The 44,306-nt window shown below is 65.5% G+C and carries 40 protein-coding genes and 1 pseudogene; 26 read left to right on the forward strand and 15 right to left on the reverse strand.

Annotation, left to right across the window (positions count from 1 at the left end):
- Positions 1-99 precede the first annotated feature (99 nt).
- Complete coding sequence (locus ABZ677_RS25875; protein ID WP_358374577.1) at positions 100-411, forward strand: hypothetical protein; 312 nt, start codon at positions 100-102, stop codon at positions 409-411.
- Complete coding sequence (locus ABZ677_RS25880; RefSeq protein ID WP_155288495.1) at positions 408-569, forward strand: hypothetical protein; 162 nt, start codon at positions 408-410, stop codon at positions 567-569. Before ABZ677_RS25875 ends, ABZ677_RS25880 begins: the two co-directional genes overlap by 4 nt.
- A 25-nt stretch (positions 570-594) precedes the next feature.
- On the opposite strand, the gene ABZ677_RS25885 is transcribed toward ABZ677_RS25880, so the two are convergent.
- Positions 595-1,491, reverse strand: a complete 897-nt coding sequence (locus ABZ677_RS25885; protein ID WP_358374580.1) for a hypothetical protein — start codon at positions 1,489-1,491, stop codon at positions 595-597.
- A 58-nt stretch (positions 1,492-1,549) separates the two neighbouring features.
- Between ABZ677_RS25885 and ABZ677_RS25890 the strand changes: the two genes are divergently transcribed.
- Entirely contained in the window at positions 1,550-2,857 is a 1,308-nt protein-coding gene (locus tag ABZ677_RS25890) for a M18 family aminopeptidase (protein WP_037194573.1), read from the forward strand.
- Positions 2,858-3,199: 342 nt separating this feature from the next.
- Here ABZ677_RS25890 and ABZ677_RS25895 read toward each other — a convergent pair whose 3' ends face one another.
- Complete coding sequence (locus ABZ677_RS25895) at positions 3,200-3,964, reverse strand: nucleoside phosphorylase (protein ID WP_358374583.1); 765 nt, start codon at positions 3,962-3,964, stop codon at positions 3,200-3,202.
- 113 nt (positions 3,965-4,077) lie between these two features.
- Here ABZ677_RS25895 and purL point away from each other — a divergent pair, with 113 nt between their 5' ends.
- From purL to purM, 10 genes are all read left to right on the forward strand, one after another.
- A complete protein-coding gene (gene purL / locus ABZ677_RS25900) occupies positions 4,078-6,369 on the forward strand; it encodes a phosphoribosylformylglycinamidine synthase subunit PurL (protein ID WP_358374586.1) in 2,292 nt (763 codons plus the stop codon).
- Between the two features lie 83 nt (positions 6,370-6,452).
- Entirely contained in the window at positions 6,453-8,180 is a 1,728-nt protein-coding gene (locus tag ABZ677_RS25905) for an alpha/beta hydrolase (RefSeq protein WP_252341905.1), read from the forward strand.
- Positions 8,177-8,803, forward strand: coding sequence for a CPBP family intramembrane glutamic endopeptidase (locus ABZ677_RS25910; protein ID WP_358374589.1), 627 nt, complete (start codon positions 8,177-8,179; stop codon positions 8,801-8,803). The genes ABZ677_RS25905 and ABZ677_RS25910 overlap by 4 nt, the downstream gene beginning before the upstream one ends.
- Positions 8,804-8,809: 6 nt before the next feature.
- Entirely contained in the window at positions 8,810-9,196 is a 387-nt protein-coding gene (locus tag ABZ677_RS25915) for a sterol carrier family protein (RefSeq protein WP_094633013.1), read from the forward strand.
- Between the two features lie 127 nt (positions 9,197-9,323).
- Positions 9,324-10,886, forward strand: a complete 1,563-nt coding sequence (purF, locus tag ABZ677_RS25920) for an amidophosphoribosyltransferase (protein WP_037194761.1) — start codon at positions 9,324-9,326, stop codon at positions 10,884-10,886.
- A 114-nt stretch (positions 10,887-11,000) separates the two neighbouring features.
- Positions 11,001-12,689: an ABC transporter substrate-binding protein gene (locus ABZ677_RS25925; protein WP_358374592.1), complete on the forward strand. Its 1,689-nt coding sequence runs from the start codon at positions 11,001-11,003 to the stop codon at positions 12,687-12,689.
- Positions 12,690-12,693: 4 nt separating this feature from the next.
- Positions 12,694-13,785 carry an ABC transporter permease gene (locus ABZ677_RS25930; RefSeq protein WP_052048006.1) on the forward strand — a complete coding sequence of 364 codons (1,092 nt, stop codon included), beginning with the start codon at positions 12,694-12,696 and terminating at the stop codon, positions 13,783-13,785.
- Positions 13,785-14,753 (forward strand): ABC transporter permease, encoded by a 969-nt coding sequence (locus ABZ677_RS25935; protein ID WP_037194582.1) that lies wholly within the window; start codon positions 13,785-13,787, stop codon positions 14,751-14,753. The genes ABZ677_RS25930 and ABZ677_RS25935 overlap by 1 nt, the downstream gene beginning before the upstream one ends.
- A complete protein-coding gene (locus ABZ677_RS25940; protein WP_037194583.1) occupies positions 14,750-16,387 on the forward strand; it encodes an ABC transporter ATP-binding protein in 1,638 nt (545 codons plus the stop codon). Before ABZ677_RS25935 ends, ABZ677_RS25940 begins: the two co-directional genes overlap by 4 nt.
- Positions 16,388-16,479: 92 nt before the next feature.
- A complete protein-coding gene (purM, locus tag ABZ677_RS25945; protein WP_032376541.1) occupies positions 16,480-17,580 on the forward strand; it encodes a phosphoribosylformylglycinamidine cyclo-ligase in 1,101 nt (366 codons plus the stop codon).
- A gap of 73 nt (positions 17,581-17,653) precedes the next feature.
- Here purM and ABZ677_RS25950 read toward each other — a convergent pair whose 3' ends face one another.
- The 3 genes from ABZ677_RS25950 to ABZ677_RS25960 all read right to left on the reverse strand — a co-directional run bounded on the left by ABZ677_RS25950 (position 17,654) and on the right by ABZ677_RS25960 (position 19,874).
- Positions 17,654-17,848, reverse strand: a complete 195-nt coding sequence (locus ABZ677_RS25950; protein ID WP_008719426.1) for a DUF3073 domain-containing protein — start codon at positions 17,846-17,848, stop codon at positions 17,654-17,656.
- 272 nt (positions 17,849-18,120) lie between these two features.
- A complete protein-coding gene (locus ABZ677_RS25955) occupies positions 18,121-18,756 on the reverse strand; it encodes an MOSC domain-containing protein (RefSeq protein ID WP_358374598.1) in 636 nt (211 codons plus the stop codon).
- Positions 18,753-19,874, reverse strand: coding sequence for a folate-binding protein YgfZ (locus ABZ677_RS25960; RefSeq protein ID WP_358374601.1), 1,122 nt, complete (start codon positions 19,872-19,874; stop codon positions 18,753-18,755). Before ABZ677_RS25960 ends, ABZ677_RS25955 begins: the two co-directional genes overlap by 4 nt.
- Positions 19,875-19,984: 110 nt before the next feature.
- Between ABZ677_RS25960 and ABZ677_RS25965 the strand changes: the two genes are divergently transcribed.
- The 6 genes from ABZ677_RS25965 (at position 19,985) to ABZ677_RS25990 (ending at position 28,115) form a co-directional block, all read left to right on the forward strand.
- On the forward strand, positions 19,985-21,283 hold the full coding sequence (locus ABZ677_RS25965) for a dicarboxylate/amino acid:cation symporter (RefSeq protein WP_037194587.1): 1,299 nt from the start codon (positions 19,985-19,987) through the stop codon (positions 21,281-21,283).
- 34 nt (positions 21,284-21,317) lie between these two features.
- The gene (locus ABZ677_RS25970) at positions 21,318-22,184 is read left to right on the forward strand and encodes an aminodeoxychorismate lyase (protein ID WP_358374605.1); all 867 of its coding nucleotides are present in this window, start codon (positions 21,318-21,320) and stop codon (positions 22,182-22,184) included.
- A gap of 131 nt (positions 22,185-22,315) precedes the next feature.
- Positions 22,316-23,803, forward strand: a complete 1,488-nt coding sequence (locus tag ABZ677_RS25975) for a cytochrome ubiquinol oxidase subunit I (RefSeq protein ID WP_037194591.1) — start codon at positions 22,316-22,318, stop codon at positions 23,801-23,803.
- Between the two features lie 10 nt (positions 23,804-23,813).
- Positions 23,814-24,851 (forward strand): cytochrome d ubiquinol oxidase subunit II, encoded by a 1,038-nt coding sequence (cydB, locus tag ABZ677_RS25980; RefSeq protein WP_358374609.1) that lies wholly within the window; start codon positions 23,814-23,816, stop codon positions 24,849-24,851.
- Positions 24,848-26,536: a thiol reductant ABC exporter subunit CydD gene (gene cydD / locus ABZ677_RS25985; RefSeq protein ID WP_358374612.1), complete on the forward strand. Its 1,689-nt coding sequence runs from the start codon at positions 24,848-24,850 to the stop codon at positions 26,534-26,536. The genes cydB and cydD overlap by 4 nt, the downstream gene beginning before the upstream one ends.
- Positions 26,529-28,115, forward strand: a complete 1,587-nt coding sequence (locus ABZ677_RS25990) for an ATP-binding cassette domain-containing protein (RefSeq protein WP_358374615.1) — start codon at positions 26,529-26,531, stop codon at positions 28,113-28,115. Before cydD ends, ABZ677_RS25990 begins: the two co-directional genes overlap by 8 nt.
- A 195-nt stretch (positions 28,116-28,310) precedes the next feature.
- On the opposite strand, the gene ABZ677_RS25995 is transcribed toward ABZ677_RS25990, so the two are convergent.
- Positions 28,311-28,931 carry an FABP family protein gene (locus ABZ677_RS25995; RefSeq protein ID WP_358374641.1) on the reverse strand — a complete coding sequence of 207 codons (621 nt, stop codon included), beginning with the start codon at positions 28,929-28,931 and terminating at the stop codon, positions 28,311-28,313.
- A 405-nt stretch (positions 28,932-29,336) separates the two neighbouring features.
- On the opposite strand from ABZ677_RS25995, the gene ABZ677_RS26000 reads away from it, so the two are divergent.
- Entirely contained in the window at positions 29,337-30,854 is a 1,518-nt protein-coding gene (locus tag ABZ677_RS26000; protein ID WP_358374618.1) for a cutinase family protein, read from the forward strand.
- Between the two features lie 80 nt (positions 30,855-30,934).
- Here ABZ677_RS26000 and ABZ677_RS26005 read toward each other — a convergent pair whose 3' ends face one another.
- From ABZ677_RS26005 to ABZ677_RS26025, 5 genes are all read right to left on the reverse strand, one after another.
- Positions 30,935-31,240 (reverse strand): DUF1416 domain-containing protein, encoded by a 306-nt coding sequence (locus ABZ677_RS26005; RefSeq protein WP_037194601.1) that lies wholly within the window; start codon positions 31,238-31,240, stop codon positions 30,935-30,937.
- A 1-nt stretch (position 31,241) separates the two neighbouring features.
- Positions 31,242-32,078, reverse strand: coding sequence for a sulfurtransferase (locus ABZ677_RS26010; protein WP_037194603.1), 837 nt, complete (start codon positions 32,076-32,078; stop codon positions 31,242-31,244).
- Between the two features lie 38 nt (positions 32,079-32,116).
- Positions 32,117-32,593 (reverse strand): DUF4395 domain-containing protein, encoded by a 477-nt coding sequence (locus ABZ677_RS26015; protein WP_358374622.1) that lies wholly within the window; start codon positions 32,591-32,593, stop codon positions 32,117-32,119.
- 253 nt (positions 32,594-32,846) lie between these two features.
- Positions 32,847-33,266: a thioredoxin family protein gene (locus ABZ677_RS26020; protein ID WP_037194605.1), complete on the reverse strand. Its 420-nt coding sequence runs from the start codon at positions 33,264-33,266 to the stop codon at positions 32,847-32,849.
- A complete protein-coding gene (locus ABZ677_RS26025; protein WP_358374625.1) occupies positions 33,263-34,042 on the reverse strand; it encodes an LmeA family phospholipid-binding protein in 780 nt (259 codons plus the stop codon). Before ABZ677_RS26025 ends, ABZ677_RS26020 begins: the two co-directional genes overlap by 4 nt.
- A 130-nt stretch (positions 34,043-34,172) precedes the next feature.
- Here ABZ677_RS26025 and ABZ677_RS26030 point away from each other — a divergent pair, with 130 nt between their 5' ends.
- The 6 genes from ABZ677_RS26030 (at position 34,173) to pstB (ending at position 39,995) form a co-directional block, all read left to right on the forward strand.
- Positions 34,173-34,934 (forward strand): response regulator transcription factor, encoded by a 762-nt coding sequence (locus tag ABZ677_RS26030; protein WP_037194609.1) that lies wholly within the window; start codon positions 34,173-34,175, stop codon positions 34,932-34,934.
- Positions 34,935-35,840 (forward strand): mycothiol synthase, encoded by a 906-nt coding sequence (gene mshD, locus ABZ677_RS26035; protein WP_358374629.1) that lies wholly within the window; start codon positions 34,935-34,937, stop codon positions 35,838-35,840. It abuts the gene before it with no gap.
- A 203-nt stretch (positions 35,841-36,043) separates the two neighbouring features.
- Positions 36,044-37,144, forward strand: coding sequence for a phosphate ABC transporter substrate-binding protein PstS (pstS, locus tag ABZ677_RS26040; RefSeq protein ID WP_358374632.1), 1,101 nt, complete (start codon positions 36,044-36,046; stop codon positions 37,142-37,144).
- An 87-nt stretch (positions 37,145-37,231) separates the two neighbouring features.
- A complete protein-coding gene (pstC, locus tag ABZ677_RS26045) occupies positions 37,232-38,269 on the forward strand; it encodes a phosphate ABC transporter permease subunit PstC (RefSeq protein ID WP_094633023.1) in 1,038 nt (345 codons plus the stop codon).
- A 3-nt stretch (positions 38,270-38,272) separates the two neighbouring features.
- On the forward strand, positions 38,273-39,181 hold the full coding sequence (gene pstA, locus ABZ677_RS26050; RefSeq protein WP_037194616.1) for a phosphate ABC transporter permease PstA: 909 nt from the start codon (positions 38,273-38,275) through the stop codon (positions 39,179-39,181).
- Positions 39,182-39,218: 37 nt separating this feature from the next.
- Positions 39,219-39,995, forward strand: coding sequence for a phosphate ABC transporter ATP-binding protein PstB (gene pstB / locus ABZ677_RS26055; RefSeq protein ID WP_037194618.1), 777 nt, complete (start codon positions 39,219-39,221; stop codon positions 39,993-39,995).
- Between the two features lie 124 nt (positions 39,996-40,119).
- Here pstB and phoU read toward each other — a convergent pair whose 3' ends face one another.
- From phoU to ABZ677_RS26075, 4 genes and pseudogenes are all read right to left on the reverse strand, one after another.
- The gene (gene phoU / locus ABZ677_RS26060; protein ID WP_037194620.1) at positions 40,120-40,794 is read right to left on the reverse strand and encodes a phosphate signaling complex protein PhoU; all 675 of its coding nucleotides are present in this window, start codon (positions 40,792-40,794) and stop codon (positions 40,120-40,122) included.
- 66 nt (positions 40,795-40,860) lie between these two features.
- Positions 40,861-42,801, reverse strand: a complete 1,941-nt coding sequence (locus ABZ677_RS26065; protein ID WP_037194622.1) for an LCP family protein — start codon at positions 42,799-42,801, stop codon at positions 40,861-40,863.
- Positions 42,802-42,919: 118 nt separating this feature from the next.
- Complete coding sequence (gene dusB / locus ABZ677_RS26070) at positions 42,920-44,059, reverse strand: tRNA dihydrouridine synthase DusB (RefSeq protein ID WP_358374637.1); 1,140 nt, start codon at positions 44,057-44,059, stop codon at positions 42,920-42,922.
- 124 nt (positions 44,060-44,183) lie between these two features.
- A pseudogene (locus ABZ677_RS26075) lies at positions 44,184-44,306 on the reverse strand (acyl-ACP desaturase); the annotation flags it as partial.

The following is a 44,306-nucleotide window of genomic DNA, read 5'->3' on the forward strand; positions in this document are numbered from 1 at the left end:
CCTGCGCTTCTGCGAACTCGACGACTGACACATGCTCGACTGACAGACGATTCACTGCTCCCGCCCACGGATCGCTTGACATGTATAGGACCGTCGTGGGTGACTCTCGTCGTGGGAGTCCTCGCCGTCGTCGGAGTCGCTCTCACCATTCGTCAGCGCACCGTTGCCGACAAACGGGCCCAGGCCTGGCAGCGGATCGCCTGGTGCCTCGACCACACCGTCAGTGACAGTGATGACGAAGCGGAACTCGGCTGGGACGTCTTTGCGACGGTCACCGACTCCCCGCTCATCACCAGCACCGAACGCAAGGTGCTACTGGCCGTTGCGGGCCGGTCTGCACGTCGCGCACTGGCGCAACCGCGCGAAACCGAGGACACTGACGGCGAGAGCGAGCAGGAGGACCCGCGATGACCACCACCGACGAACGCAACATCAAAGCACCACGTCCAACGGTCGCCGCTGCCGCTGCCCGCGCGTACATCACCATGGCCGAACGCGATCATCAACCCGTCCCCGACTGGATTCGCGACGCTGCCGCCGGACGGCCCACCACTCCGCCGCCCGAATAGCGGGTCTACCGGCACGTGATCGCGGTCAGGCCGCACACGCTCGCAGCTCCGCCAAGGTAGAGGCAAAGATGCCCGTTGGGCCGTGCGATACGTCGCAGTACTCGCCGTCTCGCCAGAAGAACACCGAGCGTGACAGCGGGCTCGGTGTGTCACGTGAGAACACGTCCGCCAGTTCGGCGAGTGCGGCCGCTGCCGTGAGTGCGCTGTCGGCGTTGCGCGGCCGGTGAAAAATGAACTCGTAGGCATTGGGAACGACGAACACTACGCCGTACAGACATTCGCCGAGGTGTGCGGAGATCAGCGTGGACATATCGGCGACCTTCGACGCGAGGTAGATCGAATCGCCGCTGAGGACCTCGATGTCGATGCTGTTTCTGCTGAGAATTCGGCCGTCCTCGAACTTCAGCGCTGCGGTGTTCCTTCGGCCGGCTGCCCAGGCGGCGTTCAGGTCTCGGCCGACGAGATGCCGATCTGCCAGTGTCGCAGCGCGATTCGGAGAAGACAGGTTCAGCACCCGTCGCGGTGCGCCCGGCACGTCGAGTAGCGGGACGGAATACTCGTACTCGCGCTCACCCATGGCCGCCAGGGCAGACGGAGCGATGACGCGCTCGCGCAGCCTCGAGTGGAACTCGTCGTCCGACAGTCCGGTGATGAACGTGGGATCCGCCTCGCGCATCGTCTCGATCATGAGATCGACATGGCCGGCGATGATGCCGTCCCACGCCGATCGACTCACCCCGGAGCACCGGGCGAACACATTGTTCAGTGACATGCGAACGCCCGAGCCCACCGCCAAAGTCGTCGCGTCCTCGCGGTGAACCACCACCCCGCGCTTGCGAAATGCTTCGATCGTCTTCATCCGCACGATGGCGAATGTGGTCGCATGAACTGCGCCGTAGTCAGGTGAAGTATGAAATTTCATGACGTTGTCCCCCCGGTCGGTGTGTGCTCTCGAGGTGTTCGACGCGGCGGCTGCCACAATGGTTCCCATGTCGACTCACGCCTCCGCAACCGGTCTCTGCAACTTCGTCGACGTCTCGCCGTCTCCGTTCCATGTCTGCAACACGGTCTCGGTGCAACTCGAGGACGCCGGTTTCGTGCGCCTCGAGGAGACCGATGCCTGGCCGACGGAGCCGGGCCGCTACTACCTCGTTCGCGGCGGATCACTGGTCGCATGGAGTACCGAGAGCAGTAATTCGGGTCGTTCCGCAGGCTCCACTCCTGATGGCCCGTTCCGTATCGTCGGCGGACACACCGACAGCCCCAACCTTCGCGTGAAGCAACATCCCGATCTGCAATCCGCGGGCTGGCAGATGGTCGGCCTCGAACCGTACGGCGGTGCCTGGCTGAACTCCTGGCTCGATCGCGATCTGGGTATTTCCGGCCGGCTGAGTGTGCGCGACGGAAACGCGGTGCGCGAGGTACTGGTGAAGGTCGACGAGCCGATTCTGCGAGTTCCGCAGCTCGCGATCCACCTCTCCGAGGATCGCAAGGGCGTCACCCTGGACCCGCAGCGACACGTCAATGCCATTTGGGGCGTGGGCAATTCGCCACAATCGTTCATCGCATACGTCGCCGAGCGAGAAGGCGTCGACCCGCATTCGGTACTGGGTTGGGAGTTGATGACGCACGATCTCGCGCCCAGTGCCGTCGTCGGTGTCGAGTCGGAATTGGTCAGTGCGCCGCGTCTGGACAATCAGGGCACCTGCTACGCCGGGACCCAGGCTTTGCTTGCCGCAGTGGAGAATCCGACCGCTGTCACTCCGGTGCTGGCACTGTTCGACCACGAGGAAGTCGGCAGCATGTCCGATCGCGGCGCGTTCTCGGATCTGCTGAACACCGTGCTCGAGCGCATCGTGCTCGGACGCGGCGGTGGCCGTGAGGACTTCCTCCGCACGATGGCCGGATCCATCTGTGCCTCGGGCGATATGGCGCACGCGACGCATCCCAACTACCCGGACCGGCACGAGCCCGCGCATCGCATCGAACTCGGTGGGGGACCGGTGCTCAAGGTCAACCAGAACCTGCGTTACGCAACGGATTCCGCAGGTGCGGGTGCCTTCGCGCTGGCCTGCGATCAGGCCGGAGTTCCCTTGCAGCGCTACGTGCATCGCGCCGATCTGCCCTGCGGCTCGACCATCGGACCCATCACCGCGTCGCGCACCGGCCTGTCGACGGTGGACGTCGGAGCAGCGCAGCTGGCCATGCACTCGTCGCGAGAGTTGATGGGAGCCAGTGACGTGAAGTCCTACGCCGACGCGCTGGCGGCATTCCTCGCCCCTGCCTGAGTCCGATCGGCGATCGCAAACGCGCGCGCATTCGTCAGGTGCGCGTGGATTCGTGACCTGTGCGGGGGCGATTTCGCGCGCGTATGGCAAACGCGCGCGCGTTTGCGGGGCGGGGGTGTGGGCGGAGGCTGAATACCGCGGCGCGACACCGTTCCCCGTTCCCCGTTTCTCGTTCCGCGATCGCAAACGCGCGCGCATTCGTCAGGTGCGCGCGGATTCGTGACCCGTGCGGGGGCGATTTCGCGCGCGTATGGCAAACGCGCGCGCGTTTGCGGGGGCGGGGGTCGGGGTGAGCCAGTGACCCGGGATTCGTGAACCCCTAGATCGAAGACCCGAGCTCGGCTAGACCGGGCTCAATTGCAGGCATGCATCGGCCGCGAGCCAGAACAATTGTTCGCGCACTGTCGTGGCCTTGGTCCAGCCTCGGTGATCCCAGTCGGCGGCGAGGGAGTCACCCGCGTACAGCAGTTGCGCGAATCGCACGCCGCGGAATCGGGCGACGGCGCAGAAGGCCGAGGCTTCCATGTCGACCGTTCGGCAGCCTTCGTCGACGCGGCGGGAAACGCGGGCACGGGTCTCGCGGTAGAGGGCATCGGTCGTCCAGGAGCGACCGGTGACGAAGTCGACTCCGGCGGCGGTGAGCACCGACTGCAGCACGGCCACGCCGGCGGGATCGGCGTCCACGACCCGTCCGGGCGGCAGGTAGTGGAAGGAGGTGCCCTCATCGCGGACGGCGCTGTCGACCACCATCACGTGTCCCATGCCCAGGTCGTCGGACAGTGCCCCCGCACCGCCGACGGCCACGAACTGGGTGCATCCCATCGCGATGGCCTCTTCGAGAAACAGTGCGGCCAGCGGAGCGCCGACGCCGGGGTGGAAGACGGCAAGTTTCTCCCCGTTCCGTTCGATCTCGTAGACGGGGTGTTCGCCGTGCTCGGAGCGCATGATCGAGACGACTCTGGCGTCGCCCTTCGCGCAGATGCTGTCGATCACCTCGGAGAAGAAACAGACGACGGCCTTGGGTGGTACGTCGACTCCCTTGGCCACCATCGACGGGTCGATGACGCCCGTTTCGTCCAGATCGTTCTCGGTCAGCGCGATGTCCATCAGGTGATGTTCGCACGAACGAATCACAGCCCTGCACGACCGATGCCGTACATGTCGCACGGTCCCGATAGACTCTCCCTGGCATTTCGCTCCATCGAAGGGACCTATTCCTCGTGTCCGCTAGCTCTGTACCCACAGACACTGTCTCCAACGCCGTCGCCACCCCCGACGTAGCGCAGCCGTACAAGGAACTCGGACTCAAGGACGACGAATACGTCCGCATCAAGGAAATCCTCGGCCGTCGGCCCACCGACGCCGAGTTGGCGATGTATTCCGTCATGTGGAGCGAGCACTGCTCGTACAAGTCCTCGAAGGTGCACCTGAAGTACTTCGGTGAGACCACCACCGACGAGATGCGTAAGCCCATGCTCGCCGGTATCGGTGAGAACGCGGGCGTCGTCGACGTCGGCGACGGCTGGGCCGTCACGTTCAAGGTCGAGAGCCACAATCACCCGTCGTACGTCGAGCCCTACCAGGGTGCGGCAACGGGCGTCGGCGGCATCGTCCGCGACATCATGGCCATGGGCGCTCGCCCGATCGCCGTCATGGACCAGCTGCGATTCGGTGCTGCCGATGCACCCGACACGCGCCGCGTCCTGAGCGGCATCGTCGCAGGCGTCGGCGGCTACGGAAACTCGCTCGGCCTCCCGAACATCGGCGGCGAGACGGTGTTCGACGCCTCCTACGCCGGTAACCCTCTGCTGAACGCTCTGTGTGCCGGCGTCATGCGCGTCGAGGACATGCACCTCGCGTTCGCGTCGGGCCTGGGCAACAAGATCATTCTGTTCGGTGCACGCACCGGTCTCGACGGTATCGGCGGCGTGTCCGTACTCGCGTCGGAGACTTTCGACGGAGACGAGACCGGCGGGGGCCGTAAGAAGCTGCCGGCCGTGCAGGTCGGCGACCCGTTCACCGAGAAGGTGCTCATCGAAGCCTGCCTCGAGCTGTACTCCAACAAGCTCGTCGTCGGTATCCAGGACCTCGGCGGTGCCGGGTTGTCCTGTGCCACTTCGGAACTGGCGTCCGCGGGCAGTGGCGGCATGCACATCGAGCTGGAGAAGGTGCCGATGCGCGCCACCGGCATGACTCCCGCCGAGGTGCTGTCGAGCGAATCCCAGGAGCGCATGTGCGCGGTGGTCACTCCCGACAACGTCGATGCATTCATGGCCGTCTGCAAGAAGTGGGACGTTCTGGCCACGGTGATCGGTGAGGTCACCGACGGTGAGCACCTGCAGATCACCTGGCACGGCGACACCGTCGTCGACGTTCCGCCGAAGACCGTCGCGCACGAGGGCCCGGTGTACAACCGTCCCGTGCAGCGACCTGCCACCCAGGACGATCTGGTCGCGAACACCACGGCGTCGCTGAAGCGTCCGGAAACCGGTGACGAGCTGAAGGCGACGTTGCTGAAGATGATCGGCTCACCGCAGCTGTGCAGCCGACGCTTCATCACCGAGCAGTACGACCGCTACGTGCGCGGCAACACCGTCCTCGCCGAGAACGCCGACGCCGGCGTCATCCGCATCGACGAGAAGACCGGTCGCGGAATCGCTTTGGCCACCGACGCATCGGGTCGCTACACCGCACTCGACCCGTATCAGGGTGCGCAGCTCGCGTTGGCCGAGGCGTTCCGCAACGTCGCTGTCACCGGCTCGACCCCCAAGGCCGTCACCAACTGCCTGAACTTCGGCTCACCCGAGGATCCGGGCGTCATGTGGCAGTTCCAGCAGGCCGTGCGCGGCCTGGCCGACGGCTGCGTCACCCTCGGCATTCCCGTCACCGGTGGCAACGTCAGCTTCTACAACCAGACCGGTGCCGAGCCGATCCTGCCGACGCCCGTCGTCGGTGTTCTCGGCGTCATCGACGACGTGCATCGCCGCATCCCGACCGGTCTCGGCCTCGAACCCGGCGAGACGCTGATTCTGCTGGGCGACACCCACGACGAGTTCGACGGATCCATCTGGGCGCAGGTCGAGCACGATCACCTCGGCGGCGTTCCGCCCAAGGTCGATCTCGCTCGCGAGCAACTGCTCGCAGACATTCTGCTCTCCTCCTCGCGTGACGGACTGGTCTCGGCGGCACACGATCTGTCCGAGGGTGGTCTCGCGCAGGCCGTCGTCGAAGCCGCTCTGGCCGGTGAAACCGGTTGCCGCATCATCCTTCCCGAGGGTGCCGATCCGTTCGTGACGCTGTTCTCCGAGTCCTCGGGTCGCGTACTGGTCGCCGTTCCGCGCACGGAAGAAACTCGCTTCACCGGCATGTGCACCGCCCGCGGTCTGCCGTGGGCGCGCGTCGGCGTCGTCGACGAGAGCTCGGATTCGATCGAGGTCCAAGGGCAGTTCTCCGTCCCGATGACGGAGCTGCGCGAGACGTTCGAGAGCACTCTTCCCAGACTCTTCGGCTGACCGAGGTGGGGGGACGCACATCGGAGCAGCGCCGGGGTGAGGTCGACGCGACACTCGAGCAGGACCAGCATCATCGGTACCACCTGCCCTCGGTCGAGTTCTCCGTCCCCTCACCCGCCAAGCACCCGTTCGTCATGTGGGCCTGGGGCCTGCTGCGCCTCGACTTCACCGGAATCGCGTTCAGTGCGTTGTTCTTCTGCTGGTCGCTGACTCCGTCCCTGCTCCCTCGCGGATGGTTGTTCCAGGGCATCATCGGCGGTATCAACGCGGCCATCGGCTATGCGTTCGGCGTCGCGGTGGGTTGGGCCGTCACCCGTTGGTGGCTCTCGTCCCGATCGTGGTGGCCGTTGCCGCGCAAGGTCGAGCTGGCCGTCAAGGTCGCCGTACCCGTCCTGGCGATCGCGGCATCGATGATCATGCTGGCGATCTCGGCGGAATGGCAGCGTGAGCTGGCCGCACTGATGGACGCGGAGGGCACCACCACGACGGGGTACTTCCGCACCGGTGCGCTCAGTATTGCCATTGCGGCGCTGTTGATTTCGGTGTGGCGGGTGTTGCGTGACCTCGTTCGCCTGCTCGCCCGTCAGATCAACCGCATCGTCAAGATGCCACGCGAAGTGGCCAATGCGCTCGGGGTCGTCGTCCTCGTCGTGCTGTCCGTCGCGTTGGTCCAGGGCGTATTGCTGCGCGCGGTCTCCGAGGTCACCAATTCCGCGTTCAGTCTGCAGAACGACGAAACCCGGGACGGCGCAGAGCAACCCGTTGCCGACGAACGTTCCGGCAGCCCGAACTCGTTGGCTCCGTGGGACACCCTCGGGTTCGAGGGTCGCAACTTCGTCTCCAGCGGGCTGCGGGCCGACGAGATGGAGCGGGCCACGGGCCGTCCGAGCCTCGAGCCGATCAGGGCATACGCAGGCCTGGAAACCGCAGAGACCCAGGACGAGCGACTGAACATCGTGGTCGCAGAACTCGAACGCACCGGGGCATTCCAGCGAGCGGCTCTCGTGGTCGTCCCGACCACCGGAACCGGATGGGTCAATCCCACCGCCATCGAAGCCGAAGAGCTGATGTTCGACGGCGATGTCGCCACCGTCGCATCCCAGTACTCGTACCTGCCGAGTTGGATCTCCTTCATTGCGGAGGGGGACAAGGCCGCCCAGGCAGGCAGAGCGCTGATCGACAAGGTGCACGACCGATGGCTGCAGGAACCCGAGGCCACGCGCCCCAAGTTCTACGTCTACGGCGAGAGCCTCGGTACCCAGGCGGGGGAGGGCGCCTTCGACGGGTTGGCCGACATCAGGGCCACCGCCGACGGCGTGCTGTGGGTGGGGCCGCCGAACAACAACCGAATCTGGAGTCAGTTCGTCAGCCGTCGCGACCCGGGAAGCCCGGAGGTCCGGCCGGTCTACTCCGAAGGACTGACGGTCCGATTCGCCGACAACTCGTCGGGCATCCCGCCGGAGGATCAGCCCTGGTACGAGCCGCGAATCCTGTACGTGCAGCACGCGTCGGATCCGGTGGTGTGGTGGTCACCGGACCTGCTGTTCGAGCGCCCCGACTGGCTGTCCGAGCCACCGGGACCGGACCGGCTGCCGAGCATGCGCTGGTTCCCGGTCGTCACGTTCTGGCAGGTGGCCGCCGATCTGACCAATGCCGCAGGCGTCCCCGACGGGCACGGCCACAACTACGGAACCCTCGTGCTCGACGGCTGGGTGGCCGTCGCCGCGCCCGAGGGGTGGACCGAGCGCGACACCGAACGAGTTCGCGGCGTCATGGAGCAGTTCGCCGGCCGGGACGGTCCGGAGAAGTGAGAACCGCACTGACGGCCGGAGTGGAGCCTGCGGGACGACCCGTTCTGACCGGACTCGCGACGACGGCGTGGAGTACCTACCTCCTTCCCGCGCTCGGTCTCGACGCACGTCGGCGGGCGGTGGCCAACGCCTCGTTCGCCGTCGGTGTTGCTGCACTGTCCCGAACGAGCGCGGCGGAACTCGGTCTGCGCAACACTGCCGCCGGCCTGAAGTGGGGCGCTGCTGCGGCGGCGGTGCCGGTGCTCGGATCCGCCGTCGTGGCCGCAGTTCCCGCGTTGCGACGCCGGGTCCGGCCGTCCGAGGACGAACTGGCCGAGTGGGTCCTGTTTCGGATTCCGGTGGGGACCGTCGTCACCGAGGAGTTGCTCTTCCGCGGTGTGCTCGACGCCGCGTCCCCTGCTCTGTCGCCGATCTTCTTCGGACTCTGGCACATTCACCCCGCTCGTGCTGCGGGTGACACCGTGCTCGGAACGGTCGCGGCGACGGCGGCGGCCGGTGTGGTGTTCTCGTGGCTGCGAGCCCGCAGCGGGAGTGTGCTCGCCCCGGCGCTGCTGCATTACTTTCTCAACGCGAGCGGCGCCGTGCTGGCGCATCTGGCGTCCGTCGACGAAGAGAAGGGCTGATCGACCATGCCACCGCACAAGGAAGTCGGCCCCGCCGAGGTGCGCGACGCCGTTCTGGCCGTCGAGCAATGGATCAAGGGTGAGGCGGACAAGCCTGCGCGGGCTCAGATCGCCGCCGCGGTGCGCACCACGGCCAGAACTCTGGGCCAGAATGCGCCCGGATCCTCGGTGGAGGTGCGGGTGCCGCCGTTCGTCGCGGTGCAGTGCATCGTGGGGCCGCGACACACGCGGGGAACCCCGCCGAACGTGGTCGAAACCGATGCGCTGACGTGGCTGCAGGTGGTCACCGGAGTCCGCGATTTCGCCGAGGCTCTCGCCGACGGTTCGATCGATGCGTCGGGCAGCAGAGCAGCCGAAGTGGGTCGCTGGCTGCCACTGTTGTCCATCAGGTGATTCGCTCGAAATCGGACACGGGTTCACCTGCTGGGAATCTCCCGTACACACGATGCGTTGACTCCGGCCGTGTGCCCGTAGACTCGGGCACGGCCCCCCGCCCCGTACCCCCAAGGGAGCAATGCCCGTGACCAACGCCGATTTGTCGGTCGACAGTCCGAATCTTCTGGTAGGCAAACCGCTCGACGAACCGGAGAACGAGCCGCGCGAGGAGTGCGGAGTGTTCGGAGTATGGGCACCGGGCGAGGATGTGGCCAAGCTCTCTTATTACGGTCTCTATGCGCTGCAACACCGTGGTCAGGAGGCTGCAGGCATCGCAGTGTCCGACGGCTCCCAGGTGCTGGTGTTCAAGGATCTCGGTCTCGTCAGCCAGGTGTTCGACGAGCAGACACTCGGCGCGATGCCCGGGCACGTCGCCATCGGACACTGCCGCTACTCCACCAGTGGATCGGTCACGTGGGAGAACGCGCAGCCGATCTTCCGCACCACCACCGCCGGCACCGGGATTGCGCTCGGCCACAACGGAAATCTGGTGAACTTCGCCGAGCTCGCCACCAAGGCGCGCGACGCAGGGTTGATCAGCGACCGGCTGCAGGGCAACGGCACGTCGGATTCCGACGTGGTGACCGCGCTGCTGGCGCACAAGGCTGCCGACTGCACCATCGAGCAGGCGGCGATGGAACTGCTGCCGCTGCTCAAGGGTGCCTTCTGTCTGACGTTCATGGACGAGCACACCCTCTACGCCGCGCGTGACCCGCACGGTGTGCGCCCGCTGTGCCTCGGCCGCCTCGATCGCGGCTGGGTGGTTGCCAGTGAGACGGCGGCACTCGACATCGTCGGTGCCGCGTTCGTCCGCGACATCGAGCCGGGTGAACTGCTCGCGATCGACGCCGACGGTGTTCGGTCCTCGCGATTCGCAGCCCCCGAGCCCAAGGGCTGTGTGTTCGAGTACGTCTACCTCGCTCGGCCCGACAGCGTCATCGGTGGTCGTTCGGTGCACTCGACGCGAGTCGAGATCGGACGACGCCTCGCGAAGGAGCATCCGGCCGAGGGCGACCTGGTTATCCCCGTGCCCGAGAGTGGAACTCCCGCTGCGGTCGGTTTCGCGCAGGGCTCCGGCATCCCCTACGGCCAGGGCCTGATGAAGAACGCCTACGTGGGGCGCACGTTCATTCAGCCGTCGCAGACCATTCGCCAGCTCGGCATCCGGCTCAAGCTCAATCCTCTCAAAGAGGTCATTCGGGGCAAAAGGCTGGTGGTGGTGGACGATTCGATCGTTCGCGGCAACACTCAGCGCGCCCTGATCAGGATGCTGCGTGAGGCCGGTGCGCTGGAGATTCACGTGCGGATCGCGTCGCCACCGGTGCGCTGGCCCTGCTTCTACGGCATCGACTTCGCTTCTCCCGCAGAGCTGATCGCCAACGGTGTCGACTCCGAGGACGGGATTCTCGAGGGCGTTCGGCAGGCGATCGGAGCCGATTCGTTGGGATACATCTCCATCGACGGCATGATCGCTGCCTCCGAGCAGCCTGAATCGCGCTTGTGTGCAGCATGTTTCACCGGCAAGTACCCGATCGATCTGCCTGCCGACAATGCGCTCGGCAAGCACGTCCTCGAGGGTCTGCTGGCTTCGGCCGCCGGGCAGCCGGTGGACAACGACGCGAATGTGAGTGCTCTGAGTCGTCCGTGAGCTGGGCGTTCCCGCGAGGGAACAGCGGGGTTTTCTCAATGCCACATATTGGAAACAGTCCGTCGGTACTGTCCCGAGTTACATAGGACACACCGATTGGATAGAGGCTTTCAGATGACCCTGTCGCCCGACGACGGACGCATGCAGCGCTACAGCGCGGCATCGAAGACCGCTGGACCCATCAGGGCCGTGTGCAAGCACGGCAAGAAGACCGCTGCAGTGGCAGCACTGTCGGTACTCGCATTGACTGCGGCAGCCTGTGGCTCGGGCCGCACCGACGACGCCGGCGGTTCCGGCGACAGCGGCGGCGGCGAGACCATCACGGTCGGCACCACCGACCAGGTGACGTCACTGGACCCGGCCGGCTCGTACGACAACGGCTCGTTCATGGTGATGAACCAGACATATCCCTTCCTGATGAACTTCGCGCCCGGTAGCTCGGAGCTCGAGCCCGACGTCGCCGAGAGCTGCGACTTCGCCGAGCCGACCGTCTACACGTGCACGCTGAAGGACGACCTGAAGTTCGCGAACGGCAACCCGCTGACGAGCGAGAGCGTGAAGTTCTCCTTCGATCGAATCGTCGCCATCAACGATCCCAACGGGCCCGCATCGCTGCTGACGAACCTCGACAGCATCGCGACGCCGGACGAGAAGACCGTCGAGTTCACGCTGAAGGCAGCGAACGACCAGACGTTCCCGCAGATTCTGGCGACTCCGGCAGGCCCGATCGTCGATCAGACCGTGTTCCCGGCAGACTCCGTTCTCGACGACGACGCCATCGTGGCGGCAACGCCGTTCGCGGGCCCGTACTCCATCGCGAGCTACGCGAAGAACTCCCTCGTCAGCTTCACCGCGAACGGCGATTATCAGGGAATTCTCGGAGCCCCGAAGACGTCGTCGATCAACGTCAAGTACTACACCAGCTCCGACAACCTCAAGCTCGACGTGCAGAACAAGGCCATCGACGTCGCATGGCGCTCGCTGACCCCGACGGACGTCGAATCGCTCGGCAGCGTGGACGGTCTGACGGTGCACGAGGGACCGGGCGGTGAATCGCGCTACATGGTGTTCAACATGAACACGATGCCCGGCGACACCCCGGAGCAGAAGTTGGCCGTGCGCAAGGCAATTGCGGCCTCGGTCGATCGTCAGGCGCTGTCCGACGGCGTCTACAAGGGTACGTACACCCCGCTGTACTCCGTGGTCCCCACCGGTCTGGCCGGCGCGAACACCGCCTTCGGCGACGTCTACGGCACCACGCCCAATCGTGACGAGGCGGCCGGATTCCTCTCTGCCGCAGGCATCGCCACTCCCGTGCAGCTCAACCTGCAGTACAACCCGGACCACTACGGTTCGAGCTCGAGCGAGGAATACGCCGCGATCAAGAGCCAACTCGACGCGACGGGCCTGTTCAATGTCAACCTGCAGTCCACCGAGTGGAGCACGTACACCAAGGAACGCGTCGCCGACGCCTACCCGGTGTACCAGCTGGGCTGGTTCCCGGACTACCCCGATGCAGACAACTACCTGACGCCGTTCTTCGGGCCCGACAACTTCCTGCAGTCGCACTTCGAGAGCCCGGCCATCACCTCGCTGCTCGATCTCGAACGCACGACCGCCGACGAGAATGCTCGGATGCAGATCATCGGTCAGATTCAGACCGAGCTCGCGACGAACTTCCTGCCGACGCTTCCGTTGTTGGAGGGCAAGCAGATCGCCGTCGCCACCGACGAGATCAGCGGTGTGGACGAGACTCTCGACGCCTCGTTCAAGTTCCGTTTCGTCACTCTCGCCAAGAGCTGACGGCGTGCCCACTACCGACAGCACGACGGTAGAGGGCGAGAAGCAAGCACAGCAGGCGAGCGCGCCGTCACGGTACGGCGCGCTCGCCCGTTATCTCGGGGTCAGATTTCTGCTGATCATTCCGACCGCCTGGATTCTCGTCACCGTCGTGTTCTTTCTCATGCGGGTGATCGGTGATCCGATCACCGCGGCCCTCGGTGGCCGCCTGCCCGCCGAACAGATCGCTCAGCGCAAGGCCGAGGCCGGGTACGACCGGCCGATCCTGACGCAGTACTGGGAGTACCTGACCGGATTGCTGCGCGGCGATTTCGGCCGCTCGGCCACCGACAATCGCGCGATCAGTGATGTTCTGCTCGTCAACGGCGCTGCCACACTGGAATTGGCGTTCTGGGCACTGCTGGTCGCCTTCGCCGTCGGCATCCCGCTCGGCTTCTTCGCCGCCACCCATCGGGACCGATTCGGCGACGCCTCGCTGCGGATCTTCGCGATCCTGGCGTACGCGGCTCCGGTGTTCTTCGTCGGCATGCTGCTCAAGTTGCTGTTCGCGGTCAAGCTCGGCTGGCTGCCGGTGGCGGGACGAGCGAGCACCAACGTGGAACTGGCACTGCAGAACGTCTCGCCCAAGACCAACATTCTCATCGTCGATTCGTTCCTGTACGGCGAGCCGAGCTACATCGTGGACGTGCTCGAGCATGCGGTACTTCCCGCTCTCGCCCTGGGTCTGCTGACGGCCGGAGTGTTCCTGCGACTGGTGCGCGTCAACCTGATTCAGACCCTGCAGGCACCCTTCGTCGACGCCGCGCGTGCTCGCGGATTGAGCGAGGGCACGGTGACGCGACGGCATGCGTTCCGCAACGCCATGATTCCCATCGTCACCGTCATCGGTCTGCAGATCGCCGTACTGCTCGGCGGCGCGGTGCTGACCGAGACGACCTTCGAGTGGCAGGGCCTGGGCTACGAACTCGCCCGATACCTGCAGGCTCGCGATTTCGTTGCGGTGCAGGGCATCGTGACGTTCCTGGCCGTGGTGGTCGCCGTCGTCAGCTTCGTCACCGACGCGATCGTCGCACTCATCGACCCGAGAGTGAGGTTCTGATGAGCACCGAAGTCGTGCTGTCCGACGTTCCTCCGACCCGCCCGCACCGTCGGGGTTTTCCCGGCGTCGCGTTCGTCAAGTCCACGTCGGGCTTGCAACGCGTCACCCTGATCGTCGGGTTGGCCCTGATGGTGGGGTTCGTGATCGCGGCAGTGTTCGCTCCGCTTCTCGCGCCGTACGGGTTCTCGCAGACCAGCGATGCCGGGCAGGATTTCGCCCGCCAGGCAGCCCCGTCCGCGCAGCATTGGTTCGGCACCTCGGTCCGCGGCGAGGACGTGTTCTCGCGCGTGATCTACGGTGCGAGAACAGCATTGATGGTGATCGCGTCGTCGTTGATTCTCTCGCTCATCATCGGCGTTCCGCTCGGCCTCGCCTCGGGCTACATCGGCCGTTGGTTCGACCGCGTGCTCGTGCTGTTCATGGACGCGATGTACGCGTTTCCATCGCTGCTCCTCGCGGTCGTCATCTCGATCGTCGTCGCAGGCGGACAGTCGTCCAGTTTCGGCGGTATCGCGTCCGCGGCAATCGCCATCACGGCGATCTTCGTGCCGCAGTACTTCCGCGTGGTACGCAACGCCACGGTGGCGGTCAAGACCGAACCGTACGTCGACGCCGCACGGGTCACCGGGGCCGGAACTCCGCGAATCCTGTTCCGCCACATCCTCGCCAACGTGGTGCAGACGCTGCCGGTCATCATCACCCTCAACGGTGCCGAGGCCATCCTGACCCTCGCCGGACTCGGATTCCTCGGATTCGGCATCGAGCCCACCTCCGCCTCGGAGTGGGGATACGACATCAACAAGGCGCTGCCCGATATCTCCAACGGCATCTGGTGGACGTCGGTGTTCCCCGGCCTGGGCATCGTGCTCGTTGTGCTCGGCCTGACCATGGTGGGCGAAAGTGCAAGCGAGACACTCAATCCGCTGCTGCGCACCCGCAAGAAGTTCAAGAAGGCGGTGAAGGTATGACATCGAGCGTTGCAACTCCACGCGAGTCGGCACTGTCGGTGAAGTCGTTGTCCGTCACGTTCCTCACCGATGCCGGCGAGGTCGATGCCGTCACCGAGGTCTCGTTCGAGGTGTATCCCGGTGAAGTCCTGGCCGTGGTGGGCGAGTCCGGATCGGGTAAATCCGTCAGCGTCAGATCCGCCATCGGACTGCTACCCGACACCGCACGCGTGGAGGGCCACGTGGTGCTCGGTGGCCAGGACGTGACGAGGCTGAGCAACAAGGCGTGGGCGCAGTTGCGCGGCAACAAGATTTCGATGGTGTTCCAGGAGCCGGGCAGCGCCCTCGATCCGCTCTTCACCATCGGGTATCAGATCGTCGAAGCGCTGCGGGCGCACTCGGGCAGTGATGGCAAGCGGATGTCCGCGAAGGATGCCAAGACGCGGGCCGTCGAACTGTTGACGATGGTGGGTCTGCCCAACCCCGAGCAGCGCTTCTCGTACTACCCGCACGAGCTCTCGGGTGGGCAGAAGCAACGCGTCATGATCGCGATCGCCATCTCGTGCGAGGCGAAAGTCATCATCGCCGACGAGCCGACCACGGCCCTCGACGTCACGGTGCAGGCCGAAATCCTGGAGCTGCTCCGCGATCTCAAGGACCGGCTCGGCTGCGCCGTCGTGCTCATCACCCACAGCATGGGCGTCGTCGCCGATCTGGCGGACCGCGTCGTCGTCATGCAGAACGGTCGCGTCGTCGAGGAAGCTCCGGTGGCGCAGCTCTTCGACGCACCCGCGGACGACTACACCAAGAAGCTGCTGGCCGCGGTGCCCACTCTCGCCGCCGTGGAGTCCGACAAGACCGTCGACACCTCGGGCGAACCGGTACTCGACGTCTCACGTCTGGTGGTGCAGTTCTCCGGCGGCGTCGGCTCGCCCGCCTTCCGGGCGGTCGACGACGTCTCGCTGACCATCCACCGCGGCGAAACCCTCGGTTTGGTGGGCGAATCCGGCTCGGGCAAGTCCACGATCGGCAGATGCGTCGCAGCACTGCAGAAGCCGACCAGCGGCAGCGTGACGGTGATGGGGCAGAACATCGCGGGGGTGAGCGAACGCAAGCTCAAGCCGCTGCGCAAGCGATTCGGGTTCGTCTTCCAGGACCCGTCGGCCTCACTGAACCCCCGGCTGACCGTTGGACAGTGCATCGCCGAGCCGATGATCGTGCACAAGTACGGCTCCAAGGACGCGATCGCCGCGAGGACGACCGAACTGCTCGACGCCGTGCAACTGCCGTCGGGCACCGACAAGCGCTACCCACACGAGCTCTCGGGTGGGCAGCGGCAACGCGTCAGCCTGGCGCGGGCACTGGTGCTGGGACCCGATCTGGTGGTCGCGGACGAGCCGACCAGCGCACTGGACGTCTCGGTGCAGGCAGCCGTGCTCGACCTGTTCGAGGCACTGCAGCAGGAGTTCGGCTTCGCGTGCCTGTTCATCAGCCACGACCTCGCCGTGGTCGACCGTGTTGCGCATCGCGTGGTGGTGCTGCGCAACGGGGCGATCGTGGAAGAGGGGACACCGTGGAAGATCCTGAGATCGCCGGAGGCGGACTACACCAAGAAGCTGTTGGCGGCGATCCCGGGAAAGCGGCTGCACACGTGAATTCTTCTCGCCACCGGGCACTCCGGTACCGTTAGGGCGCTATCTGCGCCGCTATGGGCGCTGACATGATCGAGTACACAGGCTGGAGCCGAATGACCGAGGAATCCCAACCCACGAGCGCAACTCACTCGGGCGGTGCCTCCTACGCGGCGGCCGGGGTCGACATCGCCGCAGGAGATCGAGCAGTGCAACTGTTCGCGCCGCTCGCCAAGAAGGCCAGCAGGCCCGAGGTCATGGGCGGTCTCGGTGGTTTCGCCGGTCTCTTCGCGCTCAAGGGCGACTACCGCGAGCCCGTCCTGGCCGCCTCGACCGACGGCGTCGGCACCAAGGTGGCCGTGGCACAGGCCCTCGGCAAGCACGACACCCTCGGCCTGGACCTGGTCGCCATGGTCGTCGACGATCTCGTCGTCTGTGGTGCCGAGCCGCTGTTCCTGCAGGATTACATCGCCGTGGGCCGTGTGGTTCCCGAGCAGGTCGCCGAGCTGGTCAAGGGCATCGCAGAAGGCTGCATCATCGCCGGCTGCGCACTGCTCGGCGGCGAGACGGCCGAGCACCCGGGTCTGATGGCCGACGGCGATTACGACCTCTCGGCCACCGGCATCGGCGTCGTCGAGGCGGATTCGATCCTCGGACCCGAGCGGGTGCGTCCCGGTGACGTCGTCATCGGCATGGGATCGTCGGGCCTGCACTCCAACGGCTACTCCCTCGCTCGCAAGGTGCTGCTCGAGATCAACCACATGGACCTCGGCGGACACGTCGAGGAGTTCGGCCGCACTCTCGGTGAGGAACTGCTCGAACCCACCAAGATCTACGCCAAGGACTGCCTCGCGCTCGCTGCGGAGACCGACGTCCGCACCTTCTGCCACGTGACCGGCGGCGGACTGGCGAACAACCTGTCACGGGTCATGCCCGAGGGACTGGTCGCCGAACTCGACCGCACCACGTGGAGCCCGGCTCCGATCTTCTCGCTGATCGCTCAGCGCGGACGCGTCGAGCGGGCCGAGATGGAGCAGACGTTCAACATGGGTGTCGGCATGGTCGCCATCGTGGCACCCGAGGACGTCGACCGAGCACTCGCTGTGCTGACCGCACGCCACATAGACTGCTGGACGCTGGGCACGGTGAAGAAGGCGACCGGTAAGGATGTCGCCGACGAGCGTGCGCTGTTGCTGGGTAACCACCCGAGGTTCTGATCGCGCGAGCACCGGGCAAACAAGTGAGGGGGAGCCGCACCGCGGCTCCCCCTCAGTCGTTCAGTGCACAGTACTAGCGTCGCCAGTCCTCGTACTCGTCTTCCTCGACTCGGGAATGCACATCCGAGTCAGAGTGGATGCCACGATGGGAGTTGGACGAACCACCGGAGAGTTCCTTCTGCAGACTCTCCAAGTCCGTTGTCGGCGAGCTGTACTTGAGCTCACGAGCGACCTTTGTCTGCTTTGCCTTAGCCCTGCCTCGGCCCATGGCGGTGCCCCCTCGCGGACTTGCGGGGCGGCCTGGGGAAATTTGGCGGCCCCGTTAGAGTTGGTATTTCTTCCTGGCACACACTCTAGCGCGCGAATCGCCGCGATGCGCATACGGCACCACGTGTCGGTGGCGGGCGCACCGGCGCGACACGCCCGGGGTAGGGGCCGGCGCTGCCTGTACCTGCAGATATCCGTGCACAGGCAAACTATCTTCGTTCCACGACACGAGAACTACGTGCTGCGCGTCATGGGGACCGGAGCTCGTCGGGGTCAGTTGCGCGAGGATTTCAGCGCTGCCGCCGCATCGCGGTAGACCTTGGGCGCCAATCCCGGCGCGTCCAGCAGAGTCTGCATCGCAGCTGTGTCCCTCCCCTCGAAGAGCATCCGCACCGTCACCCCGTGCTCGGGGACCGACATCACAGTCACGGCGTCCCCGGCGCCGAAGACCCCGGGTTCGAGAACACGGAAGTACGCACCCACATCACCGCGCGCGGTGAATCGACGGATCCACCCGGGCTCGGCCATCCACCGCGCGAACGTGCCGCAGGGCTTGCGAGCGATCGTCACCTCCAACTCCACACTGCCCACTCGCCACCGCGTACCGATCACCGCGTCGGTCACCGGTACGCCGGTGGTACGGAGGTTCTCGCCGAACCGTCCGGGAGGAACGGGTGTCCCCAGCTGATCGGCCCAGTACCGCGCTTCGTTCTCGTCGTAGGCGTAGACGGCCTGATCGAGTCCGCCGTGGAACTTCGTGTCCCGGCAGTGATCGCCGCCGACGCCGAGCTCGTGTACGTCCACCGGCCCGTCGACAGGTCGCTTGTCGATGCCGCTGTCGACCACCGCGCGGCGTCCGAACGGAACATCGGCGTGCACGACGCAGACAGCGAGAACTGTGCCGGTCACCGGCCGCGCAGGCGGTCCACCGCAGCGCGACCGGCCTGGACGTCGTCGTACGACGGGATCGAATCAGGATCGATCGACGCCGCACACGGACCTGCCTCCAGGGCGGTGTCCACCGGAATGGATCTCTTGACCAGCGCCAGAGCGATGGGCCCGAGCTCGAAGTGATCGATGACGGTGCCCAGACGCCCCACGGACCGTCCGCCCGCGGTCACCGCGTCACCCGTGTTGGGTCGACCGTCCGCGGAACCGTCGAGATGCAGCAGCACCAGATGCCGGGGCGGGCGACCGAGATTGTGTACGCGCGAGACCGTCTCCTGCCCGCGGTAGCAGCCCTTCTCTAGATGCACCGCGCCGAACTCGGCGGCGCTGCCGATCCAGCGAACCTCGTGCGGAATGGTCTTCTCGTCGGTGTCCACGCCCACTCGCGGACGCAGCGATTCCACCCGCAACGCGTCGAACGCCCAGGTTCCGGCCGGGGTGGCACCGGCGTCACGCAGTCGGAGAAACCAATCGGTCGAGTTCGCGCGGGGGATCATCACGTCGTACGAATTCTTGCCCGGCCAGGGCATCCGCCGAACGAAACCGCCGCCGTCGATCGGCGACGCCCCGTAGATCTCGCCGGGAGCGGGCAGGCCGGCCTTCGCGAGCACCGCCGCCGCGTCGGATCCGAGCACGGTGAGCACGGCGAGTTCGTCGGCCTGGCGGGGTTCGGCCTTGGCCCAGAACACCATCTTCTGCAGGAACGACAGCAGACCGGGTCCGGCTGCACGTTCGGTGTCGATGTACGTCACGCCGTCGATATCGGTCTGGACGAAGTGATGCTCGATTCGGCCGTTGACGTCCAGGCTCAGGTTCTCGGCGGAGCTGCCGTCGGGCAGGTTCGAGACGAGTTGGCTCGAGATCGTGTTCAGCCAGCTCAGGCGTTCGTCTCCGCTGATGGCCAGGACGAACCGGTGCGACCGATCGATGACGGCAGCTGCGGTCGCGGCGTCCCGCTGCTCGCCGAACGGATTGCCGTAGTGCCAGGCCACCCCGGCGTCGACGCTGTCGTCCGGGGACGGTACTGCGTTGGGAAGAGTGAGAAGAGGACTCGGGCTGATCGTCACGGAATCGGACACCACCCCATAGTAGGAGCCCGTCGGCGCAGCAACTCGGCGACCGGTCCCTTTACACCCTCGAAACGACGACGACACGGCGCTGCGACGACACGGACCTAGCGTTTCGATCCATGAAGAAACTGGCGCATCCGGCCGCGCAGATCGGCCTCGCGGCGATCGGCGGCATCGTGTTCGGGTTGGTGGTCGGCGAGTGGGCCGCGAACCTGAAGTTCATCGGCGATCTGTTCATCCGACTGATCCAGATGTCGATCGTTCCGCTGGTGATGGCCTCGGTCATCGTCGCAACCGGATCGATGGCAGGGGCGGGAACCGGCAAGATCGCGTTTCGCACCTTCAAGTGGATGATCGGGTTCTCGATCGTCGCTGCGGTGCTGGCCTGGGTACTGAGCAGCATCATTCGGCCGGGTGCGGGCATGGTGTTCACCCAGCAGCTCGATCCGTCGCTCGAGGAGTCGGCGAGCGAGGCACTCGGCTGGCAGGACACGCTGCTCAACTTCGTCAGCACCAACGTGTTCGACGCCATGTCCACGGCGACGATGGTGCCGATCATCGTCTTCTCGCTGCTCTTCGGCATCGCGCTGCGCAGTCACATCACCAAGACCGGCAACACTCAGGTGCTCTCGTTCATGGACCAGATTCAGCAGATCGTCCTGACGATGATCCGGCTCGTCATGGTCATCGCCCCGGTCGGTGTGTTCTGCCTGCTCGCCGCCCTCGCCGGAGACGTCGGCTTCTCCGTGGTGTCCACCGCGCTGAGCTACCTCGGGACGACGCTGCTCGGGGTGTTGATTCTGTTCGCGCTCTTCGTCGTGGTCGTGACGATGCGGACCCGATTGAACCCGTGGAAGCTGCCCAGCAAACTCACCGAGCAGACGGCCGTCGCGGTGACGACCACGAGCTCGGCCGTCACGTTCCCGACGGTGCTGCGCAACACGGTCGAGAAGGTGGGCGTCAGTCAGAAGGTCGCCAACTTCACGCTGTCGATCGGGTTGACGATGGGCTCCTACGGTGCCGTTCTCAACTACATGATCGTGGTGATGTTCCTCGCGCAGGCGGGCGACATCGACCTCACTCTCGGGCAGATCGTATTGGGCATGGGCCTGGCGGTTCTGCTCAACATGGGCACCATCACCGTGCCCGGCGGATTCCCCGTCGTCGCGATGTTCCTCGCGACCTCGCTCGACCTTCCCTTCGAGGCCGTCGGCCTGCTGATCGCCGTGGACTGGTTCGCCGGAATCTTCCGCACCTTCCTCAACGTCAACGGAGACACGTTCGTCGCGATGCTCGTCGCCAACGCCGACGACGAGATCGACCGCGAGGTGTACAACGGCACCAAGGTCGTCGTCGCGGAGGATCTCGACCTCGACGAGTACGCCGACGCGATGGCGACGGCCGACCGAGCGGATTGATCGAACGCGTCCGCCCCCATCTAGGGTGGCGGGCATGTCGGAGTCGGTAGTGGTGACGTTGGACGGCCGAGTGCACGACGCGAATCGGCCGTTGCTGTTCGCCGACGACCTGGCCGCGGTGCGCGGGGACGGGGTGTTCGAGACGCTGCTCGTGCGCGGCGGCGCGGCCTGTGCGGTCGAGTTGCACCTGGCCCGGTTGGTGGCGTCGGCGAGGGCACTGGACCTGCCGGTTCCCGATCTCGAGCAGTGGCGCACTGTGATCGAACAGTCCGTCGGTCTGTGGGCGCGAGAGTCCGAGGACGAGGGTGTGCTTCGGCTGGTCCTCAGTCGCGGACGCGAGGGCGGTGGTGACCCCACCGCGTACGTGACGGTGGGACCGCTGCCCGAGCGGGTGCGGGCCGCGCGAGCCGACGGGGTGTCGGTGATCACGCTCGATCGCGGCTACTCGGTGGACTTCTCGTCGGGAGCGCCGTGGCAGCTCGCCGGGGCCAAGACGTTGTCGTATGCGACCAACATGGCCGCGCTGCGGCACGCCGCCGCTCAGGGCGTCGACGATGTGATCTATCTCAGCAGTGAGGGTCGGGTACTCGAAGGTCCGCGCTCGACGGTGGTGCTCGCGCGCGGTAAGACTCTCGTCACACCGTCGGTGGAACAGGGCATCCTGGCCGGAACCACGGTCGCCGGGTTGTTCTCCGTGGCCGAGTCTGCCGGTTGGACGTGCGAGCACGGGAACCTGTATCCGGCGGATCTCATTGCAGCAGATGGTGTTTGGCTGGTCTCGAGCGTCACTCTCGCGGCTCGGGTGACGGAGATGAACGGCGTTCCCCTCGGCACTCAGAGGCGTGCCGACGATGTTCGATCGATGGTCGATACCGCCGTGGAGACGGTCGAAACTCGATAGGAGCCGAACGACCCTGCCGAAAGACTCTTCCCTACTACTACTCGTAGTAGTACATTCGAGTTTGTCGCGGGCCAACGCCCTGACCTGCGGTGTTGCCCGTCACAGCTCGGGTGTGAGAGTTCGGAGTATCGATGGACGCGTTGGATGTCTCGCGGTGGCAGTTCGGTATCACCACCGTTTACCACTTCATTCTCGTACCTCTCACGATCGGCCTCGCGCCGATGGTGGCCGCCATGCAGACCATGTGGGTGATCACCGGCAAGGACTCCTGGTATCGACTGACCAAGTTCTTCGGCAAGCTGTTCCTCATCAACTTCGCCCTCGGCGTCGCCACCGGAATCGTCCAGGAGTTCCAGTTCGGCATGAACTGGAGCGAATACTCCCGCTTCGTCGGTGACGTGTTCGGCGCTCCTCTTGCACTCGAAGGCCTCGTTGCCTTCTTCCTCGAGTCCACGTTCCTCGGACTGTGGATATTCGGTTGGAGCAGACTTCCGAAACTGGTTCACCTGGCCACGATCTGGCTCGTCGCCATCGGCGTCAACGCCTCGGCCTTCTTCATCATCGCGGCCAATTCCTGGATGCAGCATCCCGTGGGCGCGATCTACAACGAAGAGACCGGGCGCGCCGAGCTGACCGACATCTGGGCACTGCTCACCAACAGCACAGCGCTGGCGGCATTTCCCCACGCCGTCGCCGGAGCGTTCCTCACCGCTGCCACCTTCGTGGCCGGAATCTCCGGTTGGTGGATGGTCCGTGAGGCCCGTAAGAACAAGGCCGGGGTCGATCCGCAGGCTCCACTCCAGGAGAGCAACTCGCGCAGCATGTTTCGCCCTGCTGCCCGCATGTCCTTCGTCATCATGATCGTCGCCGGTGGCGCACTGGCCATCACCGGAGACATCCAGGGCAAGCTCATGTTCGAGCAGCAGCCGATGAAGATGGCCTCGGCGGAATCGCTGTGCGACACCGAGACCGGAGCCAGTTTCTCGCTCCTGACCGTCGGAACACACAACAACTGCGAGTCCGTGGTGCACCTCATCTCGATCCCCGGCCTCACCTCGTTCCTGGCGGAGAACGACTTCGGTGCCACCGTGCAGGGCGTCAACCAACTGCAGGAGCAGTACGAGCAGCAGTTCGGGCCGGGTAACTACAAGCCGAACCTGTTCGTCACCTACTGGGCATTCCGGATGATGATCGGACTGGCCGCCGGATCCGCTCTGCTGGCACTGGCCGGCCTGTGGGTCACCCGCGGCGGCCGAGTACCCGACCAGAAGTGGTTCTCGTGGCTGAGCCTCGCGGCCATCCCGACTCCGTTCCTGGCCAACAGCGCCGGCTGGATCTTCACCGAAATGGGCAGGCAGCCATGGGTTGTCGCACCCAACCTGTCCGGCGTCGACCAGATCAGGCTCACCGTCGACCAGGGAGTGTCCGACCATCCCGTCGGCCTCGTCCTCGCCTCGCTGGTGACGTTCACACTGCTGTACGCCGCTCTCGGCGGTGTCTGGTTCTTCCTCCTTCGCCGCTATGTCATCGAAGGACCTCTCGACCACGACGCGCAGCCGCACGTCGATCCACCGGAATCGGAAGACGAAGAGCCCAAACAGCTCTCGTTCGCGTACTAGGGGAACAACCATGTCACTGCCCGAATTCTGGTTCTTCGTCATCGCCTTCTTCTTCGTCGGCTACTTCGTGCTCGAAGGCTTCGACTTCGGCGTCGGCATGCTCATGCCCATCCTGGGTAGGCATCCCGACGCTGTCACGGGGGAGAAGCGCAGGCGTGCCGTCCTGAACACGATCGGCCCGGTCTGGGACGGCAACGAGGTGTGGCTCATCACCGCGGGCGGCGCGCTGTTCGCGGCCTTCCCGGAGTGGTACGCCACGTTGTTCTCCGGCTTCTACCTCCCGCTGCTGCTGATCCTGGTGGCCCTGATCCTGCGTATCTGCGCCATCGAATGGCGCGGAAAGATCGACGACCCGGTATGGCGTCGACGCTGCGACATCGGCATCGGCATCGGGTCCTGGGTTCCAGCGGTGCTGTGGGGCGTCGCGTTCGCCAACATCGTGCGCGGCGTCGCGATCGACGAGAACAAGAAGGTCACCGCAGGCTTCTTCGACCTGCTCAACCCCTACGCCCTGCTCGGCGGTGCCACCATGGCGCTGGTGTTCGCCCTGCACGGCGCCGTGTTCATCGCACTCAAGACCTCCGGCGACGTGCACGAGGATTCGGCGAAAATCGCAGCGCGACTGTCCGTTCCGGCAGTTCTCATCGGCGGCACATTTGCCCTGTGGACCCAACTCGCATACGGCAAGACGTGGACGTGGCTACTCGTCGGGGCGGCCGCTGCCGCTCTGCTCCTCGTCGTCGCGCTGACGGCGAAGGTGCGCGAGGGCTGGGCATTCGTCTTCACCAGCATTGCCATCGTGGCCGTCGTCGCACTGCTGTTCGCCTCCCTGTTCCCCAACGTGATGCCGTCGAGCACCGACGCCGCCTTCGACCTCACGATCGCGAACGCGTCGTCCAGTGCGTACACGCTGAAGGTGATGACGTGGGCTGCGGCCTTCGCCGCCCCTGTTGTCCTCGGATACCAGGCGTGGACGTACTGGGTCTTCCGCCAGCGCATTTCGAGTGCCCAGATCCCGGACTCGATCGGACTGACGGTGAAATCGTGACCGCGCCCGCTCGTTCGCGGGGACCGGTCGATCCCCGCCTGTGGAAATACTCCAGCTCTGCGCGGGGCTACCTGATCGTCACTGTCGCTCTGTCGACCGTCGTCACGCTCTGCATCATCGTCGGCGCGCTTGCGATCGGCCGGGTACTGGCAGGCGTCATCACCGACCCGACGGCCAGATCACTGTCCGCGTGGACGACGGAACTGGCCGTGCTGGCGGGCGCGGTGGCCGTACGTGTGCTCGCCACCGGAGCCCAGTCCCGCTACGCGCACCGGTCGGCGTCACGTGTGGTTGCCGAGCTCGAGGTCGAGGTGCTCACGGCAGCAACTCGATTCGAGCCTCGGGAGCTCGACAGCGAACGGGAAGAGTTGGCCGTCGTCGTGACCCGAGCCATCGGGGGTCTGCGGGCGTACCTGACCGGCTACCTGCCGGCGCTGGTGTCCGCGGTCATCGTCACTCCGCTCGTTCTGGTCGTCATCGTCACCCAGGACGTGACCTCGGCGGTGATCATCGCGGTGACGTTGCCGCTCATCCCCATCTTCATGATCCTGATCGGGTTGTTGACCAAGGGGCGAGCCGCGGCGACGCTCACCACGATGACCCGGTTGTCCGCGCAGTTGCTCGATCTGCTGGCCGGTCTGCCGACCTTGCGCGCGCTGCGCCGCGAACAGGGACCGGCTGCTCGCATCCGCGCACTGGGCGACGCACATCGACGAACAACGATGCGCGCGTTGAAGGTTGCCTTCCTCTCGTCGATGGTGCTCGAGCTGCTTGCGACCCTGTGTGTCGCGCTGGTGGCCGTCGGAATCGGATTACGCTTGGTCTTCGGGGAGATGACGCTCGAAGCAGGCATCATCGCGTTGATTCTCGCCCCCGAGGTGTATTTTCCGCTGCGCGCCGTGGGGACCCAGTTCCACGCAGCAGAGGACGGCGTCGAGGCCGCGGACCGAGCATTCCGAGTCCTGGATCGGCGCACCACACAGCCGACCGGTGGCCGGACCGTCGACGCTACGACCGCGGACATCGAACTCGTCGGACTCACCGTCGCGAGCCGGGACGGTCACGCTCCGGCAGAACTGAGTGCGCTGTGCCGAACAGGCACCATCACGGTACTGACCGGCCCCAACGGTTCCGGAAAATCGACTGCGCTGCAGGCGGTTCTCGGACTCACGACGCCGACGAGCGGTGCGGTTCTCGTCGGTGGCGTGCCCGTGGCCGATCTCGATCTCGACCGCTGGTGGGCGCAGGTCGCCTGGCTGCCGCAGCGGCCGGTATTGCTTCCCGGCACGCTCTACGAGAACGTCACCCTTCACGGGGTGCCCGACCCCGATGCACTGGACGTAGCCTGCCGCGCTTCGGGATTCGACGCCGTACTGCGAGATCACCCGAACGGCTGGAACACTCGCGTCGGGCAGGGCGGAGTGGGGCTGTCCCTCGGCGAACTGCAACGCCTGGCCCTGACCAGAACCTTCGTCTCCGACGCTCCGGTGATGGTGCTGGACGAGCCGACGGCGCACCTGGATGCGGCGAGTGAACAGACTGTGCTGCAGGCCGTTCGAGACGCAGCCGACCGAGGTGTCACCGTGGTGATGGTCGGTCATCGGCGCTCGGTGCTGCACGCCGCAGATCGCGTCGTCGAGGTACGAAGCAGTTCACCGGTGGTACGGGAGTTCGATCATGTCTGACCTACGACGCGCACTGGCCCTGTTCGAGCTCTCCCCGCGGCGGGTGGCACTGGCCGTGGCGGCCGGCGTGGCAACCCTCGGCAGCGCACTGGCCCTCGCCGCACTGTCGGCATGGCTGATCACCAGAGCCTGGCAGATGCCTCCGGTGATGGACCTGACCGTCGCCGTGGTAGCCGTTCGGGCGCTGGGCATTTCCCGCGGGGTGTTCCGCTACCTCGAACGACTCACCACGCACGACGCGGCACTGCGCGGTACGACGGCAGCGCGCACCCGGATCTACGAGCAACTGGCGAACGGACACGGCGCGCTCACTCTGCGGCGCGGGGACGTCCTGGCTCGCACCGGAGCGGACGTCGACGTGCTCGGCGACGTCGTCGTACGCGCGATCGTTCCCATCTGCGTGAGCGTCGTGATGATGCTCGCAGCCGTGGGCCTGCTTGCAGGAATCGCGCCTGCTGCCGCGTCGATCCTGGCGGTGTCGTTGCTGATCGCCGGCGTGGGCGCACCGATTCTGGCGGCGCGGGCCGCAAGGATCGCCGAGGAGGCCGGAGCCGACGCCGATGCGCGGTTCGCCGAGACAGCCGTCCGGGCACTCGACCACGCCGCAGAACTGCGGGTCGCCGGACGCCTCGACGCGACGCTCACCGAAGCCCGCGGGGCAGCACAGGATTCGGTGGTCGCCCGCGACCGGGCGGCGCGGCCGTCGGCGCTGGCCGATGCCGCCGGTCCGCTGTCGATCGGTGCATCGGTGATCGGGTCCTTGCTCGTCGGCATCGGGTTGTACGGACCGACCGGAGGCACCGTGGGCGGCATGACACCGATGGCCCTGGCGATCATCGTGTTGGTTCCGCTGGCCGCCTTCGAGGCGACCGCGGCACTGCCCGGAGCGGCAATCGCCCTGATGCGTGGCCGAATCGCGGCCACCCGAATCATGGCGATGCTCGATGCGGCTGCGCCGCAGTGGCGTGGTCATGTGCGCTCCGAGGCACTCGACCGCACCACTGCGCGAAGCGCACTGATCGGGCCCAGCGGATCGGGGAAGAGCACGATGCTGCGGGAGTTCGCCGAGGAATGCGGTTCGGACGCAGCGCTGTTCGCCGAGGACGCGCATCTGTTCGACACCTCGATTCTGGAGAACCTGCGGGTGGTCCGCGGCGACGTGACCGAGGAGGAAGCAGCGGAGGCGCTGCGGAAAGTCGGCCTCGGCTCGTGGCTCGACACCCTGCCTCTCGGCGTTCACACCACCCTTGTCGGCGGCGCGCAGGCCGTCTCAGGGGGAGAGCGCCGCAGACTGCTGTTGGCGCGCGCTCTGGTCAGTACGGCACCGATCGTGCTGCTGGACGAGCCGACCGAGCATCTGGACCGAGTTTCCGGCGAATCGATACTGCGCGAGCTGCTCACCACCGACGGAGGATTGTTCGGAGCCGACCGAACCGTGGTGGTCGTCACCCATCAACTGCCGGAGAACACCGACGCCGACCAGGTGATCGACCTCGGCTCGGACCGTGAGAAAAAACCCTTTGCCGACTCGGAAACTCGGGCGTACGTTGTGAAGTACACGAGAGAGGAGGTGGTCTGAAGTTGATGAACTCTAGGACGCGTGAGGTGGCTGTCAGCTAGCCGCAATCGCTGACGGATTCACTGCGAAGACCGCGCGAGCGGCAGGCGAATCCCAGGCAGCTACCCGGCCCCCGAGCCCCCGACCTGTCCGGTCGGGACCTGAAATCAGGTATGGCTCGGGGGCCGTTCGCGTGCAGTGGGTGGTGAGAGAGAGTCAGCCGATGTAGCGAGTCAGGCGCGCGGACAACCGCGGTGCCAGTGGGCCGTCGGCGACGACGCGTTCTTCGACGTACGCGAGATCGCCGCCTTCGACGATGCCGTAGAGCCGCTTGGCTCCGCCGACCAACGCACCCGACGTGCTGCGGATGACGACATCGGTGGCCAGTTCCCAGGACGACTTGGTGAGTGCATGGCCGTAATACAGTTCGACGACGCCGGTGCTGTGTGTCAGCAATAGCTCGACGACCTCTTCGTCCTCGGAACCCTTGAGCCCGTTGCCACCGCTCATGCGCCAGAATCCGGTTTCGCGGAGATCGGGGTGTGCGAAGTTACCGTCGAAATCGAGTCGCCACGAACGTGATTCCCAGCTCAGGTAGCTACCGCCGTCGTGGGTGACGACGATCTGCTGACCGAAGGGGTAGTCGGTACCGGACTCGGGGTCGTGGCCTTCGCCTTCACCGCGCCACACGCCGACGAGCGGCAACAGAGCGAGCATCGACGGGTGCAGATCGGGGCCGAGGCGGAGGTTGGCCGTGTCGTCGGGATGCGGGATGTCCGGCAGGACCGGAACGTTCCGCGTCGACGCGTCGGCGAACTTCTGCTCGGCAGCCGCTATTGCTTCGTCGCCACTGGTGACGGGGGTGTCGAGCCCCTCGTCAGCACTGCCGGGTCGACCCGCAACCGGTTCTGTCACGATTCGTCGTTGACCAGTCGGTAGACGACATACAGCGAGAACGCGATGATGGCTACTGCCGCAAGCGCCAGCAATACCTCGAAGAAGATGACCACGAGTGCGAGTTTAACCCGCTGCGATCGTCGTCGAGAACAGCGGCCCGAATCCGGGCTGTGTCTTTGGTGACATGTAACCGAATTCAGGGCTGGGGGTGCGCTGGATCACTCTTCTTCGTGGGAAAATCCCGTCGAGCAGGTACCTTCTTCGGGGGGCGTCGGGCGCTCGAGGGTGAATTTCCGACGTTGTTCACTGTGTTCTGTCACGAAGGCTGGGGAGGTCTCCGCAATAATGCTGCGTCGTAAACGGGCTCTGACATCGTCGTTCGGATCCGTGTTGTTCAGGTCCGGGGTGGTCACTCTGGCGTTGGCGCTCGCCGCTCCCGCAGCTGCGCTCGCCGCTCCGGACTCGGGATCGGCGAACTCGGGATCCTCCGACTCGGGGTCGTCGGACTTCGGGTCTTCGCAGGGCCCGAACATCGACCCCAACAACTACGCGCAGGACTGCCCCGATGTGCTGGTGCTGGCGGTGTCCGGTGCCACCGACTCGGCGTCGGACCGCAATCCTTTGGCCGAGCAGGCGTCCACGGTCGCGTCGAACTGGGTCGGGAACGTGACGGTCCCGGTCGGTGAGGCGAATGCCGACAGCCCGGGTACCGTCGGCTGGCTCTACGTCCCGTACGCCTCGACGTACGGCTTCGACGTTCTGGACAACGTGCCGACCTACCACGAGTCGATCGTGGAAGGTGTCGCAACGACCAATCGTCTGATGGACGAGTACAAGGTCAAATGTGGAGACCGAACCAAGTTCGTACTCCTCGGATACAGCGTCGGCGGCGAGGTACTCGATCGTTTGTCGACCGAGATCGGCGCGCGTGACTCGAGTGCCCTGGTGAACGGCGACGACATCGCAGGCGTGATCATGGTCGGTTCGCCTTACCGCCCGGCCGGTGTGCCGAATTTCGGTGACGAGCCGGGTGAATCGCTCGGTGGCTTCATGGACCAGTCACCGCGGGATTACGGAACGCTGACCGACAAGGTCACCTGGTCGTGCCGACCGTGGGATCTGGCGTGCGACGCTCCGGACGACATCGAACTTCTGCAGCTCGCCCTCGAGGTCATCTCGCAGATGCGGCTGACCGTCCTGAACCCGGTACAGACCGTGTCCGACTTCGCCCGCGCAGTGACGACCATTGCTTCGCGCGCGATCGTCGATATCGCCACCGACAAATCATGGTTCACCTCCGACGAGACTCTGCTGCAGGTCTTGGTGAGGGTGGCGGATGTGGATTACACCGTCGCTGATCAGCAGGCGGTGGACGCATTGACACCGGAGCAGCTCCTCGCCGATCTCAACTGGGCGATGGGGCCCGGTGCCGAGACCGTGGAAGCCAAGCTCCGCGCCGAGGCCACCGGGTTCGAGGAGAACAACAAGGGCATCGCCGATGTCGTGCTCGGGCCCTACCTGGCGCTCGGCTTCCTGCAGCACCTGTCGTACTGGTACAACGACCCCAACGACGGGTACGAGTGGGAGAGCGAGAAGATGGTCGCTTGGATAACCGACCTTGCACGCACCGAACGCGACAAGAAGAACGCGACCGGGCCACAGACGTCGACGCCGGAAACCCCCGCCCCCGAGACCGAGACCGCACCGGAACCTCGCCTGCTGCCGGAGCCCGGAACGGTCACTCGGGTCAGCGATCTCGGAGCGTTCCTCGAGTCGCAGGGCATTCCGGTACCGGAAGGGATGTTCCCGCCGCAATATTCGACGGTTCCCGACCCCGGCGCCTCGGTGCCCGTCCCGAACTAGCAGCCTCCACCGAACCGAAAGAACCCCGCACCGGCGAGCAGGTGCGGGGTTCTTGTCTCGTTCGATGCGAGCGGGTCGGATCAGACTCCGACGGTGACGTTCGCCGAGTGCACGCCTGCGCCCTCGGGAGCGATGACGGTGTCGCCGTTGCCCGATGCCGACAGTGCGCGCAGCGTCCACTGTCCGGGAGCGGCGAAGAACCGGAAATCACCGGTGCCCGACGCGACGACCTCTGCGGTGAATTCGCCGCTGCCGTCGAGCAGACGCACGAAAGCCCCTGCTACGGGCTCACCGTCGCCGGCGAGGACACGGCCGGTGATGACCGTTTCCTTCTCGACGTCGACGCCTGCGGGGATGGTCTGGCCTTGTACGGGTGCTCCACACATATCAGTGAACCTCCAGCTCGATGGGTGCTCCGACGAGAGAGCCGTATTCGACCCAGCTGCCGTCGTAGTTCTTGACGTCTTCCTTGCCCAGAAGCTCCTTGAGGACGAACCAGGTGTGGCTCGAACGCTCACCGATGCGGCAGTAGGCGATGGTGGCCTTGCTGTCGTCGTAGCCCTTGGTCTTGTACAGCTCTTCGAGCGCTTCGTCGGACTTGAACGTGCCGTCCTCGTTGGCGGTGGTGCTCCACGGGATGTTGATCGCGGACGGCACGTGGCCACGCTGCTGAGCCTGCTCCTGCGGCAGGTGAGCGGGGGCGAGGATCTTGCCCGAGAACTCGTCGGGCGAACGGACGTCGATCAGATTCTTGTTGCCGATGGCGTCGATGACCTCGTCGCGGAACGCGCGGATCGACAGGTCGGGTGCCTCGGCGCGGTACTGCGTGGTCTCACGGCTGACGACGTCCTTGGACAGCGCGCGGCCGTCGAGTTCCCACTTCTTGCGGCCACCGTCGATGAGCTTGACGTCCTTGTGTCCGTACAGCTTGAAGTACCAGTAGGCGTAGGCAGCGAACCAGTTGTTGTTCCCGCCGTACAGGACGATTGTGTCGTCGTTGCTGATGCCCTTGGCCGACAACAGGTCCGAGAACTGTTCCTGATTGAGGAAGTCGCGGCGAACCGCGTCCTGCAGGTCCTTGCGCCAGTCGAGCTTGACCGCACCTTCGATGTGTCCGCCGTCGTAGGCGCTTGCGTCTTCGTCGACCTCGACGAAGACGGTCTTCGGTGCGTTCAGGTTCTGCTCGGCCCAGTCGGCAGAGACCAGGACGTCGGAGCGAGCCATGGTGTTCCTTTCGGTCTTTCTTTACGGATCGGTGAGGGTCAAGCAGTGGTGCGCAGTCGCGCGGCGAGGGGATAGATCATGCAGCCGAGGCAGACCGCGAACGCGGCATTGAGGAAGGCCGCGAACAACGCGAAGCCTGCCGCCACGGTGCCGACGACCGGAGCGCCGAGCGCGAAGCCGACAACTCCTACGGCGGCGAACACGAAGCCCACCAGTTGAGCGAACTTCAACGGTGCCACCGGCTCACGTTCGCTGGTGGGGGAGAGGCGCGGTGCGACGAATGTCGCGAAGATCGTGCCGTACGGACTGCGCTTGGGTCCGCGGACGGCTCCGATTCCGAAGACGATCGCCTGTAGCCCGAGCAGGATTGCCGCCGCGGGGACAGAGAACGTGGTCAGGAGGAGAACGACGACCAGAACGGCGGTGGTGATCCACGCTGCGAAGCGCGGACCACGAACGTCCACCTGGTCGATCGTGGCAGTGGGGGTGGTGGTCCGGGTGTCGGGTGTCGACATCGAGAGGTACTCCTGTGCGAGGCCGGGGCACGCCGCATCGGCAGTGCTCGGACGTGGATTTCGATCATCGGGCCGTACATCACGCATGGGCGTGGCGGCAGAAGGAAATCAGCAGCAGCGACAGCAACAACCGCCCAGTCGGCACAGATCAACTGTGCGACGACTGGTGAGCATCAGCTCGCGGCGGGAGAACACGAAGAGCATCGTACCCTCTACCAGCGGCGCGTCCTACCGCCGGTCCGAAGAGGCGAGGTCACAGAGCGTCGAGCGCCGACCTTAGCGCCGCCGCGGACGGCACACCCGCGATTCTGGAGCGCCGTTGCAATCGGGTGTCGAGGACAAAAGTCGTGGGCAGTGACAGCACGCCCAGTTCGCGGGCGAGGATCGGATGGGCGTCGATGTCGAGTTCGAGCTCCCGGGCATCGCTTCGATCGTTCAATACCTGCTGGACGACGCGTCGCACGGCCGCACACGGTCCGCACCAGTCCGCCGAGAAGTGCAGGACGGTCGCGACGTCGGTCGTGGCACCCGCGTCGAGCAGGAGCGGGTGCAGAGCGTCGGTCTCGGAGTCGGTGTTCCGTACGGCCCGCACGGCACCGGATCGGCTGCGGAGGAACAATCCGGTAGCGACGGCAAGGATCGCCACGACGACAAGAACTGTGATCCCTGTCACGGCTTTTCGATCTCGTTGAGGTCGATGGTCACGTTCTCGCCCGATCCCTCGACGACGATCTGCGAGCCCTCCGCGTAGACGTCCGTCGGCAGGAGTCCGAAGGGCAGGCTCTGACGCTCGATGGTCCTGGTGAACAGACCGAGCACCGTGGGCTTGGCGAAATCTGGAATCGTGAAGTCCGCTTGACCCTCCGGGCCGAAATAGAAGTCCGACGCGACGATGGCGACGCCGTCCCCTTCGAGCAACAGGTCGGCCTGGACGCTCACGGTCGTTTCGAGGGGGCCGACCGGAACCGTTCCGGTCAGCACGACGCCCCCGGTCGTGGTCTTGCCCGACCCACCGGAACCGCCGGTACCGTCCGACTTGTCGGCCGGCGGCGCGGAAACCTGCAGGTCGACGATGCCGAGGAACCGGCCGAGGTCCGTCGCCTCGATACGGACGCGGCCGTCGAGTTCGTCCACCGGGATCGCCCGAACGTTGTTGTCGATCAGGTCGGACAGCTCGATGTGCACGCCGCGAAGATTGGCCTCGATCGTCGTCGAGCCGACGTACTCGGTCGGCACGTCCTGGGCTCGAATCTCGATGTTCTGGTAGCGGCCGTCCGCTGCCTGGGTGAGGAACGGGAAGCCGTGCACGATCACCTGAGGGTCGGAGGTGAGCTCGCCGCCGGCACGGATCGCGCGGGAGACTCGGTACTCCGAGTAGGCCGCAGCGCCGAAATCCACCACGAGCGCGAGGGCCAGCAGGCTGGCGAGTCCGATGAGAAGTGTGCGCACCGGTCCATTGTGACCGACGGATCGCGTACTGCCCTCTTCGGCCGGTTGTACGGACAAGCTAGTCTGTGTCCTTGACGATCACTCGAATCCAGCCTGGGCTGGACCGGCCAGCAGTAAGAATGGAGACGCAGTGGAGCTCCTACTACTGACCTCCGATCCCAATCCGGAGGGCGTTCTGCCGTCCCTTGCTCTCCTGGCGCATCACGTACGCCCGGTACCCACCGAGGTGTCCTCGCTTCTCGAAGCCGGTTCGGCAGACATCGCACTGGTCGACGCCCGCACCGACCTGGCTGCTGCCCGTGGTCTGTGTCGTCTGTTGGGAAGTACCGGCTCGGCCATCCCGGTCGTCGCGGTGCTCACCGAGGGCGGGCTCGTCGCGGTGAATTCCGATTGGGGCCTCGACGACATCCTGCTCCCCGGTACCGGCCCCGCCGAGCTCGACGCGCGACTGCGGTTGCTGGTCGGCCGCAGTGGGGGAGTTGCCAGCCCGGAGACCTCGGGCAAGATCACGCTCGGCGAACTGGTCATCGACGAGGGCACCTACACCGCTCGGCTGCGAGGTCGTCCACTCGATCTGACCTACAAGGAATTCGAGCTGCTGAAGTATCTGGCTCAGCATGCGGGCCGCGTCTTCACTCGCGCCCAGCTCCTCCAGGAAGTCTGGGGCTACGACTTCTTCGGTGGAACGCGCACCGTCGACGTCCATGTTCGACGCCTACGCGCCAAGCTCGGTACCGAATACGAGTCGCTCATCGGGACGGTGCGAAACGTGGGCTACAAGGCTGTTCGGCCGGCGCGCAACGCCAAGGGCGGACCGGTGGCCTCGGACGCTGCCGGTGGGGATTCCGACGATGCGGATTTCGAGTTCGAGCAAGAGAGTACTCTCTCGTAGATGAGTTCGGATCCTGCGTTCGACGTCCATTCGACCGACGGCGGCGCACCGTCTTCCCGTGTGTCCTACGAGGTTCATCAAATTCTTTCCCGTGCAACGGAAGTCGACGGTACTGCGCCCTTGTCGGAGCAGGCCGTGAAGGCCGTCGACGACGGTGACGAGGTCGTTCGTCTCGTGGCGACCGAGGGTGATCGTGTCGTGGGCTACGTCGGAATCGCCGACGGGATGGCCGAGGCCGTCGTCGATCCTTCGGCCCGCGGTCGCGGCGTCGGACGTGAATTGGTTTCTCGCGCACTCGATATCGGCTCCGAAACTCGAATCTGGGCGCACGGCAACCTGCCGACTGCGCAGGCCGTCGCGGCGCGCCTCGGGTTGCAGGTGGTTCGCGAGTTGCTGCAGATGCGTCGCGCGTCTGCTGGTCCCGAGCTTCCGGATGTCGTTGTGCCGGAAGGTATTTCACTTCGAACCTATCGGGGGCATCAGGACGATGCCGAGCTGCTGCGCGTGAACAATGCGGCCTTCTCCTGGCACCCCGAACAGGGTGGCTGGACCGATCGCGACATCGACGCGCGACGAGACGAATCGTGGTTCGATCCGGCAGGTCTGTTCCTGGCTTTCGAGGAGGGCAGTGACCGCCTCCTCGGTTTTCACTGGACGAAGGTCCACCCGGCCGAGGGTTCGGAACCGGCCATCGGCGAGGTGTACGTGGTCGGGATCGACCCGCAGTCGCAGGGGCGTGGTCTGGGTCGAGTGCTCACGCTGGCCGGCCTGCACTACCTGCGCGGTAGAGAACTGGGCCAGATCATGCTCTACGTCGAGGCCGACAACACCGCTGCCGTGCACACGTACACCAAGCTGGGTTTCGAGAATTACCACGTGGACGCCGCATACGCGCGCAGTAGCTGAACGGACATATCGGCCAGGGTGTTCATCTTCCGTTCACCCGCGCGGGGGTAAACGTCTACCACCTGCCCTTACCTTTCTCCATGGGTGGCAACCAGCGCCGCCTGGTGCGAGGTTCTCTCGAGGAGCCGGCACCCACACAGTCACAGCGCGGCCGATCAGGTCCGAGCCGTGGACACGGCCTACAGATTCCCCGGAGGAAACAGGTGAACCTCAAGCGCAACGGTGCTCTCATGAGTGCAGTGGCCATCAGTGCCATGTTGCTGACCGCATGCGGTAGCGACGCGAACGTCGCCACCACGGACGGCGCATCCGAATCCTCGGCTACCTGCGAGGGCAAGTCTCCGCTGACCGGCGAAGGCTCTTCTGCGCAGCAGAACGCAATGTCCAACTTCACCTCGATCTACTCCGGCGTGTGCGCCGGCAAGGCCGTCGAGTACACCACCAGCGGCTCGGGCAACGGCCGCACGCAGTTCGTCGCCGGACTGGTCGACTTCGCAGGGTCCGACTCCGCGATCAAGGACGAGCAGGCAACCGAGGCAGCCACCCGCTGCGCCAGCAACCCGGCATGGAACCTGCCGCTGGTCTTCGGCCCGGTCGCAGTGGCCTACAACCTCGACGGCGTCGACAGCGTTGCGCTGAATCCGGACGTCATCGCGCGCATGTTCACCGGCCAGATCACCACCTGGAACGATCCCGCCATCGCCGCACTCAACGAGGGCGTCGAACTGCCGTCCACCGCGGTCACCCCGGTCTACCGGTCCGATTCCTCGGGCACCAGCGACAACTTCCAGCGCTTCCTGGCCGCTTCGGCTCCCGAGGCGTGGACCCTGGACCACAGCTCCGACTGGGCAGGCGGCGTCGGCGAAGGTGCCAACGGATCCTCGGGCGTAGCCCAGGCCGTGGCAGCTACTCCCGGCTCGGTCACCTACGTCGAGAAGGGCTTCGCCGACCAGGAGAACCTGGGCACGGCTGCAGTCGACTTCGGCAACGGACCGGTCGAGCTCACCACCGAGTCGGCAGCCGCAGCGATCGACGCGGCAACGTTCTCCGGTGAGGGCAACGACCTCGTCATCGACATCGATGCGCTGTACGCCAGCAACGAAGCCGAGACGTACCCGCTGGTTCTCGCAACCTACGAGATCGTCTGCTCGGCCGGCTACGACGCCGAGACCTCGGCAGCAGTCAAGTCGTTCCTGCTCAGCGCAGCCAACGAAGGTCAGCAGGGCCTCGAGGAAGCCGGTTACGTGCCGCTCCCCGAGTCCTTCAAGGAACGTCTGACCACCGCCATCGAAGCAATCGCCTGATTAGATGAGACGTGATCCTGCTTCGGCTCGTGGTGACGCGAGCCGAAGCAGGACCGTCCTCGACCTCCACACGAGACAGTGAGCGGTATGAGCGACACCCACTCGATGACCGGCGTCCCCTCCGCGGCTACCGTGCCCTCCGCGGGTTCCGCGCACAAACCGGAAGAACCACAATTGTCAGACAAGAAAAAATCGGGGACCGTCACACGTCCCGGTGACCGGATCTTCTCCGGCCTCGCCACGGGCTCGGGCATCTTCATCATCGCCCTGATCGCCGCCGTGGGTATCTTCCTGGTCTGGCGTGCCATTCCCTCGCTGTCGAACAACACGGTCAACTTCCTGACCTACAACGGTGCCTGGGACACGTCCAACACCTCGGCCATGGCGTTCGGTGTTCTCGATCTGTTCCTGGTCACCGTCACGGTGTCTCTGTTCGCGCTGGTCCTCGCGATGCCTGTTGCACTCGGCATCGCCATCTACCTGACGAATTACGCTCCCAAGCGAGTAGCGGGACCGCTCGGTTACGTCATCGACCTGCTGGCCGCGGTCCCGTCGATCGTCTTCGGTCTCTGGGGCCTGTACGTCCTCGCGCCCGCCATCAGCCCATTCGCGGAATGGCTGAACTCGTCCTTGAGCTGGTTCCCGCTCTTCAGCACCGGCTCGGTCTCCATCGCCGGCGGCGGCACCATCTTCACCGGCGGCATCGTGCTCGCGGTCATGATCCTGCCGATCATCGCCGCAGTCACCCGCGAGGTCTTCATGCAGACGCCGAAGGGGCAGATCGAAGCAGCTCTCGCCCTCGGAGCCACCCGCTGGGAGGTCGTGCGCACCACGGTCATTCCGTTCGGCAAGTCCGGTTACGTCAGTGGCTCCATGCTCGGTCTCGGTCGCGCACTCGGTGAGACCATCGCGCTGTACATCATCATCCGCAGCACTCAGGCAACCTTCGGCGGAACGCTGTTCGACGGCGGTTCCACGTTTGCGACGAAGATCGCGCTGGCCGCGGGCGAATTCAACAACCCGCTCCAAGCCGGCGCCTACATCGCCGCAGGTCTGGTGCTCTTCATCCTCACCTTCGTCGTCAACGCCGGTGCCCGCGCCGCCATCGCCGGAAAGAAGGACTGACCCATGACCGCAACGATGGACAAGCCCGTCAAGGAACCCACGTTCCAGGGCGTCAGCGCTCGGCGTAAGGCGTCCAACCTCTCGGCGACGATCCTCGTGAGCCTCTCGGTTCTCGTCGCACTCGTGCCTCTCGTCTGGGTGCTGTACACGGTGGTCTCCCGCGGCCTGTCGGCAGTGGTCTCTCCCACCTGGTGGCAGAACTCGCAAGCAGGCGTCACCCAGTTCATCGCAGGTGGCGGTGCGTACCACGCCATCGTCGGAACGCTCCTGCAAGGACTGTTCTGCGCCGTCATTTCCATCCCGATCGGCATCTTCGTCGCCATCTACCTCGTCGAGTACGGGGTAGGCACGCGACTGGCCCGAGTCACCACGTTCATGGTCGACATCCTCACCGGTGTGCCGTCCATCGTCGCGGCCCTGTTCATCTACGCGCTGTGGATCGCCACCTTCGGATTCCAGCGATCCGGTGTGGCCGTCGCATTCGCTCTCGTTCTCCTGATGATCCCCGTGATCGTGCGCTCGGCCGAGGAAATGCTGCGCATCGTTCCCCAGGATCTGCGCGAGGCGTCCTACGCACTCGGTGTGCCGAAGTGGAAGACCATCGCGAAGATCGTCATCCCCACGGCCCTGTCCGGCATCGTCACCGGAATCATGCTCGCCCTGGCCCGCGTGATGGGTGAGACGGCACCGGTGCTGATCCTGGTGGGATCGGCCACCGCCATCAACTTCAACATCTTCTCCGGGCCGCAGACGTCTCTGCCGCTCATGATGGTCGACCTGCAGAAAGCAGGAACCGGCGTGCTCACCGCTGAGCGCATGTGGGGAGCAGCCCTGACGCTGATCCTGATCGTCGCAATACTCAACATCGGCGCGAAGTTGGTCTCGAAGTTCTTCTCGCCCAAGAACTTCTGACCCACCCGACTCCAGCGAATTCTAAGGAACGAAGAACATGGCAAAGCGTCTCGATCTCAAAGACGTCAACATCTACTACGGCAAGTTCCATGCCGTCTCCGACGTCACTCTGGCCGTCCCGCCGCGCAGTGTCACCGCGTTCATCGGACCGTCCGGCTGCGGTAAGTCGACCGTCCTGCGTTCCCTCAACCGCATGCACGAGGTCACCCCCGGCGCGCGTGTCGAAGGTTCGGTGCTGCTCGACGGCGAGGACATCTACGGCAACGGCGTCGACCCCGTCGGTGTGCGTCGCACCATCGGCATGGTCTTCCAGCGCCCCAACCCGTTCCCGACGATGTCGATCCGGGACAACGTCGTCGCCGGCCTGAAGTTGCAGGGCGGCCGCGGCAAGAAGGAGCTCGACGAGATCGCCGAGCGCTCGCTCAAGGGTGCCAACCTCTGGAACGAGGTCAAGGACCGCCTCGACAAGCCCGGTGGCGGCCTCTCCGGCGGACAGCAGCAGCGGCTGTGCATCGCTCGCGCGATCGCCGTCTCGCCCGACGTGCTGCTGATGGACGAGCCGTGCTCGGCCCTCGACCCCATCTCCACTCTCGCCATCGAGGATCTGATCCAGGAACTCAAGCAGGACTTCACGATCGTGATCGTCACGCACAACATGCAGCAGGCCGCACGTGTGAGCGATCAGACCGGCTTCTTCAACCTCGAGGCCACCGGCAAGCCCGGCAAGCTCATCGAGATCGACGACACCGAGAAGATCTTCTCCAATCCGACGCAGAAGGCCACCGAGGACTACATCTCCGGTCGCTTCGGATAACCACATACCGCAAAGAGAACCCCCGCCGAGCGAAAGCTCGACGGGGGTTCTTCTCGTTGTGCGCTTGCCCTGATTCGGTCGTCGAGTAGCGCTGCCGGGCAGCGCTACTCGACGAAGAGCGGTTCTACGAGGTGGGAATGTTGTTCTGGTGCAGGTCGACCGGAAGCTGGCCGGTGACCAGGAAGATCACCCGACGGCCGACCTCGACGGCATGATCGGCGAACCGCTCGTAGAAGCGTCCGAGCAGGGTCACGTCCACTGCAGCAGCGACTCCGTGGCTCCACTCGCGGTCCATCAGCACCGTGAAGAGGTGACGGTGCAGATCGTCCATTGCCTCGTCCTCCTCCTGCAGCTTCGCCGCGCGCTCGGGATCGCGGGTCTCGAGGACCTCACGGGCCGAGGCGCCGATCTGAACTGCGAGGCGACCCATCTCGGCGAAGTACCCGTTGACGACCTCGGGGAGGGCGTGGTTCGGGTGCCTGCGACGGGTGATCTTGGCGACGTGCAGTGCGAGTGCGCCCATACGGTCGATGTCGGCGACGATCTGAATGCCGGCCACCACCGAACGGAGATCGCCTGCGACCGGAGCCTGCAGGGCGAGAAGCGTGAAGGCCTTCTCCTCGCACACCGCGCTGAGCTCGGTGATCCTGTCGTGTTCGGAAATGACCTGCTCGGCGAGCACCAGGTCTGCTTGAAGGAGGGACTGAGTGGCCTTTTCCATGGCCGCACCAGCCAGGCTCGCCATCTCTCCGAGGAGATCGGCAAGCTCGTTCATCTGTTCGTTGTAGGCGACGCGCATGAGCGAAGTTTAGTAGGTCACACCGACCAGTTCCCTGTCCCGAGGGTTAACGGAGCATGAATGAACTCAGGCGCACGTGTCGTCGGCGGCGTTGGTGAACGAGAGATCCTCCGGAAGGGGCGCGCTCTCGGTGGTTCCTTCCACCTGGGTGGGATCGATTTCGGTACCGAATGCCGTCGGAAACTGGGTGTATCCGGGATAGTTCGAGCCGAGCACGACCTCGACGACATTGTTCAGGCTCGGTGCCAGTTCGATGGCAGCGCCGGGGATCGCCGACGCGACCGTCGCCGCAGCCGCCTCCTGATCCTGGGAGTAGCGCACCACGGTCTGGGCGGCGGTACCCGAGAAGTTGCCGACGGTCAGGATCTGGAATCCGTATGTCGCAAGTTCGTCGGATGCCGTCTGAGCCATGCCTGCGATGTCGGATGCGTTGGATACCTGCAGGGAGACGGTTCCCGGATCGACGGCCAACAGCGGAGCGTCGGGTGTGGCGGCAGGTTCGGGTACGTCGGGTGTCACCGGCTCCGCGCGTTCCTCACCGGGCAGCGGAGCGTCGTCGATGATGGCCTGGAAGATCGCACCGATTGCGTCGTCGTTGGGGATCTCGTTGCCGTAATCGTTGGTGCCGGTGGTGGGGATGGTCAGGAAGGTGACCGCACCCGCGTCCACGTTCTGCAGCGAGCGTCCGAGCGTCACCAGGTCTTGAGTCTTGACGTTCTCCACGAAGGTGTCCGAGGTGAACGCATTGACGAACCCGTTGAGCTTGCCGGGATCGAGCAGCACGTTGTTCGAGAGCGCAGACCTCAGCAGGGACGACAGGAAACGCTGCTGTCGCTTGATCCGGCCGTAGTCGCCGTTGCCCTCGGACTCGACGTTGCGCGCCCGAACGTAGTTCAGTGCGGTTCGGCCGTCGATGCGCTGCGTTCCGACGTTGGGGAGGACGTCTCCCAATTCGTAGTCCACCAGCGGTTGCGCGGTGCAGACCTCGACGCCTCCGACCTCGTCGACCATGGACTCGAACCCGGCGAAGTCCATCCCGACGAAGTGTCCGATACGCAGGCCCGAGATCTTCTGAATGGTCTTGACCAGGCACTTCGGGCCGCCGAGGGCGTAGGTGGCGTTGAGCTTGTCGCCGTACGCCTCGGGGAACATCTCCCCGGTGTAGGTATTGGTGTCGTTGTCGAACTGCTCGCACTCGGGGCGCGTGACATCGAGGTCGCGGGGGAACGAGACGGCGACGACGCGGCTGCGATCGGCCGGAATGTTGACCAGCATGACCGTGTCCGAGCGGGCTCCCTCGGCGTCGGCGACGGTGCCGGCACCGACCTCGCCGCTGGCCCCGGTGCGGGTGTCGGTGCCCACGATCAGATAAGTCTCGTCGCCGTATTGGCCTTCGGCGTCGACGACGTCGGTCGAGTCGGGATCGAGAGCGGCGACCTGCAGAAATCCCTGATCGGTGTTGCGTAGGTATCCCCACACCACTCCGGTCAAGGCCACCGCCAGGATCGCGACGAGAGAGACCAGGCTGCGGCCGATCATCCGCACCCGACGGCGTCGACGCACCCGGCTCATCGCCAACCGCGTCAGAGCGGGGCGATCCGTTGCGGGCGCACCCACCGGTTCCGGTGCCGCATGCGGCACCGGGGTCGGCGGCACCGTTCGGGCAGGCGGGGGAGTGGACTCGGTGATGGGGGCGATGATCTCGGTCGGCTCTTCGGCGTCGGGACGCTCGGCCGGCACCCGCCGCATCGATCCCGAGCGCGACATCTTGTCCACCAACTCGGCCACCGAGACGGTGTCGGCGTTACGCGGCGATCGTTTACCGAGCCTGCCGCTGTCTCCGGGCTGCGGCGGCTGCTCCGGATCCGGTGTCGCGGGGCGTTCGGAGCGCGGTGGGCGCTGTCCGGATCGTCCGATTGCGCCGGGTTGTCTGATTGAGGACAGCGGGCGCTCCCATGGGGCGCGACCCTCGGGCACAGACGGGCCCGACTCTCGATCGTCTCCCACGAATTCGAACCTGGCCTTCCATCACACGCACGCGCTGCCTTCTCGGCAATCCCAGCCATAGTACTGACTCGAGCGGCGTGGTCCACTCGTGCGAGGTGGGCGGCTGGTCAGCTGCGAATCAGCCGCCGGAATGCATCAGGTCGGCACCGGCGGGGACACAGACGTCCTCCGGATCGTCGAGCCAACCGTCGGGCAGCGACACCGCGCCCGGCGAGCCCTGCCGACCACGGGGACCTTCGGCGTCCTTGGGAAACGGAACGGTCGGATCGAGTTGCGCCAGAAGGTCGTCCAGTTCCGAGAGAGTGGACACCAACGCCATCGAGACTCGGAGGTCCGACCCCGCGGGAAACCCTCGCAGGTACCAGGAGACGTGCTTGCGCAACTCGCGCAGGCCCTTCTTCTCCCCGTGATGCTGCGCCAGCAACTCGGCGTGGCGAGCGATGATCGTGGCCACCTCGCCGAGGGTGGGGGGAACGGGCTCGGGGCGGCCGTTCAGGCGGGCGCTGAGTTCGGCGAACAACCAGGGCCTGCCGAGGCAACCTCGCCCGACGACGACGCCGTCGCACCCGGTCTCCGCCATCATGCGGACCGCGTCGGACGCCGAGAAGATGTCACCGTTGCCCAGTACCGGGATGCCGGAGACATGTTCCTTGAGTCGAGCGATCTCGTTCCAGTCGGCGGTGCCGGAGTAACGCTGTGAGGCCGTTCTGGCGTGCAGTGCCACTGCCGCCGCGCCCTCGTCGGCGGCGATTCGACCTGCGTCGAGGTGAGTGTGGTGGTTCTCGTCGATGCCGACGCGGAACTTGACGGTGACGGGAATGTCGGTGCCCTCGGTCGCCTTGACCGCAGCAGCGACGATGCGGCCGAACAGGTTCCGCTTGTAGGGCAGCGCAGCACCGCCGCCCTTTCGGGTGACCTTCGGAACCGGGCAGCCGAAGTTCATGTCGATGTGGTCGGCCAGATCGTCGTCGACGATCATCTTCGCCGCGGCGTACGTGGTGTCCGGATCGACGGTGTAGAGCTGCAACGACCGAGGAGTCTCGGTGGGGCCGAAGGTCGTCATGTGCATCGTGGCCGGCTGCCGTTCGACGAGCGCGCGCGCCGTGACCATCTCGCACACGTACAGACCCGAGGTACTGCCTGCCCTCTCCAACTCCTGCTCCCTGCACAGGGTGCGGAACGCCACATTGGTGACGCCGGCCATCGGTGCGAGGACGACGGGGCTGCGCAACTCCAGCGAGCCGATCTGCAGTGTCATGAGGGAAGCCTTTGGAACGGAGGGAACGTGATCGTGGTGATGACGGTGGGCCGAGAACGGTGACGCCGGAAAACAGTGGTGCCCGGCACCGAAGTCGGTACCGGGCACACCAGCCGATCTGAGCTTACGACGCGCGTGCTTCGGCCTTCGCGCGTTCGCGGGCGAGGGAGCGATCGCGCATCTCCTCGAACTTGGTGGCCTGCCGCTCGAGGTCTTCGAGGAACGCGGCGAGTTCTTCGCGCTTGTT

Origin of the sequence: Rhodococcus sp. NPDC006774 (assembly GCF_040636045.1) — a bacterium.
Taxonomy (GTDB): Bacteria; Actinomycetota; Actinomycetes; order Mycobacteriales; family Mycobacteriaceae; genus Rhodococcoides.

What these genes read in the sequence shown, in the direction of transcription:
- dusB (WP_358374637.1), bottom strand. Translation starts at nt 44,059, where the DNA reads ATGACACTGCAGATCGGCTCGCTGGAGTTGCGCAGCCCCGTCGTCCTC.
- ABZ677_RS26010 (WP_037194603.1), bottom strand. Translation starts at nt 32,078, where the DNA reads ATGGCTCGCTCCGACGTCCTGGTCTCTGCCGACTGGGCCGAGCAGAAC.
- ABZ677_RS26015 (WP_358374622.1), bottom strand. Translation starts at nt 32,593, where the DNA reads ATGTCGACACCCGACACCCGGACCACCACCCCCACTGCCACGATCGAC.
- ABZ677_RS26005 (WP_037194601.1), bottom strand. Translation starts at nt 31,240, where the DNA reads ATGTGTGGAGCACCCGTACAAGGCCAGACCATCCCCGCAGGCGTCGAC.
- ABZ677_RS25970 (WP_358374605.1), top strand. Translation starts at nt 21,318, where the DNA reads ATGTCGGAGTCGGTAGTGGTGACGTTGGACGGCCGAGTGCACGACGCG.
- pstB (WP_037194618.1), top strand. Translation starts at nt 39,219, where the DNA reads ATGGCAAAGCGTCTCGATCTCAAAGACGTCAACATCTACTACGGCAAG.
- pstC (WP_094633023.1), top strand. Translation starts at nt 37,232, where the DNA reads ATGAGCGACACCCACTCGATGACCGGCGTCCCCTCCGCGGCTACCGTG.
- ABZ677_RS25925 (WP_358374592.1), top strand. Translation starts at nt 11,001, where the DNA reads ATGACCCTGTCGCCCGACGACGGACGCATGCAGCGCTACAGCGCGGCA.
- ABZ677_RS26000 (WP_358374618.1), top strand. Translation starts at nt 29,337, where the DNA reads ATGCTGCGTCGTAAACGGGCTCTGACATCGTCGTTCGGATCCGTGTTG.
- ABZ677_RS25940 (WP_037194583.1), top strand. Translation starts at nt 14,750, where the DNA reads ATGACATCGAGCGTTGCAACTCCACGCGAGTCGGCACTGTCGGTGAAG.
- ABZ677_RS25915 (WP_094633013.1), top strand. Translation starts at nt 8,810, where the DNA reads ATGCCACCGCACAAGGAAGTCGGCCCCGCCGAGGTGCGCGACGCCGTT.
- mshD (WP_358374629.1), top strand. Translation starts at nt 34,935, where the DNA reads ATGAGTTCGGATCCTGCGTTCGACGTCCATTCGACCGACGGCGGCGCA.
- ABZ677_RS25990 (WP_358374615.1), top strand. Translation starts at nt 26,529, where the DNA reads ATGTCTGACCTACGACGCGCACTGGCCCTGTTCGAGCTCTCCCCGCGG.
- ABZ677_RS25965 (WP_037194587.1), top strand. Translation starts at nt 19,985, where the DNA reads ATGAAGAAACTGGCGCATCCGGCCGCGCAGATCGGCCTCGCGGCGATC.
- ABZ677_RS25885 (WP_358374580.1), bottom strand. Translation starts at nt 1,491, where the DNA reads ATGAAATTTCATACTTCACCTGACTACGGCGCAGTTCATGCGACCACA.
- ABZ677_RS25950 (WP_008719426.1), bottom strand. Translation starts at nt 17,848, where the DNA reads ATGGGCCGAGGCAGGGCTAAGGCAAAGCAGACAAAGGTCGCTCGTGAG.
- ABZ677_RS25935 (WP_037194582.1), top strand. Translation starts at nt 13,785, where the DNA reads ATGAGCACCGAAGTCGTGCTGTCCGACGTTCCTCCGACCCGCCCGCAC.
- ABZ677_RS25895 (WP_358374583.1), bottom strand. Translation starts at nt 3,964, where the DNA reads ATGGACATCGCGCTGACCGAGAACGATCTGGACGAAACGGGCGTCATC.
- ABZ677_RS25975 (WP_037194591.1), top strand. Translation starts at nt 22,316, where the DNA reads ATGGACGCGTTGGATGTCTCGCGGTGGCAGTTCGGTATCACCACCGTT.
- cydB (WP_358374609.1), top strand. Translation starts at nt 23,814, where the DNA reads ATGTCACTGCCCGAATTCTGGTTCTTCGTCATCGCCTTCTTCTTCGTC.
- phoU (WP_037194620.1), bottom strand. Translation starts at nt 40,794, where the DNA reads ATGCGCGTCGCCTACAACGAACAGATGAACGAGCTTGCCGATCTCCTC.
- ABZ677_RS25890 (WP_037194573.1), top strand. Translation starts at nt 1,550, where the DNA reads ATGGTTCCCATGTCGACTCACGCCTCCGCAACCGGTCTCTGCAACTTC.
- pstA (WP_037194616.1), top strand. Translation starts at nt 38,273, where the DNA reads ATGACCGCAACGATGGACAAGCCCGTCAAGGAACCCACGTTCCAGGGC.
- ABZ677_RS25880 (WP_155288495.1), top strand. Translation starts at nt 408, where the DNA reads ATGACCACCACCGACGAACGCAACATCAAAGCACCACGTCCAACGGTC.
- purM (WP_032376541.1), top strand. Translation starts at nt 16,480, where the DNA reads ATGACCGAGGAATCCCAACCCACGAGCGCAACTCACTCGGGCGGTGCC.